This window comes from Cupriavidus sp. F041 (assembly GCF_057814235.1).
On sequence record NZ_JBVASY010000001.1, the window covers coordinates 1 to 55,701 of the forward strand.

At 66.6% G+C, this 55,701-nt stretch carries 53 protein-coding genes; 23 read left to right on the forward strand and 30 right to left on the reverse strand.

What is annotated here, in order from left to right:
- From ACZY0R_RS00005 to ACZY0R_RS00015, 3 genes are all read right to left on the reverse strand, one after another.
- On the reverse strand, window positions 1–368 hold a 368-nt coding region (locus ACZY0R_RS00005; protein WP_488856572.1), incomplete at its 3' end, for a phosphatase PAP2 family protein.
- A 115-nt stretch (window positions 369–483) separates the two neighbouring features.
- Complete coding sequence (locus tag ACZY0R_RS00010) at window positions 484–2,232, reverse strand: class I adenylate-forming enzyme family protein (protein WP_488856573.1); 1,749 nt, start codon at window positions 2,230–2,232, stop codon at window positions 484–486.
- Window positions 2,233–2,418: 186 nt separating this feature from the next.
- Window positions 2,419–3,183, reverse strand: coding sequence for an SDR family oxidoreductase (locus ACZY0R_RS00015; RefSeq protein ID WP_035861350.1), 765 nt, complete (start codon window positions 3,181–3,183; stop codon window positions 2,419–2,421).
- Window positions 3,184–3,551: 368 nt separating this feature from the next.
- On the opposite strand from ACZY0R_RS00015, the gene ACZY0R_RS00020 reads away from it, so the two are divergent.
- The gene (locus tag ACZY0R_RS00020; protein WP_488856574.1) at window positions 3,552–4,325 is read left to right on the forward strand and encodes a TraB/GumN family protein; all 774 of its coding nucleotides are present in this window, start codon (window positions 3,552–3,554) and stop codon (window positions 4,323–4,325) included.
- Window positions 4,326–4,343: 18 nt separating this feature from the next.
- Here ACZY0R_RS00020 and ACZY0R_RS00025 read toward each other — a convergent pair whose 3' ends face one another.
- Both ACZY0R_RS00025 and ACZY0R_RS00030 read right to left on the reverse strand, forming a co-directional pair.
- The gene (locus ACZY0R_RS00025; RefSeq protein WP_488856575.1) at window positions 4,344–5,201 is read right to left on the reverse strand and encodes an arylamine N-acetyltransferase family protein; all 858 of its coding nucleotides are present in this window, start codon (window positions 5,199–5,201) and stop codon (window positions 4,344–4,346) included.
- Between the two features lie 66 nt (window positions 5,202–5,267).
- A complete protein-coding gene (locus tag ACZY0R_RS00030) occupies window positions 5,268–5,978 on the reverse strand; it encodes a Crp/Fnr family transcriptional regulator (protein WP_082095038.1) in 711 nt (236 codons plus the stop codon).
- A gap of 139 nt (window positions 5,979–6,117) precedes the next feature.
- On the opposite strand from ACZY0R_RS00030, the gene ACZY0R_RS00035 reads away from it, so the two are divergent.
- On the forward strand, window positions 6,118–6,615 hold the full coding sequence (locus tag ACZY0R_RS00035; RefSeq protein WP_488856576.1) for an Mpo1 family 2-hydroxy fatty acid dioxygenase: 498 nt from the start codon (window positions 6,118–6,120) through the stop codon (window positions 6,613–6,615).
- On the opposite strand, the gene ACZY0R_RS00040 is transcribed toward ACZY0R_RS00035, so the two are convergent.
- Complete coding sequence (locus ACZY0R_RS00040; RefSeq protein ID WP_488856577.1) at window positions 6,596–7,528, reverse strand: LysR substrate-binding domain-containing protein; 933 nt, start codon at window positions 7,526–7,528, stop codon at window positions 6,596–6,598. The two genes, ACZY0R_RS00035 and ACZY0R_RS00040, sit on opposite strands and share 20 nt — an antisense overlap.
- Before the next feature lie 133 nt (window positions 7,529–7,661).
- Here ACZY0R_RS00040 and ACZY0R_RS00045 point away from each other — a divergent pair, with 133 nt between their 5' ends.
- Complete coding sequence (locus ACZY0R_RS00045) at window positions 7,662–8,681, forward strand: DUF1338 domain-containing protein (protein ID WP_488856578.1); 1,020 nt, start codon at window positions 7,662–7,664, stop codon at window positions 8,679–8,681.
- 18 nt (window positions 8,682–8,699) lie between these two features.
- Here ACZY0R_RS00045 and ACZY0R_RS00050 read toward each other — a convergent pair whose 3' ends face one another.
- Genes ACZY0R_RS00050 through ACZY0R_RS00060 form a run of 3 tightly spaced genes read right to left on the reverse strand, consistent with a single transcriptional unit; the run spans window position 8,700 to window position 11,135 of the window.
- On the reverse strand, window positions 8,700–10,028 hold the full coding sequence (locus ACZY0R_RS00050) for a sensor histidine kinase (RefSeq protein WP_488856579.1): 1,329 nt from the start codon (window positions 10,026–10,028) through the stop codon (window positions 8,700–8,702).
- Window positions 10,029–10,031: 3 nt separating this feature from the next.
- Window positions 10,032–10,697 (reverse strand): response regulator transcription factor, encoded by a 666-nt coding sequence (locus ACZY0R_RS00055; protein WP_488856580.1) that lies wholly within the window; start codon window positions 10,695–10,697, stop codon window positions 10,032–10,034.
- Between the two features lie 6 nt (window positions 10,698–10,703).
- On the reverse strand, window positions 10,704–11,135 hold the full coding sequence (locus ACZY0R_RS00060) for a PepSY domain-containing protein (protein WP_488856581.1): 432 nt from the start codon (window positions 11,133–11,135) through the stop codon (window positions 10,704–10,706).
- 136 nt (window positions 11,136–11,271) lie between these two features.
- Between ACZY0R_RS00060 and ACZY0R_RS00065 the strand changes: the two genes are divergently transcribed.
- The 6 genes from ACZY0R_RS00065 to ACZY0R_RS00090 all read left to right on the forward strand — a co-directional run bounded on the left by ACZY0R_RS00065 (window position 11,272) and on the right by ACZY0R_RS00090 (window position 18,104).
- Window positions 11,272–11,514 carry a hypothetical protein gene (locus ACZY0R_RS00065; RefSeq protein WP_488856582.1) on the forward strand — a complete coding sequence of 81 codons (243 nt, stop codon included), beginning with the start codon at window positions 11,272–11,274 and terminating at the stop codon, window positions 11,512–11,514.
- A gap of 197 nt (window positions 11,515–11,711) precedes the next feature.
- Window positions 11,712–12,674, forward strand: a complete 963-nt coding sequence (locus ACZY0R_RS00070) for a cyclase family protein (RefSeq protein ID WP_488856583.1) — start codon at window positions 11,712–11,714, stop codon at window positions 12,672–12,674.
- Window positions 12,675–12,790: 116 nt separating this feature from the next.
- A complete protein-coding gene (locus ACZY0R_RS00075; protein WP_488856584.1) occupies window positions 12,791–14,473 on the forward strand; it encodes a class I adenylate-forming enzyme family protein in 1,683 nt (560 codons plus the stop codon).
- A gap of 345 nt (window positions 14,474–14,818) precedes the next feature.
- On the forward strand, window positions 14,819–15,286 hold the full coding sequence (locus ACZY0R_RS00080; RefSeq protein ID WP_035861317.1) for an HU family DNA-binding protein: 468 nt from the start codon (window positions 14,819–14,821) through the stop codon (window positions 15,284–15,286).
- A 162-nt stretch (window positions 15,287–15,448) separates the two neighbouring features.
- Complete coding sequence (locus tag ACZY0R_RS00085; protein WP_488856585.1) at window positions 15,449–16,423, forward strand: alpha/beta hydrolase fold domain-containing protein; 975 nt, start codon at window positions 15,449–15,451, stop codon at window positions 16,421–16,423.
- A gap of 91 nt (window positions 16,424–16,514) precedes the next feature.
- Window positions 16,515–18,104: an FMN-binding glutamate synthase family protein gene (locus ACZY0R_RS00090; protein ID WP_488856586.1), complete on the forward strand. Its 1,590-nt coding sequence runs from the start codon at window positions 16,515–16,517 to the stop codon at window positions 18,102–18,104.
- A gap of 9 nt (window positions 18,105–18,113) precedes the next feature.
- Here the strand turns inward: ACZY0R_RS00090 and ACZY0R_RS00095 are convergent, their stop codons facing one another.
- From ACZY0R_RS00095 to ACZY0R_RS00110, 4 genes are all read right to left on the reverse strand, one after another.
- Complete coding sequence (locus ACZY0R_RS00095; RefSeq protein ID WP_488856587.1) at window positions 18,114–19,028, reverse strand: helix-turn-helix domain-containing protein; 915 nt, start codon at window positions 19,026–19,028, stop codon at window positions 18,114–18,116.
- 91 nt (window positions 19,029–19,119) lie between these two features.
- Window positions 19,120–20,166 carry a Bug family tripartite tricarboxylate transporter substrate binding protein gene (locus ACZY0R_RS00100; protein ID WP_488856588.1) on the reverse strand — a complete coding sequence of 349 codons (1,047 nt, stop codon included), beginning with the start codon at window positions 20,164–20,166 and terminating at the stop codon, window positions 19,120–19,122.
- The gene (locus tag ACZY0R_RS00105) at window positions 20,142–21,173 is read right to left on the reverse strand and encodes an NADPH:quinone oxidoreductase family protein (protein WP_488859455.1); all 1,032 of its coding nucleotides are present in this window, start codon (window positions 21,171–21,173) and stop codon (window positions 20,142–20,144) included. Before ACZY0R_RS00105 ends, ACZY0R_RS00100 begins: the two co-directional genes overlap by 25 nt.
- Window positions 21,173–22,441: a CaiB/BaiF CoA transferase family protein gene (locus tag ACZY0R_RS00110; protein WP_488856589.1), complete on the reverse strand. Its 1,269-nt coding sequence runs from the start codon at window positions 22,439–22,441 to the stop codon at window positions 21,173–21,175. Before ACZY0R_RS00110 ends, ACZY0R_RS00105 begins: the two co-directional genes overlap by 1 nt.
- Window positions 22,442–22,541: 100 nt before the next feature.
- On the opposite strand from ACZY0R_RS00110, the gene ACZY0R_RS00115 reads away from it, so the two are divergent.
- Genes ACZY0R_RS00115 through ACZY0R_RS00125 form a run of 3 tightly spaced genes read left to right on the forward strand, consistent with a single transcriptional unit; the run spans window position 22,542 to window position 24,089 of the window.
- Entirely contained in the window at window positions 22,542–23,504 is a 963-nt protein-coding gene (locus ACZY0R_RS00115; protein ID WP_035861297.1) for a LysR family transcriptional regulator, read from the forward strand.
- Window positions 23,505–23,536: 32 nt separating this feature from the next.
- The gene (locus ACZY0R_RS00120; protein ID WP_488856590.1) at window positions 23,537–23,947 is read left to right on the forward strand and encodes a hypothetical protein; all 411 of its coding nucleotides are present in this window, start codon (window positions 23,537–23,539) and stop codon (window positions 23,945–23,947) included.
- A 7-nt stretch (window positions 23,948–23,954) separates the two neighbouring features.
- Window positions 23,955–24,089 (forward strand): hypothetical protein, encoded by a 135-nt coding sequence (locus ACZY0R_RS00125; protein ID WP_488856591.1) that lies wholly within the window; start codon window positions 23,955–23,957, stop codon window positions 24,087–24,089.
- 13 nt (window positions 24,090–24,102) lie between these two features.
- Here the strand turns inward: ACZY0R_RS00125 and kdgD are convergent, their stop codons facing one another.
- On the reverse strand, window positions 24,103–25,017 hold the full coding sequence (kdgD, locus tag ACZY0R_RS00130; protein WP_488856592.1) for a 5-dehydro-4-deoxyglucarate dehydratase: 915 nt from the start codon (window positions 25,015–25,017) through the stop codon (window positions 24,103–24,105).
- Between the two features lie 463 nt (window positions 25,018–25,480).
- Between kdgD and ACZY0R_RS00135 the strand changes: the two genes are divergently transcribed.
- The 3 genes from ACZY0R_RS00135 to ACZY0R_RS00145 all read left to right on the forward strand — a co-directional run bounded on the left by ACZY0R_RS00135 (window position 25,481) and on the right by ACZY0R_RS00145 (window position 30,168).
- A complete protein-coding gene (locus tag ACZY0R_RS00135) occupies window positions 25,481–26,836 on the forward strand; it encodes an MFS transporter (protein WP_488856593.1) in 1,356 nt (451 codons plus the stop codon).
- A 63-nt stretch (window positions 26,837–26,899) separates the two neighbouring features.
- Window positions 26,900–28,519 carry a galactarate dehydratase gene (gene garD / locus ACZY0R_RS00140; protein WP_488856595.1) on the forward strand — a complete coding sequence of 540 codons (1,620 nt, stop codon included), beginning with the start codon at window positions 26,900–26,902 and terminating at the stop codon, window positions 28,517–28,519.
- A gap of 263 nt (window positions 28,520–28,782) precedes the next feature.
- Window positions 28,783–30,168, forward strand: a complete 1,386-nt coding sequence (locus ACZY0R_RS00145) for an FAD-binding oxidoreductase (RefSeq protein WP_488856596.1) — start codon at window positions 28,783–28,785, stop codon at window positions 30,166–30,168.
- Here the strand turns inward: ACZY0R_RS00145 and ACZY0R_RS00150 are convergent.
- Window positions 30,155–30,370, reverse strand: coding sequence for an OsmC family protein (locus tag ACZY0R_RS00150; RefSeq protein ID WP_488856597.1), 216 nt, complete (start codon window positions 30,368–30,370; stop codon window positions 30,155–30,157). The genes ACZY0R_RS00145 and ACZY0R_RS00150 overlap by 14 nt on opposite strands.
- Before the next feature lie 97 nt (window positions 30,371–30,467).
- Between ACZY0R_RS00150 and ACZY0R_RS00155 the strand changes: the two genes are divergently transcribed.
- Complete coding sequence (locus ACZY0R_RS00155) at window positions 30,468–30,734, forward strand: type II toxin-antitoxin system RelE/ParE family toxin (RefSeq protein WP_488856598.1); 267 nt, start codon at window positions 30,468–30,470, stop codon at window positions 30,732–30,734.
- Window positions 30,724–31,044 (forward strand): helix-turn-helix domain-containing protein, encoded by a 321-nt coding sequence (locus ACZY0R_RS00160; RefSeq protein ID WP_488856599.1) that lies wholly within the window; start codon window positions 30,724–30,726, stop codon window positions 31,042–31,044. Before ACZY0R_RS00155 ends, ACZY0R_RS00160 begins: the two co-directional genes overlap by 11 nt.
- 53 nt (window positions 31,045–31,097) lie before the next feature.
- On the opposite strand, the gene ACZY0R_RS00165 is transcribed toward ACZY0R_RS00160, so the two are convergent.
- The 7 genes from ACZY0R_RS00165 to ACZY0R_RS00195 form a co-directional block, all read right to left on the reverse strand.
- Window positions 31,098–32,033 (reverse strand): LysR family transcriptional regulator, encoded by a 936-nt coding sequence (locus ACZY0R_RS00165; protein ID WP_488856600.1) that lies wholly within the window; start codon window positions 32,031–32,033, stop codon window positions 31,098–31,100.
- Window positions 32,034–32,052: 19 nt separating this feature from the next.
- Window positions 32,053–32,955 (reverse strand): 2-hydroxy-3-oxopropionate reductase, encoded by a 903-nt coding sequence (locus ACZY0R_RS00170; RefSeq protein ID WP_488856601.1) that lies wholly within the window; start codon window positions 32,953–32,955, stop codon window positions 32,053–32,055.
- Window positions 32,956–33,026: 71 nt separating this feature from the next.
- Window positions 33,027–33,818: a 2-dehydro-3-deoxyglucarate aldolase gene (gene garL / locus ACZY0R_RS00175; protein WP_488856602.1), complete on the reverse strand. Its 792-nt coding sequence runs from the start codon at window positions 33,816–33,818 to the stop codon at window positions 33,027–33,029.
- Between the two features lie 60 nt (window positions 33,819–33,878).
- On the reverse strand, window positions 33,879–35,417 hold the full coding sequence (locus tag ACZY0R_RS00180) for a UxaA family hydrolase (RefSeq protein WP_488856603.1): 1,539 nt from the start codon (window positions 35,415–35,417) through the stop codon (window positions 33,879–33,881).
- 134 nt (window positions 35,418–35,551) lie between these two features.
- Window positions 35,552–35,926, reverse strand: coding sequence for a 5-carboxymethyl-2-hydroxymuconate Delta-isomerase (locus tag ACZY0R_RS00185; protein ID WP_488856604.1), 375 nt, complete (start codon window positions 35,924–35,926; stop codon window positions 35,552–35,554).
- A gap of 47 nt (window positions 35,927–35,973) precedes the next feature.
- Window positions 35,974–37,068, reverse strand: a complete 1,095-nt coding sequence (locus ACZY0R_RS00190) for a malate/lactate/ureidoglycolate dehydrogenase (RefSeq protein WP_488856605.1) — start codon at window positions 37,066–37,068, stop codon at window positions 35,974–35,976.
- A 109-nt stretch (window positions 37,069–37,177) separates the two neighbouring features.
- Window positions 37,178–38,218, reverse strand: a complete 1,041-nt coding sequence (locus ACZY0R_RS00195; RefSeq protein WP_488856606.1) for a Bug family tripartite tricarboxylate transporter substrate binding protein — start codon at window positions 38,216–38,218, stop codon at window positions 37,178–37,180.
- Between the two features lie 308 nt (window positions 38,219–38,526).
- On the opposite strand from ACZY0R_RS00195, the gene ACZY0R_RS00200 reads away from it, so the two are divergent.
- From ACZY0R_RS00200 to ACZY0R_RS00215, 4 genes are all read left to right on the forward strand, one after another.
- Window positions 38,527–40,227 (forward strand): thiamine pyrophosphate-binding protein, encoded by a 1,701-nt coding sequence (locus tag ACZY0R_RS00200; RefSeq protein WP_488856607.1) that lies wholly within the window; start codon window positions 38,527–38,529, stop codon window positions 40,225–40,227.
- Window positions 40,228–40,291: 64 nt separating this feature from the next.
- A complete protein-coding gene (locus ACZY0R_RS00205) occupies window positions 40,292–41,716 on the forward strand; it encodes an FAD-binding oxidoreductase (RefSeq protein WP_488856608.1) in 1,425 nt (474 codons plus the stop codon).
- Between the two features lie 64 nt (window positions 41,717–41,780).
- On the forward strand, window positions 41,781–42,773 hold the full coding sequence (locus ACZY0R_RS00210; protein WP_035861276.1) for a Bug family tripartite tricarboxylate transporter substrate binding protein: 993 nt from the start codon (window positions 41,781–41,783) through the stop codon (window positions 42,771–42,773).
- A gap of 42 nt (window positions 42,774–42,815) precedes the next feature.
- Window positions 42,816–43,889 (forward strand): Ldh family oxidoreductase, encoded by a 1,074-nt coding sequence (locus ACZY0R_RS00215; protein ID WP_488856609.1) that lies wholly within the window; start codon window positions 42,816–42,818, stop codon window positions 43,887–43,889.
- 62 nt (window positions 43,890–43,951) lie between these two features.
- On the opposite strand, the gene ACZY0R_RS00220 is transcribed toward ACZY0R_RS00215, so the two are convergent.
- From ACZY0R_RS00220 to ACZY0R_RS00230, 3 genes are all read right to left on the reverse strand, one after another.
- On the reverse strand, window positions 43,952–44,770 hold the full coding sequence (locus tag ACZY0R_RS00220) for an IclR family transcriptional regulator (protein ID WP_488856610.1): 819 nt from the start codon (window positions 44,768–44,770) through the stop codon (window positions 43,952–43,954).
- Window positions 44,771–44,801: 31 nt separating this feature from the next.
- Window positions 44,802–46,355, reverse strand: a complete 1,554-nt coding sequence (locus ACZY0R_RS00225; RefSeq protein WP_488856611.1) for a class I adenylate-forming enzyme family protein — start codon at window positions 46,353–46,355, stop codon at window positions 44,802–44,804.
- Window positions 46,356–46,526: 171 nt separating this feature from the next.
- A complete protein-coding gene (locus ACZY0R_RS00230) occupies window positions 46,527–48,131 on the reverse strand; it encodes a methyl-accepting chemotaxis protein (protein WP_488856612.1) in 1,605 nt (534 codons plus the stop codon).
- 268 nt (window positions 48,132–48,399) lie between these two features.
- On the opposite strand from ACZY0R_RS00230, the gene ACZY0R_RS00235 reads away from it, so the two are divergent.
- Window positions 48,400–50,220: a phosphodiesterase gene (locus tag ACZY0R_RS00235; RefSeq protein WP_488856613.1), complete on the forward strand. Its 1,821-nt coding sequence runs from the start codon at window positions 48,400–48,402 to the stop codon at window positions 50,218–50,220.
- A gap of 21 nt (window positions 50,221–50,241) precedes the next feature.
- Here ACZY0R_RS00235 and ACZY0R_RS00240 read toward each other — a convergent pair whose 3' ends face one another.
- The 4 genes from ACZY0R_RS00240 to ACZY0R_RS00255 all read right to left on the reverse strand — a co-directional run bounded on the left by ACZY0R_RS00240 (window position 50,242) and on the right by ACZY0R_RS00255 (window position 53,572).
- Entirely contained in the window at window positions 50,242–50,967 is a 726-nt protein-coding gene (locus ACZY0R_RS00240) for a response regulator transcription factor (RefSeq protein WP_488856614.1), read from the reverse strand.
- 16 nt (window positions 50,968–50,983) lie between these two features.
- A complete protein-coding gene (locus tag ACZY0R_RS00245) occupies window positions 50,984–51,232 on the reverse strand; it encodes a hypothetical protein (protein WP_488856615.1) in 249 nt (82 codons plus the stop codon).
- A gap of 41 nt (window positions 51,233–51,273) precedes the next feature.
- The gene (locus tag ACZY0R_RS00250) at window positions 51,274–52,005 is read right to left on the reverse strand and encodes a hypothetical protein (protein WP_488856616.1); all 732 of its coding nucleotides are present in this window, start codon (window positions 52,003–52,005) and stop codon (window positions 51,274–51,276) included.
- 547 nt (window positions 52,006–52,552) lie between these two features.
- Window positions 52,553–53,572: an aldo/keto reductase gene (locus ACZY0R_RS00255; RefSeq protein WP_488856617.1), complete on the reverse strand. Its 1,020-nt coding sequence runs from the start codon at window positions 53,570–53,572 to the stop codon at window positions 52,553–52,555.
- A 173-nt stretch (window positions 53,573–53,745) separates the two neighbouring features.
- On the opposite strand from ACZY0R_RS00255, the gene cls reads away from it, so the two are divergent.
- Window positions 53,746–55,179, forward strand: a complete 1,434-nt coding sequence (gene cls / locus ACZY0R_RS00260; RefSeq protein WP_488856618.1) for a cardiolipin synthase — start codon at window positions 53,746–53,748, stop codon at window positions 55,177–55,179.
- Between the two features lie 10 nt (window positions 55,180–55,189).
- Here cls and ACZY0R_RS00265 read toward each other — a convergent pair whose 3' ends face one another.
- A complete protein-coding gene (locus ACZY0R_RS00265) occupies window positions 55,190–55,660 on the reverse strand; it encodes an ion channel (protein WP_045238737.1) in 471 nt (156 codons plus the stop codon).
- Window positions 55,661–55,701 lie beyond the last annotated feature (41 nt).

Genomic DNA, 55,701 nt, shown 5'->3' on the forward strand with positions numbered 1-55,701 from the left:
GGTGCATCCAGGGCGCAGGAGAAGACATCGGCGGCCTGGGGGAATTTCAGGTTGGCGTCCTGGGCCGCCAGCCGCCAGCGCGCCGTGCCGCGCAGGGGCAGGTTGGAACGCGCGATCTCGTCGTCCAGCGCCTGGGCGGCCGAGCCGGGCGCTGGCGGTGGCGGTACGAGTGCAAGGCTGTCGGGCCGTGCCTGCGCCGGCAGGTAGCCGGCAAGAATCCCGGGCCGGATCTCCGGCACCGGGGCTGCGGCACTGCCTTGCCCCCGGCTGGCGCATCCGGCTGCGATCAACGCGCCGGCCAGGACGGACAAAGTCGCGATCCCGTTGATGAATGGCGCAAGCTGCTTGGATGAATGGCGTGTGTGCATCTGATAGGTGTTCCCCAGTTATCCCCGTCGGACCGGTGTGGCACCGGCAAGCCTGGCCGCCGTGCTCCCTTTCACGGCGGCCAGGTTGCTATGCGTGCCTGGTTAAAGCCCGGCGTCAGGCCGCCGCGTCGAACATCTTGCGCAGAGTCGATTTCAGGATTTTGCCGTTGGCATTGCGCGGCAGCATATCGGGGCAGAAGACGATTCGCACCGGCACCTTGAAGCCCGCCAGCCTCTCGCCCACGAACGCTTGCAGTTCGGCCTCCGTCGCTTGCGCACCCGGCTTGAGGCTGACCACCGCCGCCGGTTCTTCGCCCAGCGTGCGGTGGGCGATGCCCACCAGCGCCGCGTCCATCACCGCCGGGTGATCGTACAGCGCGCTCTCGACCTCGATGCAATAGATGTTCTCGCCGCCGCGGATCAGCATGTCCTTCATGCGGTCGACGATATAGACGAACCCTTCCTCGTCCAACCGCGCAATGTCGCCGGTCTTGAGCCAGCCGTCGATGAACGTCTGCGCGGTGGCTTCCGGCTTGTTCCAGTAACCGCGCACCACATTGGCGCCTCGCACCATCAGTTCGCCGGTTTCGCCGGTTGGCAAGCCGCGGCCGCGTCCATCCACCACCTTCATCTCGCCAATGGGCAGTGCCGGCCCGCCGCTTTCCGGGCGCGCCACATATTCCTCGGCGCTGTGGCTGGTGAAGGTGGCCGAGGTCTCGGTCATGCCCCAGCCGATGCCGGGCGCCGAGTGCGGGAACACCTCGGTGATGCGGCGCACCAGTTCGGCCGACGCGGGTGCGCCGCCGTAATTGACGTTTTCCAGCGAGGACAGGTCGAAGCGCTCGCGCTCCGGATGCTCGATGATCTGCCACGCGATGGTGGGGACACCGCCAGCCGCCGTGCAGCGCTCGCGTTCGATCAGTCCCATGGCGCGCACCACGTCCCAGCGGCGCATCAGTACGATCTTGGTGCCGCTGGCCAGCGCGCCGTTTAGCACCGCCATGCAGCCGGTGACGTGGAAGAAGGGCACCGACAGCAGCATGCCTTTCTGCGGCGCGGCAGGGTCAGGGGCCGGGATGGTTTCGCCACGGCGCAGGCAATTGCGCATCGGGCTGAACGCGGCGGCCACGGCTACGTTGGTAGCATTGCGGTGGGTGCCGAGCGCGCCCTTGGGCTTGCCGGTGGTGCCCGAGGTGTAGAAGATGGTGGCGTCGTCGTCGGCGTCGAGCGGAATGTCCGGCACCGGCAACCCGGGCAGCGCGGCCCATTGCGCGGGCGTGCCGATCAGGCCTTCCAGCGCCGCGATGCGCGCGTCGGCCTGTGGGGCAGTGGCGCGGCTGACGTAGATCTTTTCCAGCGCGGGGCAGCCCGGCAGATGCTCCAGGATGCGGCCCAGGCGCTCATCGTCCACGATGGCGATCTTGCTGCCGGAGTCGGCCAGGCCGTATTCCAGTTCGGCACCGGTCCACCAGGCATTGAGCGGCGTGACGATGGCGCCGGCCAGCAAGGCGCCATAGAAGACCGCCGGCCATTCCGGCAGGTTGCGCATGGCCAGCGCAACGCGATCGCCCTTGCGCACGCCGTCGCGGATCAGCGCATGCGCGATGGTCAGCGCGGCACGGCCGAACGCGTCATAGGACACGCGTTCGTCTTCATAGACGACGAAGGTCTTGTCACCCAGCGCGCGGGCTTGCAGGAAAAGGTCGCGCAGCGTGGGCGGCGCGTTTTTCCAGACGGTGGTGGAGATGCCCCGGATCACGCGCGTTTCCGTTTCGAAAGGGGCGCCGGGAGCGGTAAGGCGGGCGTGCGCTTCGGCCAGGCTGATGGCCGGCCAGGACGTAGCGGTTTGCGGGTTGTTCGACATCGATGCCTCCCTGACTGCATGGCAGGATGGGCAGCGCTCTGGCGTGCCGGCGATGCATGCATGCCCGCACCCATTGCCGCCCGGCGAGCCGGGCGGCAATGGGTGCGGGCACGGTGCGCCCCGGCTCAGGCCTCAAGCTTCAGGCTTGGAGCGAGCCCGTAAAGGGAACAACGGGTACGGCGTGGCTCAGATCGTGACGCCGCCGTCCACCACCATGGCCTGGCCGGTCATGAAGGTGCTGGCAGCCGAGGCCAGGAATACCGCGGCGCCGGCGATTTCCACCGGTTCGCCGATGCGGCGCAGCGGCGCGCCCTGCGTCGACAGCTTGTAGCGCTCCGGATCTTCCCACAGCGCCTTGGCGAAATCGGTACGGATCAGGCCCGGTGCGATGCAGTTCACGCGCACGTTGTGCGGACCGAACTCCACCGCCAGGTTGCGCGCCAGCTGGAAGTCGGCCGCCTTCGAAACGTTGTACACGCCGATGGTGGGCGAGCCGCGCAGGCCGCCGATGGACGACACGATGATGATCGAGCCGTCCTTGCGCTCGATCATCTGCGGCGCGACCATCTGAATCAGCCAGTGGTTGGAGATGACGTTGTTGTCCAGCACCTTGCGGAACTGCTCGTCGGTGACGCCGCTCATCGGGCCGTAGTAGGGATTGGAGGCGGCGTTGCAGACCAGCACGTCGATCTTGCCGAACGTGCTGTTGGTTGTGTCGACCAGGTGCTGGAGATCTTCCTTGGAGGAGATATTGGCCGGTACGGCGATGGCGGTGCCGGCACCATGCCTGGCATTGATGGCATCGACGACTTCCTGGCAGGCCTCGGCCTTGCGCGAGGAAATCACCACTTTAGCCCCTTGTACCGCCATCTGCTCCGCGATGGCACGGCCAATGCCGCGTGAAGAGCCGGTGACGACGGCAACCTTGCCGGTCAGGTCGAACAATGACATGCGTGTCTCCTGGTGTCCTGGTCCTCGCGGGGCGGGACCAGATGTTCTGTAAAGGGCGCTATCGAAACTTCATATTGGCAGCATCGCCGGATGTGTGTTCTGCACAGCGGATCACGCCGTGGTGCCGTGCGGCCAGGCCGCTGATCGCGCGCCCGGCAATGCTACCGCCCGGTACATTATGGTTGGGCGCTATCGCGCAGTCCACACACAAATCTGCGGCTGGCCCGGCTTATCAGCGTTTTTTCTTTTGGCAATGAGCGCGGTGCATAGCGCGCGTGCGATGCGCGCGCAAGGGTATGCTTGCAACGCGCCCGGCTTGCAACGCGTCGCGGGGCCAAACCAATCATTCAGGACAAGGTAAGCACCACATGCTCTGGCAAATCAGGAATACCGAGGTCTACCTGCTCGGGGCGATCCACGTGCTGGATGCGCCGTTATCGGCCCTGGAGCGGGCCGCTGAGCAAGCCTGGCACGCGTCGGCCCGCATCGTCTTCGAGGTAGCGCTGGACCGGCAACCGGATTTCGGCGCGGCGTATTTCCCGGAGGGTGATGGTCTCAGCCAGCACCTGCCGCCTGCCACGTTCGAGCAGGTGCGGGCGCTATGGCTGGACTTCGGGCTGCCCGGTGCTGAGCTGGAACACCTGCGGCCCGTGTTTGCTGCAATGCACCTGCAGTTCGCGCTGGCCGCGCGGCACGGCATCCTGGCGCAGTATGGCCTCGATCGTTTCTTGTGGACGCGCGCCACGGTGGAAGGACGGGCCACGGATGCGCTGGAAGACGGTACCGAAGCGCTGCGCATGCTGCAGGGCGTGCCGCTGGATGAGCAGATGTCGATGCTGGCCTTCTTCGCCGAGCAACCCGAACTTGCCGCCGCGGAGCCGGCCAACATGGTGCGGTGGTGGCGGCAGGGGCAAGCCGAACCGTTCGACAGGCTGCTTGCGCAGCGCCGGGCACAGTGGCCGTGCTCGCTGGCGGTCCTGGTCGACGCGCGCAACCGGCAATGGATGCCGAAGATCCGGTCGCTGATCGCGGACCGCGTGCCGACCCTGATCGTGGCGGGCGCGCTGCATATGGTCGGGGACGCGGGCCTGCCGGCGCTGCTTGCGGCGGCAGGCTTCGAGGTCCGCTCTGAATCGGGCTGAAGCCGGGTATCGGCGCGCCTAGCCTGGCCGCCGCGCCGCTATCAGCGCGGGCAGCATCTGCGTTAGTTGATCCCGGTCGGCGGTATCCAGCGCGAGGCCGAAGCTGTCCGCCAGCGTTTCGACAATTGCCGCCGGGGTCTCCAGGCGCTGGCGTTGCGCGCTGCCATCGCCAGCGCGCACGGTAAGGTCGTCGTTGATCAGCGTCAGCCGGCTGTCGCCCTGCGAGCGCGCCATGGTCAGCGCGTTGCGGAACAGGCTGCCGGGATGGGTTGAGGTGTACCAGTTGCGCGGTTCGAAATCGATCGCCTGCTGCGGCGAAAGATCGAATCGGTAGAGCTTGAGCCAGCCGTTTGCGCCGCCGACTTCCAGGTCGTAGAGATGAAACGCGGCGCCGGGCGTATCCACCGCGGCCAGGCGGTAGGGGAATACTGTATCGGGACGCTCCGTCTGCGGCAGCGGCATCGCGCGATACGGGTTGGGGCCGCCGAAGCCCACGTCCACAATATAGCTGTGATGTGCCGCTTCCACGCGCAGCAGCATATGCGATTGCATGGTGGGCACATCGTCAGGGATATTCCACCGCACCCGCGCGGCGAGCGCTGTGACGCCATAGCCAAGCGTTCGCAGCACGGCGGCAAGCAAGGTGTTCTGCTCGAAACAGTAGCCGCCGCGCGCATGCGTGACCAGCTTGTCGAAGACTGCGTCCAGGCCGATGCGGATCGGGCGCCCGAGCAGCACGTCGACATTTTCAAACGGAATATGCACCAGGTGCGCGGCAATCAGGCTGTCGAGCGCCGCGCGGTCCGGCTGGCCGGGTCGCGGATGGCCGATGCGCTCGAGATAGGCGTGCAGGCGGATGTCGTCTAGCGTAGTCATGTGGTCATATCGATGTTTGCCTTGCGCTACCCGCGCGGGCCGAAGTATCGGGAAGTCATGGCAGGTTCAGTCCAGCGCCAGCAGTGCCGGCAGGTCGAGCAACTCGATGTCGGCGTAATGCAGCCGCAGGAGCCCTCGCGTTTCGAGCTCGCGCAGAGCCTGGTTGACCGTCTGGCGAGACAAGCCGAGCATCTGGCCAAGCTGTTCCTGCGGGATGTGTACGGAGCGGCGCTCCAGTCCGGGCAGGTTGCCGTAAGCCTGGGCCATGGCCACCAGCCGGCGCGCGGTGCGCGCGAGCGGGGGCAGCAATTGCGTCTCTTCCACGTAAAGGAACGCCTCCCGGGTCTTGGCTGCGAGCAGCTTGCCAAATTCCCGCCACCATTCGGGATGCGTGGACAGCATCGCATAGAGCCTGTCGCGCTGCAGGTGCAGCACGGTGGCCGCGCTGGTGGCGTGGGCATCGTGCGTGCGGGCCAGTCCGTCGAACAGGCAGATCTCGCCAAACCAGTTGCCCGGTTCCAGCAGGCCGAGCAAGGCCGCCTTGCCCGACTCGCTGTGGGTGTCGATCTGCACCGTGCCGGCCACCACGGCGTAGATGCCATCAAAGGCGTCGCCGCGGGCAAACAGCAACTGGCCGGCCGCGAGCTTGCGGCTGACGGCGTCCCGCAGCAGGGTGTCCTGCAGAGCCGCCGGCAAGGTGCCGAACCAGTTGCCGCCACGCAGGACGCGCAGCGGATCCGGGGACGGCTCCTGCCGTTCGCGGGGCGCCAAGCGCATGATGATCTCCTTTTATCGGCGCCGTGCCGGATTGTCAGAAACCGGACAGACGGGCTTTTCCCTGCCTATTACTATACGGCCACAACAGGCGGCCACCGTAAAGCAGCCGCGATAACTATGCCCCGGCAGGAGGAGCCCCGTGAAGACCCTGATCGACCACTTGGCCAACTACGCAGCCTATCACCGCGACGCGCGCAATGTGTTCACCCATTTCATCGGCATTCCCATGATTGTGCTGGCCGTGACCACGCTGCTGGCCCGCCCGGCCATGACGCTGGGCGAAGGCCCGGCGTACCTGACCCCGGCCATGGTGGTGTATGGGTTGTCCTGCCTGTTCTACCTGCGCCTGTCGGCGGGTTTCGGGCTGGCGATGACACTGATCCTGGCCGGTTTCGTCTACCTCGGCGACGCGATCGCGGCGCTGTCCACCGGCGTGTGGCTGGCCTGGGGCCTCGGCCTGTTCGTGGCGGGCTGGCTGATCCAGTTTATCGGCCACTATTACGAAGGCCGCAAGCCGGCGTTTGTGGACGATCTGGCCGGACTGCTGATCGGGCCGCTGTTCCTGGTGGCGGAAGCCGCCTTTGCCGCAGGCCTGGCGCGGGAGACACGAGAGGCCGTCATCGCCCATGCGCAATGACGGCAGGATCCTCCTGCGCGCCGCACTCCAGCAGCCAGCCGCGTAGCTGCAGGACCTTGTCATCGGGTGCCAGGCCGCGTCGGTGGGCGAAGTAATAGGCCTTGCGATTGTCGATGCCGGCCGGCAGCGTGGTGAATGGCACCACCAGCCGGCCCTGCGCCAGTTCCTCGGTGATCAGGATGCGCGGGATCAGGGCTGCGCCGACGCCGGCCGCCGCCGCCTGCGCCAGCATGGTGTAGAGGTCGTAGCGCGGGCCGCGCAAGGCTTGCGCAGGCTGCGCCGCGCCCGCGGCGGCAAGCCAGTCGCTCCAGGCGCGCAAGCGCGTGTTCAGGTGGAGCAGCGGAAGTTCAAGCAGTTGATCCAGGCCCAGTTGCTTGCGGCGTCCCAGCAGGGACGGACTGCACACCGGGACCGAAGGGCCTTCTCCCAGGATGCGCTCGCCTTCGGTCCCCGGCCACAATCCCTCGCCGTAATAGATCGCCGCGTCGAAAGCGGTATCGCTAAGCTCGAATGCCTCGGTGCGCGCCGACAGGTGCAGCGTCAGGTCGGGCAGGGCGCGGGCGAGCAGCGGCAGGCGCGGGATCAGCCACTGGCTGGCAAAGGTGGGCCCGATCGCCAGCTCGATGGCGCGCCCGCGCGGGCGCTGGGCCATGACATCCAGCGTGACCTGCTCGATCTGGTCGAGCCGCTCCCGCACTTCCTCGGCATAGGTCCCGCCCGCCGGCGTCAGCACGATGCGCTTGCGGATGCGGTGGAAAAGCGGCACGCCAAGCCGCGCTTCCAGGCCGGCGATCTGCCGGCATACTGCGCTTTCCGTTACCGCCAGCTCGTCCGCGGCGCGGGTAAAACTGCCCAGCCGTGCCGCGGCCTCGAACATCTGCAGCGCCGTGAGACTGGGAATGCATTTGCGCATAGTGCGTTTTTGGAAGGAAGTTGGTGCGAAGTTATCAATTGTACGAAGTCTGCCGCGGTCGCACAATAAGACCCGCCCGGGGCCTTCGGCTCCCGCTATCCCCTGAAAACAAACGAATTCAAGCGCATTGACCATGACGAAGCCGAATCTGCAACGCCTCCTCGAGACCGTTTGTGGCGAGACACAAGCAGCCGAGTTGCTGCAATTGATGAATGTTTCCCCGCAACTGCTGTCTTCCAGCAGCGAACAAGCCAGCCGCGCCGAAGTAGCGCAGGCGCTCAATATGGTGCTGTTCGCCGGCATCCTCGAACGCGTGCCGACGGGCATGGCCTATACGCGCGACGTCATCGAGGCGGGCGGCCAGGTAGTGTTCGACCACGGCGCGCTGCGCACGGTCAAGTGGGAATGCGGCGACCTGCCTTCGGGCGAGATCGCCTTCACCCGCATCCTCGCCCCGCTGGGCTACCGCCTCAACGGCACCTATCCGCTCGATCGCATCGGCATGACGGGCCGCTCCTACGCGCATGCCGACCTGCCGGACGACATCGCCCAGTACTTCCTGAGCGAACTGCACCCTGAGCGTTTCAGCGCGGCATTCCAGGCCGCGGTATCGCGCGTGGTGTCGGCGTCCGCCGACCCACTCGATGACGATGCCGTGGCGCAACTGGCCGTGCTGGAGCGCGATGCAAGCCTGCCGATGGCCGACGCGGCACGGCTGGTGCCCAAGCTGGCCGCCTGCTTCGACCGTCATCATGCCGAGCCGGCGCTGGCCGACTACGAATTGCTGCTGAAGGAATCCGCCGAGATGGCCTGGATTTCCACCGAGGGCAATGCGTTCAACCATGCCACCGACCGCGTGGCGGACGTGCGCGCCGTGGCCGACGCGCAACGCGGCCTGGGTCGTCCAATCAAGGATACGGTGGAAGTGTCGCGCTCCGGGCGGGTTCTGCAGACGGCGTTCAAGGCTGACCCGGTGGAGCGCCGGTTTGTCGGCACCGACGGCATCGTGGTAAAGCGCACCGTGCCGGGCTCGTTCTACGAGTTCATCACGCGCGATTTCGTGCCCGCCTCGGAAGCCGCGGGCGGCACGCTGGACCTGTCTTTCGATGCCAGCAATGCCCAAGGCATCTTCAAGATGACGGCTGCCTGCTGACAGGCAAGCGCGGGCCTGTCATGCCTGGCCCGCCGGCAGCCGCAGGCGGGCCAGCAGCCCGCCCAGGTCGCTGCCGCCTAGCGCCAGTCCTCCCTCGTAAAGGGCTGCCATCTCGCTGACGATGGCCAGCCCCAGTCCGCTGCCGGCAGCGGACTCATCCAGGCGCCCGAAGCGGGCCGTAGCCAGTTCGCGCGCTTCGGGCTGCATGCCCGGACCATCGTCTTCCACCACGATTTCGAGCATGCCTGCATGCTCCGCGAGCCTGACGCGAACGCGTGAGCGGGCCCACTGGCAGGCGTTGTCGAGCAGGTTGCCGAGGATCTCGATCAGGTCCTGGCGGTCACCGGCAAAGTGCCCGTTGCCTTCCACTTCGATGACGATCTCGCGCCCGCTGTGCAGGCGGGTAAGCGCGCGCGCCAGCTCGGCCGCCGCCGGACCGGCCTCGATACGGGCACCGCGAGCACTGGCCGCACCGGCCGCGCGCGCGCGCGCCAGGTGGCGATCCACCTGCCGGCGCATGGCTTCGACCTGCGCGGCGGCGGCGCGGGCCGCCTCGCCGGGCAACCGCCCGGCTTCGTTGGCAAGGATGGCAAGCGGTGTCTTGACCGCATGGGCGAGATCGGCGGCCTGGCGCCGGGAGCGCTCCAGCGCATCGGCGTTGCGCGCCAGCAAGGTATTGATTTCATTGACCAGCGGCACCACTTCGGTCGGCCACGTCCCCCCCAGCCGGCTCTCGCGGCGTGCCTGTAGCGCGGCCAGCGCCCGGCGCAGCCGCGCCAGCGGCGCCAGCCCGAATTTCACCTGGGCCGCCACCGCCAGCAGCAGTCCGGCGCCGAGCGCCGTCAGCGACCAGCCCAGCAGCCGGTTGAAGGCCTGGCGCGCGGCGCGCAGCTCGGTGCGGTCCAGTGCGACCGAGAGCGTCACCGGCGTGTCCGCCGACGCCAGCACGATCGGGCGCGATACCACCAGCAACGATTGTCCGTTGGGCCCGGGCCGGATCTCCGCGTGGCTGCCCGCCACCTGGTTGCCCACCGTGGCAGGCATCTCGGCATCCCAGAGCGAGCGCGAGCGCAACGTGGCACCCTTTGCCTGCGCCTGCCAGTAGGCGCCGGAATAGGGCAGTTCGTAGCGCGGATCGGCCGGCGCGCGGGCCAGCGCGAGCTTGCCGTCGGGACTCCAGTCGAGCGCGGCGGCCAGGCTGGTGAGCTGGTTGTCGAGCTGGCGGACATAGGTCTCGTTGACATGCCGCGCGAACAGCGTGGAGAGCAGCCAGCCGGTGCCGCCAAGCGCGGCGGCCAGCCAGATAGCCGCGACCGCGAGCAGGCGGATGGCTAAGGAGTGGCGCATGGATCAGGCGGTGGGCGGGCGCAGCCGGTAACCCTGGCCGCGCACCGTCTCGATCACGTCGACGCCGAGCTTGCGTCGCAGCCGGCCGACGAACACTTCGATCGTATTGCTGTCGCGATCGAAATCCTGCGCGTAGATATGCTCGGTCAGCACCGCTTTGCTGATGATCGCGCCCGGGTGGTGCATCAGGTAATCGAGCACCTTGAACTCATGCGCGGTCAGCACCACGGCGGCGCCATCGGCCGTCACCACGCCTGTGCGTGCGTTCAGGCGCACCGGTCCGCAGGCCAGTTCGGGCGCGGCCATGCCGTGGGCGCGCCGGATCAGGGCGCGGATGCGCGCCAGCAACTCTTCCATGCGGAAGGGCTTGGCGAGATAGTCGTCGGCCCCGGCATCGATGCCTTCCACCTTGTCGGTCCAGCTATCGCGCGCGGTCAGGATCAGCACCGGCAGGTTCACCTGCGCCGCGCGCCAGCGGCGCAACACGGATAGCCCGTCAAGGCCGGGCAGGCCAAGATCGAGCACCACGGCATCGTAGGGCTCTTCGGCGCCCAGGTGCCAGCCATCGACGCCGTCGGCTGCCGTATCGACCGCGTAGCCCGCGTCGACCAGGCTCGCGTGGATCTGCGCGGCCAGCGTGGGTTCGTCTTCTACCAGGAGGATGCGCATGGGGGATCAGGATTTCTTGCGGGCCTGCTCAAGGCCGTGTCCCTTGGCCTTGAGCAGGGTGGCGGTCTTGGCGTCGTATTCCAGCTTGGCCACCGAGCCGCCCGGCAGCAGCAGCTTGACCTCGTATTGCCAGACGCCATCTTCGCGGTCGAGCTTGACGCCGATCACATCGCCCGCGTATTGGGCCGATACCGCTTCCAGGATGCGCGTGAGCGGCAGGATTTCGCCGGACTGCACGGCCGCCCGGGCGCGGTCGGCATCCTTGTCGGCGTGGGCCGGCGGCGCGGCCGCCAGCAGCAAAGCCAGGGCGGCCGCCAGCGGCAGCAGCGCACGCGCCGCGCGCGGCGGCCGGGTGGGCGAAGTGGCAGTGCGCGCAGGACGCGCGCCGCGGAATGGAGGCAATGGCGTAAGGAAGCGGGGCAATACGGGAGCGGGCAAGCCTTGGTCGATCGGAGCAGTGTGCCTGGGCCTGCCTGAACGGAAGCTGAACGGCGTGCTCAGCCTCGGTTCAGGCTCGGGTTACCACAATGGACGCCGTTCATCGTCACGCTCACCGCTAAACAGGAGTCAGGCCATGCAAGGCGTCCGCATCCCCAATGATAGTCCTTCCGGCATCGACCACCGCGCCACGCGCGACGGTCTCGCGCTGGCCGCGGCCGTGCTGGTCGTCCTCGCGGGCGTTGTCGCGCTGTTCTGGGCGCAGGCCGATGCCCGGGCTGTGCTGCACGAATGGAAGCACATGGACAGCGGCCTGTCGATGATCGTGCTTGGCGCGCTGGGGCTCGGACCGCTGCTGGCTTTCGGGCTGGACGACTGAGCGCGCAGCCTTGGCACCCCGCGGATTTCCGGCGGGTTTTCCATGTCTGGACAACGTCCGTTCCATGGTCCTACACTCGGCCCACAATAAAACGCGCGACCGTTCGCATTTATTGGCTCCGCGCATGATGGACCATGCGCGCGGGGCATGACTGCGAAGTGCGATTCCACAGGGTCAATCCACCAAGGAGACATGGCATGGAATCAAAGAACGTCCCGCTGGTTGCCGAACTGTTGCGCGATGCGCCGAAAAACTGGGGCAAATGGGGCCCGGACGACGAGGTCGGTTCGCTGAACTATCTCACCCAGGCGGAGGTGTTGCGCGGCGTGGCCTCAGTTCGCTCCGGCAAGACCTTCACGCTGCAGATCCAGATGGGCAATCCCGCCGGCGACCCCGTCTGGCCGGGACGCTCGCAGGCGCGCCGCCTGAACGTGATGGACAAGGGCCATTACCTTTGCGGCAAAGGTCCGAAGTTTCCGGGCGAGGGCGAGTACGCGGACGACATGATGATCATGTACCTGCAGGGCTCGACCCAGTACGATGCCCTGGGCCATGTCTGGTATGGCGACCAACTGTGGAACGGCTACGATGCCAGGTCCACCATCGGCGGGCTGGACAAGGCCAGCGTCCTGCCGATCGCGGAGCGCGGCGTGGCAGGGCGGGGCGTGCTGATCGACATGGCGCGCCATCGCGGCAAGGATGTACTCGACCCTGGCGAGACCTTCACCCACCACGACCTGCTGGCCGCCGCCGAAATGCAGGGCGTGCGCATCGAGAAGCGCGACATCCTCTTGATCCGCACCGGCTGGATCGGCTCTTTCTACAAGCGCGACCAAGCCGAGTTCTACCGCAATTTCATCGAGCCGGGCCTGACCTATAGCCCGGAGCTGGTCGAGTGGTTCCATCGCATGGAAATCCCCAACCTCGTCACGGACACCATCGCCAACGAGGTAACTGTGGACCCGGTATCGGGGGTGGCCCTGCCGCTGCACAACGCCCTGATGCGCAACCTGGGCGTTACGCTGACCGAGATCGCCCAGCTCGATCCGCTCGCGGCGGATTGCGCCGAAGACAAGCAGTGGACCTTCCTCTATACGGCTGCACCGCTCAAGGTCGTGAACGGGAGCGGCGCACCGGTCAACCCGGTGGTGATCAAGTAAGGCCGGCGGCCTGCCAGGCGGCGGTGCCCAAGGGGCATCCCACGCCGGGCGGCCGTCAGTTCCGTTCCGGCCAAGCGCTATCCTGACACTACCCGCCGCGCAAATCGAGGTGCCTCATGACGCCCTATGAAGAAAAGCCCTGGCTTTCCAGCTACAACGCCGGCCAGCCGCACACCATTACCCCGCAATTTGCCGACGCGCTGACCATTTTCCGTGCTGCCGCAAGCCGCGCGCCGGCCAGTCCGGCGCTTCACTATTTCGATGCCACGCTCACTTATGGCGAGATCGATTCGCTTTCCGACGCGCTGGCAGTAGCGCTGTCATCGCGCGGCTGCACGCGTGGCGAGCGTATCGCGCTGTACTTGCAGAACGTGCCGCAGTTCGTTATCGGCCTGGTCGCCGCGTGGAAACTCGGCGCCATCGCGGTGCCGGTCAACCCCATGAACCGCGCGCGTGAACTGCGTTTGGTGCTGGCCGACTCCGGCGCCAAAGTACTGATTTGCCACGAATCCCTCTATGCGGACGTGGTCAAGGGCCTGTTCGAAGCGGAGCGCGGCGGCCGGGCCGATGCCGGCATGCCCCTTGCGCTGCCGGCGGTGATCACCACCTCCGAACTCGATTTCCAGACGCGCAACGATTCCCGCCTGTTTGCCGCAGCCAGGCGCCAGCCCGCCGAAGGCGTGCCCGACATGCTGGCGCTGGTGCAGGCGCATCACGGCCAGCGTCCGGCGCCGGTCACGCTGGCGGCCAGCCATATCGCGATGCTGGTGTACACATCCGGCACCACCGGGGTGCCCAAGGGCGCGATGAACACGCACGGCAATGTCGCTTTCAATGCGCAGGTGTACCGCGACTGGATCGGCTTGCGCGAAGGCGGTCCGATCCTGGGCGTGGCGCCGCTCTTTCATATCACCGGCCTGGTGGGCCACATCGCCGCGGCTTTCATCTGCGCCGCGCCGCTGGTGCTGGCCTGCCGCTTCGAGCCGGGCGTGATTCTGGAAGCCATCCGCGACCGGCGGGTGGCGTTCACCATCGGCTCGATCACGGTGTTCATCGCGCTGATGAACCATCCCGATGCCACCCGCGCGCATTTCGCCACGCTGGACAAGATCTATTCGGGCGGCGCGCCGATCCCGCCGAGCGTGGTGGAGCAGTTCCGCGGCAAGTTTGGGCACTATATCCACAACGGCTACGGCCTGACCGAGACCAATTCGCCCACCCATGTGGTGCCGCTCGGCCAGGAGGCGCCAGTGGACCCCGCGTCCGGCACGCTGGCGATCGGCGTGCCCGCCTTCAACGTCGATTCCTTTATCGGCGACGACGCGGGCGAACCGGTGCCGGTGGGCGAAGTCGGCGAGATCATCTCGCGCGGGCCGATGATCGTGCCGGGGTACTGGAACAAGCCGGAAGAGACGGCCAAGGCCATGGCCGGTGGCTATTTTCACACTGGCGACGTCGGTTTCATGGATGCGCAAGGCTGGTTCTACCTGGTCGACCGCAAGAAGGACATGATCGTTGCCGGCGGCTACAAGGTCTGGCCGCGCGAGGTGGAGGATGTCCTGTACACCCATCCCGCGGTGCGCGAGGCGGCCGTGGTGGGCATGCCAGACGCCTATCGCGGCGAGACGGTGAAGGCCGTCGTCAGCCTCAAGCCGCAGGCGAGCGTCACGCCGGAAGCACTGCAGGCCTGGTGCAAGGAGCGCATGGCGGCCTACAAATACCCGCGCGTGGTGGAAATCATCGATGAGTTGCCGAAGACGGTGACCGGCAAGATCCTGCGGCGCGAGCTGCGCGGTTGAGGCCGGAGCGCGCGCCAGGGACGCTCCGGATCCCCGGCGCGCGCGAGCAAGCGAGCGTGGCAAAAAAGATAAAAACACGCGTTTAGCCCTTGTATATAGGGTCCGGCGACCTATCCACTGCTGCGTCCGCGCGACAGAACAGCAGGCCGCGAGAGACAAAACCTCAAAAAACACCGGGGAAAACCCCGGTTTTTGCGTTGGCATGTGCGAAAACCCCTTGACGTCCCGTAGTTTCCGCTATGATTCAGTCGATGCCGCACGCCGATAGTCGATCGACGAAGCGTCGAGCGACATCGGATGCCACATCCCGTGCGACATCATTCTGTTCAACTCATATTTATAGATATGGCGACCAAAGCGAATCCGACCGCGAAGACTGCAACCAAGACCGCTGCCAAGAAGGCACCGGCAACCAAAGCTGCACCTGTAAAGGCTGCTGCCAAGAAGGCCGCGCCGGCCAAGAAGGCTGCTCCCGCAGCTGCCGCGGTAACCCCGCGTCCGCTGAAGGAAACCTTCAACAAGTCGAGCCTGGTCGCTCACCTGGTAGCACAGACCCAGCTGGAGGCCAAAGCCGTGAAGACGGTGCTGGCTCATCTGGAAAACACCATCGTCAGCGCGCTGCACAAGAAGGGCGCAGGCGAGTTCACGCTGCCCGGCCTGATGAAGGTTACGGCCCAGCAAGTGCCCGCCAAGAAGAAGCGCTTCGGCAAGGACCCGTTCTCCGGTGAAGAGCGTTGGTTCCCGGCCAAGCCCGCCAGCGTCAAGGTCAAGGTGCGCCCGCTGAAGAAGCTGAAGGACGCAGCAGCTGCCTGATCGGGGCCTGTTTCCAGCTTGAAAAGGAGCCGCTAGCCGGCTCCTTTTTTGTTTCTGGCGTTTTGGCGTTTGCACCGCGGGCATACCGTGTGCATTCGCAGGTGCGCCGTAGTGCCTCAGCCGGCCGCGAATGAAGCCGGTGCAATACTCCGGGAGATCGTCATGCCAAGCATCCAGTACCGCCTGTGGCGGCTAGCCCTGCGCCTGGTCCGGCGCAAACACCGTTTTTCCAGTGCGCAGGCGCTGCACGAAGAGATTCGCCGGCGCCGCAAGATCGGCCGGGCGGATCCCACGCCGCGCTTGCTGGCGCGCCATGAAATCAGCATGGAACTGGTTGCCGGCGTGGAGGTCTACACCGTGCGCCCGCGGGGCACCGACAGCGGCCGCCAGATTCTCTACCTGCACGGCGGCGGCTACGTATTCGATATCGTCAGCCAGCACTGGGACTTCATCGGCAAGCTGGTGGATGCCCTTGGCGCGACGGTGATCGTGCCGATCTATCCGCTGGCGCCGGAGCATACCTACCGCGACGTGTTCGCCGGGATGCTGCCGCTCTACGACAAGATCGTGCAGCGCCAGCCGCCCGCCAGCCTGACCGTGATGGGCGATTCGGCCGGCGGCGGCATGGCGCTCGCGCTGGCGCAGATCGCACGCGATTCGGGGCGTGCGCTGCCCGGCAGGCTGGTGCTGATGTCACCGTTCGTGGACGCGACGGGGAGCAATCCGGGCATCGATGCGCTCGAACCGCTGGACCCGATGCTGTCCAAGCCAGGCGGCATCGAGTGCGGCCGGGTCTATGCCGGCGGCGATCCCGCCACGCTGCCGCAGGTCAGCCCCATCTACGGCAGCCTGCGTGACCTGCCGCCGGTGACGCTGTTCATCGGCACCCATGACGTGCTGCTGCCCGACTGCCGCGCCTTCCGCCTGCTCGCGCAGGAACAGGGATTGCCGCTGCGCTACTGCGAATACGAGGGCATGTTCCACGTGTGGATGCTGTTGCCGATGCCGGAAGCCGACGCAGCGTTCGCGCAGATCGTAGCCGCCGTGCAGGCCGACGGCAGCGCACAGCGGCACCCGCCGGGCTTGGCCCCGCTCTGCGCGGAAGCGGAAACCGCGGACCACGCAGGGCAAGGGTAGCGCCCGGGGTGCAACCCGGCGGGAGCGGAGGCCGCGAGGAACGGCGATAATCGCGGGGTTGCCGGCCAGTTGCCGGCCTTTAGGAGTCCCCATGTTTTCTCGTCGTTACGGCGCGGTCTGGCTGACCGTGCTCGCGTTGCTCGCGCTGGCGGCGCTCGCCGCCATGCAACGGATTTCCCCGGCATGGCTGGCAGCACCGGTCGCGCTGCTGGTGGTCGGTTTGTGTGACATTGGCCAGTCGCGCCACTCCATCCTGCGGAACTATCCGATCTGGGGCCACCTGCGCTTCTTCTTCGAGTTCATCCGCCCGGAGATCCGCCAGTATTTCATCGAGGACGACACCAACGAGATGCCGTTCTCGCGCCAGCAGCGCAGCCTCGTCTACCAGCGCGCCAAGAACGAGGTCGACAGCCGGCCCTTCGGCACCGAGATCGATATGCGCCTGGCTGGCCACGAGTGGATCAGCCATTCGCTGGCGCCGACCCGCATCCCCTCCGCCGACTTCCGCATCACCGTGGGCGAGGGCCGCGCCCAGCCTTACTCGCTATCGATCTTCAACGTCTCGGCGATGAGCTTCGGCGCGCTGTCCGGCAACGCGATCCGTTCGCTCAACCGGGGCGCAAAGCTTGGCGGTTTTATCCACGACACCGGCGAAGGCTCGATCTCCCCGTACCACCGCGCCGAAGGCGGCGACCTGATCTGGGAGGTGGCCTCCGGCTACTTTGGTTGCCGCCGCGCGGACGGTGGCTTCGATCCCGACAAGTTCGCGGAGCAGGCGCGCTCGCCCCAGGTCAAGATGATCGAGGTCAAGCTCTCGCAAGGCGCCAAGCCGGGCCATGGCGGCGTACTGCCGGCGGCCAAGGTCACGCCGGAAATTGCCGCCACGCGCGGCATCGCCATGGGCGAGGACTGCATCTCGCCGGCCACGCACAGCGAATTCTCCACGCCGCTGGGCCTGCTGCAGTTCGTCGACCGGCTACGCACGCTGTCCGGCGGCAAGCCGACCGGGTTCAAGCTCTGCATCGGGCACCCGTGGGAGTTCTTCGGCATCGTCAAGGCCATGCTGGAATCGGGCATCCTGCCGGACTTCATCGTGGTGGACGGCGCCGAAGGCGGCACCGGCGCGGCGCCGCTGGAGTTCGTCGACCATATCGGCGTGCCGCTGCAGGAGGGGTTGCTGCTGGTCCACAACACGCTGGTCGGCGTGAACCTGCGCGACAAGATCCGCGTTGGCGCCAGCGGCAAGATTATTACCGCCTTCGATGTGGCGCGTACCCTGGCCACCGGTGCCGACTGGTGCAATTCGGCGCGCGGCTTCATGTTTGCGCTGGGTTGCGTACAGGCGCAGAAGTGCCATACCGACCGCTGCCCGGTGGGCGTGGCCACGCAGGACCCGGTGCGCCAGCGCGCCATCGTGGTGCCGGACAAGGCGGATCGCGTAGCCAGCTTCCACCGCCAGACGCTGCATGCGTTGCTGGAAATCCTGCAGGCAGCCGGCCTGCATCATCCGGCCGATCTCAAGCCACACCATATCGTGCGGCGTATCTCGCCCAACGAAGTGCGGCTGATGTCTGAACTGCTCAAGTTCCTGACGCCGGGAGACCTGATCAACGGGAATTTCCGCTACCAGCTCTACGAGAAGTATTGGCCGCTGGCGCGCTCCGACAGTTTCTCGATGTAAAGCGCCGCGCTAGCGGGCGGCTTGCGGCGCCGGCAGGCGGGCGCGCCCGTGCTGGCGGAATGCGCTGGGCGCCTGCCCAACATGCTTGGCAAAGAAGCGCGCGAAATACGCGGCATCCGCAAAGCCCAGCGTCGAGGCGATCTGCTTGATATCGAGATCGCTATACAGCAGATCGCGCTGCGCCTCCACGATCAGGCGCGAATGGATCAGCTGCAGCGCGCTCCTGCCGGCAAGCTGCTGGCAGATGCGGTTGAGCTGGGTGGGTGAGATACCGAGCGTGTCGGCGTAGCCCGCCAGATCCTGGTGGTTCCGAAAACGTGCCTCCACCAGTTGCTGGAACTGCTGAAAATGGCGTGCGGTCCTGCCCGCCGGCTGCGCCCCGGTTGCACCCGCGCCCGAAGCGCGCCGGGCAATACCCACCAGCAGCAAGGACAGCAGCGCCGACAAGGCCGCGCCGCGCCACAGCGAGACCGCATTCATCTCCGCACGGAACAGTTCCAGCGCTCCGGCGAGCACGGTGGCGTCATCGCGCTCGCCACGGGCCGGGTCACCGAACTGGTCGTGGTAGGGCCGCTCGAACAGCGGCAGCGCATCCGGCACGCCAGCCAGCAAGGTGTGCAGGTAGTGATCGGTCATCGTGATCACGATGCCGTCCACATCAGGCGTAAACCGAAAGCCATGCACGCAGCGCGGCGGCACCGTCACCACGGTGCGCGAGCCCAGCGGGTACTCGCGGTCGTCGAGCAGCGCGCGGCCGCCCCCCTGGTGCACGTAGAGAATCTGGAAGAAGCGCTCGTGTCGGTGCGGCTTGATCTCCCAGTCGTTGATGCCGCTGCGCTCCGGGATCGACTCGAAATGCAGTTGTTCCAGCAGGGGCTCGTTGGAGTTGACCCCGTAGAGCGAGTAGGTCGGGACGGTTTTCATGGGGCGGGGGCGGCACCGGGGTGCCAATTGTCTCGCCAGGGGGCGGATCTGTCCATCGGCGCTGCCGCTTGCCATGGCAGCGCGGCGATGGTTACTGATCCGCCTTGGCGCCCGACTTGCGTACGATCTCGGCCCACTTGTTGCCCTCCGCCACGGTGTATCGCGCGAACTCGGCGGGGGAGGAACCTACGGGCTCGGCGCCCATGTCGGCGTACTGGCGCTGCACGTCGGGCTGCCGCAGCGCCTGCGCGGCGTGGGCCGCCAGCTTCGCCACGATCGGGGCCGGCGTGCCGCGCGGTGCCCATAGCCCGTACCAGGTGCTGATATTGAAGCCAGGCAAGCCCGACTCCGCCACCGTGGGCACGTCCGGCAGGGCACGCGCGCGCTTGAGCGTGGTGACGGCCACGGCGCGCAGCTTGCCGGCCTTGATAAACGGCATGGCCGATGGCATGGAATCGAACATCAACTGGATCTGGCCGCCCATCAGGTCGGTCAGCGCGGGCGAGCTGCCTTTGTACGGCACGTGCTGCATCGAGACGTTGGCGGCGAACTTGAACGACTCGCCCGCCAGTTGCTGGGCCGACGCATTACCCGCCGAACCAAAGTTGATGCTGCCGCCCTTGGCTTTTGCATAGGCAATCAGGTCCTGCACGGTCTTGACCGGCGAATCGTTGTTGACCACCAGCACCAGCGGTACATCGGCCAACTGCGTGATGGGCACAAAATCGCGGAACGCGTCATAGCGCATCTTGGGGTAGATGCTCGGGTTGATCACGTGCAGCGAGGCATTGGCCAGGATCGTGTAGCCGTCGGGCGCGGCCTTGGCGACCACTTCCGCGCCGATCATGCCGCTGGCGCCCGGCTTGTTGTCGATCACGACCGTCTGGCCGAGCGTGTCGCCCATCTTGACGCCGACCACGCGCGCCAGCAAGTCGGTGGGCCCGCCCGGCGGGTAAGGCAGCACCATGCGGATGGGGCGTTGCGGGAAATCGTCGGCGGCACGGGCGGGCGCTGCGCCAAAGCCGGCAATGGCAGCCGTGACCAGGGTCGCCAGCAAGACCAGATGGCGTGCGCAACGGCGATGCTGGGTGCGGTGTGTACCGTGTTGCGTGTTCAGGACCCTGAATCGGAATGGCATGAATTTGTCTCCTTGATTTTTATCGCGACTTTGCCGACGACCTGCCTGGCTTCCAGGGCGCCCAGCGCCTCGGCCAGCCCGCTCATCGGATACACCTTCGACACGGTCGGTCGAATCTTGCCCTCGCTAGCCCAGGCGCACAGCGTGCGCATGACGGCCTGCAGCGCAGGCGCATGCTGTGCCCGCTCGTTGGCGGGGGTCCAGCCGATATAGCGGCCTACAAAAAATCCATGCAGCGTCAGGTTCTTCACAAGCAGCAGGTTCAGCGGCGCTTGCGGGATGCGGCCACTGGCAAAGCCGATGCTGAGAATCCGCGCATTGGCAGCGGCCGCGCGCAACGCCTGGTCGAACAGGTCGCCGCCTACCGGATCCACCACCACGTTGGCACCATGCCCGCCGGTTACGCGCTTGACGGTGGCGGCCAGGTCTTCCGGGGCCAGCGCATGCTGAGCGCCGCGGAGCAGGGCCTCCGCGCGTTTCGATTCGGTGCTGGCGCAGGCGATCACCTGCGCGCCCAGCTGGTGGGCGATTTCCACCGCGGCCAGCCCCACGCCGGCGCCGGCGCCGAGCACCAGCACCGTTTCGCCCGGCTGCACGGCGCCGCGCCACACCAGGCCGCAGTAGGCGGTGCCGTAGGAGAGCGGGATCGGCAGGGCTTGCAGTGCGTCAAGCGCATCGGGTATGGGGTAGACGGTGTACTCCGGCAGCGTGACTTCGTCGGCAAAGCAGCCCCAGTCGGCAATGGCCACCACGCGGTCGCCGGGGCGCAGGCGCGTGACGGCCGCGCCGCAAGCTACTACGCGGCCGACCGCCTCGGTGCCGGGCACGAACGGCAACGGCGGCTTGGTCTGGTAGCGTCCCGCGACCATCAGGCCGGTGGCGTGGCTCACACTTGCATATTCCACGGCAAGCGTGACCGCGTGCGGATCCGCAAGCGCCGGCCGCGGGATGCTCGCCAGGCGGACGTCTTGCGCTTTGCCGAAGTGCTCGCAGAGCAGGGCGCGCATCATGTCTTGGCTCCCGCCGATTTTTGGCCAGCCAAAGGGCTAGCCTGCCTGACAACGCCCCAATCCAGCAATCGGGCGAGCTTGTCAGGCGCTATGCCGCATTCGCGCAGCACGGCTTCGGTGTGTTCGCCGACTCGCGGCGCTGCGGTGGGCACGCGCCGCATGCCCTTGGCCGGGATGCCGGCAAACGGCAGGGTACCCAGGCCAGGCTGCGCTACCGTCTGGAACGTCTCCTGCTGCGCGGCCTGCGGGTGGTCGAGCACTTGCCGGTAGTCGCGCACCGGCGCATGGAGGATATCGTGCGCCTGAAGGATGCGCAGCCAGTGCCCCGTGCTCTTGCTGGCAAGCACCGCAGCCAAGGCGTCCTGCAGCCACGCCGCATGCGCCATGCGGCTGGCATTGTCGGCAAAGCGCGCATCGTCCGCCCACGCCGGGCGATCCAGCGCCAGGCACAGCCTGCCGAACTGCGCGTTGTTCAGCGCCAGCAAGGTGAGGCTGCCGTCGCTGGTGGCAAACACGCCATTCGGCGCGCTCACCGGCCCGGCAGCCACGGCTCCCTGGATGGCGTACTCGAGGATATTGTTGGCCTGCAGCGCTACGCAGGCGTCGAACAGGTTTAGCTCGACATGCGCGCCGAGGCCGCGGCGAAAGCGCCTGCACAAGGCAGCGGCGCAGGCTTGCGCCGCATACAGGCCGGTGGCCGCGTCCGCCAGCAGCATGCCGACGCGGCGCGGCGTGCCGTCGGCCGTGCGGTTAGTGTGCATGAGGCCGCTGTCGGCCTGCATCACCGAGTCCGAGGCCGGATAGTCGGCATAGGGGCCGTCCGCGCCGTAGCCGCTGATCGACACATAGACCAGCGCCGGGTTGCGCGCGCACAGCGCGGCATATCCCACGCCGAGCCGCTCGGCAACCTGCGGCCGGAAGTTCTGCACCACGATATCCGCTTGCAGCGCGAGGTCGAATAGCAGCGCCTTGCCGGCGTCGGTGGCCGCATCGATGCAGACGCCGCGCTTGCCGGCGTTGTACGCGATCGACAGCGCGCTGTGCTCCCCGCGCACCACGCCCACATGCCTGCCCCAGTCGCCCGCCGGCGGATCGACCTTGATGACCTCGGCGCCTTGTTGCCAGAGGATATGCGCGCAATACGGGCCCGCAATGCCCTGGCTGATATCCAGGATGCGCAGGCCAGAGAAGGGCAGTTCGTCAACCGCTTCGGATGAAGAGGCGGTAAGTGAAGCTAGTGCGGATTGCAGGTCGGTCTGGGCCATCGGCAGGGATCTGGGAGTCGTAAGGTGGCGTCGGATGTCTTATGCTAGGGCGTACTCCTGGCCGTGACAATCCGCTGGCCTGTGCCACCCGTGTTGACTCATGATTGACAATAATCCCAGCTTCGACCTGAACCTGATCCGGCTGTTCGTCACGCTGGTGGAATCCAGAACGCTCACGGCCGCCGCCGCGCGCGGCGGCATGACCCGCTCCAATGTCTCGCGCCGTCTCAAGGCCCTTGAGCAGCATATGGGCGCGCAACTGATGCGGCGCACCACCCGCCATGTGGAGCTGACCGAGGCCGGGCGGCTGCTGTATGCGCACGGCGTTCGCATGCTCGATGAGCTGCAGGCAGCGGGCACCTCTATCGACAGCCTTGGCCAGACCGTGCGCGGCGACGTGCGGATCCGCCTGCCCACCGGACTCGGGCATCTCTACCTGGCGCAGGTATTACTGGAATTTGCCCGGCAATACCCGGCCATCTCCCTGCGCGTGCTGATCAACGACTACATCGGCGACCTGATTTCCGCCGAGGTGGATGTGGCGCTGAAGATCACCTCCCTGCCGCCGGAGGACCACGTGGCGCGCAGGATTTGCGGGGTAGGCTGGTGCCTGTGCGCAGCGCCGGCCTTCCTGGCTGAGCATGGGCCAGTGAGCCGCGCCGAGGATCTTGGCCATTGCGACCTGATTGCGCCGGCATCGCTCGGGCGGCGCTTTGATCTCAAGCTGAGACTGGCCGGCACGCCGCTGATCCTGCGGGTCGCCCCGCGCATCCAGTCCGGCGATTATCCCTTCCTGTTCGAGTCGATGATGGCTGGACTTGGCGTTGCTCTGTTGCCGCGCTATGCGGTGTGGCAACAGATCGGCCGCGGCGAAGTGGTGGAGGTGTTGCCCGAATACGAACCCGAAGGCGTGGGCGACAGCATTTACATGCTGACGGCGCCGAACCGGTTTCCCACGCTGGCCACCCGCACCCTGATGGATTTCATCCGGGCGCGGCTGGAGAGCCAGGCGGGCAACTGGGTTGGGCGTGGGGCTGGTGGGGAGGTTGCGGCCGCTCGATAGCTTGGCGGCTCACACCAGCGAACGTGCGCCGGATGGGCTGCCCTGCTGGCGCCTTGCCGGCGGCTTCGCGCAGCGCCGGCAGTATCGCCCGTACGGCTTTCTCCTTTGCCGTTTCGCTCGACAGCAGGTTGACGCTGATGCCGGCAAGCGAACCCATGGACACGGGCGACAGCGGCCGCATGGCACACATCTGCGCGCGGCTGACAGACTTGTTCAAGAGCCGGACGCAGGCGCAATGGGTGGCGCTTGGCAGGCAGTGGGATGTTTGCCTTGGACCGGTGCTCACTGGCGCCGAGGCACTTGTCAAGGCGCAGGCTGATCGGTTGCCGGTGTTCGAGCTGTTCCGTTGTGGTGGGCGGGATTGCGCGACGCTCAGCGGGCGGCCAGCGGATCTGGCGTGGCGAGCGGCGGATGCGGTGGCGCGTCCACCCGCGTCAAGGTGAACACAACATGGAGGTCCTGGCGGAACTGGGCCTGGCCGGGGATGCGATCCTGCACTGGCACGCCACAGGCGTGGTCAGGTCCGCTTCCCCGGCATTGCCCGGGGAGTGGATGCCTAACGCCGGTGCTGGCGCGCCGGCGTAGTTCTGCGTTCCCCTTACTGCGGGCCCAGCTTCTTGATCAGCGCATCCAGCATCGCCAGTTCCTGCTCGTCCAGATCGGTCAGCGGCGCGCGGACCGGGCCGGCGTCGTGCCCGACCAGCTTGGCGCCGGCCTTGACGATGCTCACCGCGTAGCCTGCGCGGCGGTTGCGGATGTCCAGGTAGGGCAGGAAGAACTCGTCGATCAGGCGGTTGGTGGTGGCGTGGTCGTCGGCCGCGATCGCACGGTAGAAGTCCATCGCCGTCTTGGGGATGAAGTTGAACACGGCCGAGGAGTACACCGGCACGCCCAGCGCCTTGTAGGCAGCGGCATAGACTTCGGCGGTGGGCAGGCCGCCCAGGTAGGACAGGCGGTCGCCCAGCTTGCGGCGGATACGCACCATGTTCTCGATCTCGCCCACGCCGTCCTTGAAACCGATCAGGTTGGGGCAGCGGTCCGCCAGGCGTTCCAGCATTTCCGCGTTGATGCGGGAGTTGCCGCGGTTGTAGACGATCACGCCGATATGAACCGACTTGCAGACTTCCTCGATATGGTTGGCGATGCCTTCCTGGCAGGCTTCGGTGAGGTAGTGCGGCAACAGCAGGATGCCCTTGGCGCCGAGACGCTGGGCTTCCTTGGCGTAGGCGATGGCCATGCGGGTGGGGCCGCCGGCGCCGGCCAGGATCGGCACCTTGCCCGCGCAGGTTTCCACGGCGGTGCGGATCACATTGGAATAGTCGTCCGGCGTCAGCGAGAAGAACTCGCCGGTGCCGCCGGCGGCGAACAGGGCCGTGGCGCCGTAGGGGGCCAGCCATTCGAGGCGCTCGACGTAGGTTTCGGGACGGAAGTTGCCTTGCGCGTCGAAGTCGGTCACGGGGAAGGAGAGCAGGCCTTCCGAGACGATCTGCTTGAGTTCTTGTGGTGTGGTCATGATGGCTGGTCCTGAGCGCCGCAAGGGCAGGGTTTAGGGCAGTGGCTCTGGTGCTTTCCGGAGGTCCGCACATTTTCGAGATACGTCATCGTACAAGTAGGTTGACGATTGTGCAAGTGGATTTGTTTGGCACCAGCAGGGCGCCGCACGAAATCCCGATGGCCGGCCTATGAGCGTCGGGGTCATGGCAAAACGCTGCGAAATGCCTGAACCGGCCTGAAAGCTGCTTGAAAGCTAGCTTCGAACAGCGTGCAGCCGTCATACCGATGAACGCGCAACGTGAGCGTGCATCGATCTTCCACAAACACTTCACCTCGGGTAAACACTGAATGCTGCGTGGGAAACCCCTTGCCTATAATCCAAGTCATACGACGACATATCACGCGGCCATGAAAGCTTCGGCTTGGCCGGTAACCGGATAAGGGTACCGGCCATATCCGTCGCGGCCGGCGCCGGAGACCCCATGAATCCAAGCAATACCCTCAGCGTGGCCGGGCAGGCCACCCGCCGCAGCAATGTCCGTTACTGGATCCTGCTGATGATCTTTGTGGTGACGACGGTGAACTACGCCGACCGCGCCACGCTTTCCATCACCGGTCCCGCGATGCGGGCGGAGTTCGGCTTCGACGCCGTGCAGATGGGCTTTATCTTTTCGGCTTTCAGCTGGGCTTATGTGATGGCGCAGATCCCCGGCGGCTGGCTGCTCGACCGTTTCGGCGCCCGCCGCATCTATGCCTGCAGCATCTTCCTGTGGTCGTTATTTACGCTGCTGCAGGGCTTTATCGGCGCGTTCGCCACGGTTGGCGCTGCCGTCACCACGCTGTTCGTACTGCGTTTCGCGGTGGGCCTGGCCGAGTCGCCGGCGTTTCCGGCCAATGCCAAGGTGGTTGCAAGCTGGTTTCCCACGGCAGAGCGCGGCACGGCGTCGGCCATCTTCAATTCCGCCCAGTACTTTGCCGCGGTGCTCTTCACGCCGCTGATGGCCTGGCTGACCCACGCGCTGGGCTGGCACCATGTCTATCTGTGGATGGGCGCGCTGGGCATGGTGCTGGCCGGCCTCTGGCTCAAGCTGGTACGCAGCCCGGCTACCCATCCGGCGGTGAATCGCGCCGAACTGGAGCATATCCGGCAGGGCGGCGGCCTGATCGAGATGAGCGGCGACGCCGGCAAGAATGAGCAGGAGCCCGCGGGCGCCCGCTGGTTCTATGTACGCCAGTTGCTGTCCAACCGCATGCTGCTGGGCGTGTACCTGGGCCAGTACTGCATCAACGTGCTGACGTACTTCTTCCTGACGTGGTTCCCGGTGTACCTGGTGCAGGCGCGCGGCATGTCGATCCTGAAGGCGGGCTTCGTCGCGTCGCTGCCGGCCATTTGCGGCTTCCTCGGCGGTGTACTGGGCGGCGTGATATCCGACGGCCTCCTGCGCCGCGGCTATTCGCTGACGGTGGCCCGCAAGGTGCCGATCGTCGCCGGCATGCTGCTGTCGGTCAGCATGGTGGCCTGCAATTATGTGGATAGCGAATGGCTGGTGGTGGGCTTCATGGCGCTGGCCTTCTTCGGCAAGGGCATCGGGGCGCTGGGCTGGGCCGTGGTGGCGGATACGGCACCGAAGGAAGTGATCGGCCTGGCCGGCAGCATCTTCAATATGTTCGGCAATATCGCGGGCATCGTAACGCCAATCGTGATCGGTTATATCCTTGCCACCACCGGTTCCTTCAATGGCGCGCTGGTGTTCGTCGGCGCCAACGCGCTGGTGACAGTGATCAGCTACCTGGTGATCGTCAAGGAAATCAAGCGCGTCGAACTCAAGCATCCCTGATGGCCGTGGCCGCGCCGTGTTGCGTGGCCAGGCTACCGGAAGCATTTCGCAAGGAAAAAGAACATGTCGGTTATCGATATCAAAGTAGAGCAAGTGGAGCGGCCCGCCGGTTCGCAGCCGGGCACGCAGGTGCAAGGCACCCCGCTGTATATCCGCATCCATGAACGGGATAACGTGGCCATCGTCGCCAACGATGGCGGCCTGCCGGCGGGAACCGTGTTTCCCTGTGGACTGACGCTGCGCGAGCGGGTACCCCAGGGTCACAAGGTGGCGCTGGCGGACCTGGCGGCCGGCGATGCGGTGGTGCGCTACAACGTGGTGATCGGCTATGCGCTGCATGACCTGCCAAGGGGAAGCTGGGTCAATGAGCGCGTGATCGAGATGCCGGTGGCACCCGGACTGGACGACTTGCCCATCGGCACCCGCGTGACGGCGCCGCTGCCGCCGTTGGAGGGCTACACCTTCGAAGGTTTCCGCAATCCGGATGGCTCGGTCGGCACCCGCAATATCCTCGCCATCACCACGACCGTGCAATGCGTGTCGGGCGTGGTGGAGCATGCCGTGCGCCGCATCAAGGCCGAGTTGCTGCCGAAGTACCCCAATGTGGATGACGTGGTGGGCCTGGAGCATACCTATGGCTGCGGCGTGGCCATCGATGCGCCGGACGCCATCGTGCCGATCCGCACGCTGCGCAATATCGCCCTCAACCCCAACTTCGGCGGCACCGCGATGATGGTGAGCCTGGGTTGCGAGAAACTGCAGCCCGAACGCCTGATGCCGCCGGGCACCATGCCAGTGCAGACCGGCGCCGGCAACGTGGAGGTTGGCGTGGTGTGCCTGCAGGACGACCAGCATGTGGGCTTCGAGAGCATGATCGACTCCATCATGGCCATGGCGCACACCCATTTGGCCAGGCTCGACCAGCGCCGCCGCGAAACCTGCCCGGCCTCGGAACTGGTGGTTGGCGTGCAATGCGGTGGCAGCGATGCATTCTCCGGCGTGACCGCCAATCCCGCCGTGGGGTTTGCCACGGACCTGCTGGTGCGCGCGGGCGCCACCGTGATGTTCTCGGAAGTCACCGAGGTGCGCGACGGCATCGACCAGCTCACCGCGCGCGCCGCCACGCCGGAAGTGGCGCAGGCGATGATCCGCGAGATGGACTGGTACGACCGATACCTGGAAAAAGGCCGCGTCGACCGCAGCGCCAATACCACGCCGGGCAACAAGAAGGGCGGCTTGTCCAATATCGTCGAGAAGGCGATGGGTTCGATCGTCAAGTCGGGCAGCACCGCCATCACCGGCGTGCTCTCACCCGGTGAAAAGCTCAGGCAGAAGGGTTTGATCTACGCCGCCACGCCGGCCAGCGACTTTATCTGCGGCACCCTGCAACTGGCCGCGGGCATGAACCTGCACGTGTTCACCACCGGCCGCGGCACGCCGTACGGCCTGGCCGAAGTGCCTGTGATCAAAGTCGCCACCCGCAGCGATCTCGCACGCCGCTGGCACGACCTGATGGACGTGAATGCGGGCCGCATCGCCACTGGCGAAGCCACCATCGAGGACGTGGGCTGGGAGCTGTTCCGGCTGATGCTGGATGTGGCGAGCGGCCGCAGGAAGACCTGGGCCGAGCACCATAAACTGCACAATTCGCTGGCGCTGTTCAACCCGGCGCCGGTGACCTGAGCGAAGTGCACCGGGACATACGGGCGAGCAATCGGGACCAGTGTCACGATTGCTTTACATTACCCGGGGACCAACCTTAAATGAGGAAGGATTCGACCCCTCCCAGCCTTCCTGAAGCCAGCCGGCAGCCGCTTTCCCCCTTCAGTCCGCCATGCAGTCCTCCCTGCGGACATGACGCCGGAGACGGATCAAGCCGTGCTTCGTGGCGCCTTGCCGGTAGCGCGGCCGAACCCGAAACCGGGGATTCCGTCGCGAGGTGCATCATGGCTGATCTGTCCAGCGAGCTGGTCGAAGGCTTGAAGTCGAAATTGAGAGGCCAGGCGCTGCAGCCTGGCGATGCGGGCTATGACGAGGCACGCAGCATCTGGAACGCCATGATCGACCGGCGTCCCGGGCTCATCGTCCGAAGCGCCGGCGCAGCCGATGTCATCCATACCGTGGCGTTCGCGCGAGACAACGGCCTGCTGCTCTCGGTGCGAGCCGGTGGCCATAATATCGGCGGCCTGGCGATATGCGAGGGCGGGATCACGCTGGACCTTTCTGCCATGAAGTCAGTGCGGATCGACCCTACCGCGCTGCGCGCCTATGTCGAGCCTGGCGCGACGCTTGGCGATTTCGACCACGAGGCCCAGGCCTTTGGCCTCGCCACGCCGCTGGGCATCAACTCGACTACCGGTGTGGCAGGCCTGACGCTGGGCGGCGGCTTTGGCTGGATCAGCCGGAAGTACGGTTTGTCGGTCGACAACCTGGTCGGTGCGCAGGTTGTCACTGCCGACGGCAAGCTGGTGCGCGCCAGCGCCTCCGAACATCCCGATCTGTTCTGGGCCATCCGCGGCGGCGGCGGCAATTTCGGCGTGGTCACCCTGTTCGAGTTCGCGCTGCATCCGGTCGGCCCGGAAGTGTTCGGTGGCCTGATCGTTTATCCCTTGTCACAGGCAGCTACGGTCTTGCAGGCACTGCGCGACCGTTTCGCCGGCATGCCGGACGAGCTGACCGTCTGGGCCGTGATGCGGCTGGCGCCGCCCTTGCCGTTCCTCCCGCCCGAAGCGCATGGCAAGCCCATCGTGGCGCTGGCTATCTGCTATATCGGGCCGGTGGCGGACGGGCCGCAACTGGCCGAGCCCCTGCGGAAACTGGGCACGCCCTACGGCGAGCACGTGGGGCCCATGCCATTCACCGCGTGGCAGCAGGCGTTCGATCCCTTGCTGACGCCCGGCGCCCGCAATTACTGGAAGTCGCACAATTTCGCCGGGCTCGACGACGGCCTGATCACACTGCTGACGGACTACATCAACAAGCTGCCTTCCCCGCACACCGAGATTTTCATCGGCTCGATGGGCGGCCAGACCAACCGGGTGGCGGTGGATGCCACGGCCTATCCCAGCCGCGATGCCAACTTCGTCATGAACGTGCACGGACGCTGGACCGATCCGGCTGACGACGATGCCTGCGTCGCCTGGTCGCGCGAGGTGTTCCAGGCGGCAGCGCCGTACGCGCAGGGCTCGGTCTACGTCAACTTCCTGACGCAGGAAGAGGGCGATCGCGTCGGGGCAGCTTATGGGCCGAATTACGCGCAGCTGGCCGACGTCAAGCGCAGGTACGATCCCGACAACCTGTTCCGCCACAACCAGAACATCAAGCCTGCGTAGGGGTGGAGCCTGGCCTTGCCGCCGGCTCGCCGCCGACGGCATGGCCGACCGCCAAAGGGGTTCCGCGGGCCAGCGTCTGGTAGACGACGCAGTAGCGCTCCGTCAGGCGCAGCAGGGTCTCGACCTGCTCGGCCGGGGCGTCGGTATCCAGTTCAAAACGCACCCGGATCGCCTGGAAACCCACGGCGGTTTGCTTGCTCACGCCAAGCGTGCGTGTGCTATGCGGTACTTATCGGGTGCATTATTGGAAAGTGTTGCACTGGGTGCTAGACTTCGTCATCCGATCTTTGACGAGCCACATGAAGTTCCTTGCGCCGCGCGCCTTCAAAACATCCTGGTTCAGCAAGGCAGCTCGCAAAGCTGCAACTGACGATGTCGAACTATGCATGGCGGCACAGGCGTTGATGCAGGGCCAAGGCGAAGATCTGGGCGGCGGCGTTTGGAAGAAGCGGCTCAACAAGAGAGGGTTCAAGAAACTACCCAGGGATTATGCGGTGGCCTCCGCGTCTCAGATTGCTGGACTACTCGAGCAAGGGGAGCTACTGGAGATTTGCCATGACTGCTAAACGATCCAAAACAGACGCCTTTGAGGCAATTCACAGCGCCGCATCCGGTCTCTTGAAGGTGAAGTCGATCGACAAAAAGACCATGCGCGAGTATGACGACCTGTGCCTTGAAGAACCCCCACACTACGGGGCAGAAGACATCGTTCAGATCCGCAAATCGGTCAACGTGAGCCAGCCCATTTTTGCTCGTTACCTGAACACAAGTACTTCAACGATTCAGAAATGGGAAAGCGGCCAGAAGCAGCCTAGCGGAATGGCAGCGAGGCTGCTCCAAGTTGTCCAGAAGTACGGTTTGGAAGTGCTTGCATGAACTTCAGGTCCCCCGCTTTCGCCGCCGCTGGCAAACAAGTCAACTGAACAATATCAAATCAACCGCGCCCCCGGCCACGCCCCCGACATCACGATATTCCGCACCGACTGCCTGACCGTCTGCATGATGTCCCACAGTTCAGGCACCGGCGTGCGGTTGCGCGCGGTGGCAAGCGCCACCTGCCGCGTCACCACCGGATCCACCAGCCGCGCCGAATGCAACCGGCCTTGCGCCACGCGGTCGGCCACCGCGGCAAAGGGCAGCAGGGTGGCGCCGCAGCCATCTTCCACCAGCCGCATCGATACGGTATTGGAGGCATCGCATTCCAGCGCCAGTTGCAGGCTCGTGCCGGACCTGGCCGCCAGCGACTCGGCCAGCACGCGCAGGCCGTGTCCGGTGCTGGGCAGGATCAGTGGCACCTCGCCCAGCCGGCGCACCGGAAAGGTGGGGCCGAGATGGCTCCACGAGGTTGGCGTGACCAAGGTCAGGTCTTCTTCCAGCAGGATGTCGACCTTCAGCGCGCCTTGCTGCTCGGGCAGATAGAGCAGGGCGACGTCGATCTCGCCCGCCGCCAGCCAGGCCAGCAACGGGCTCGCCAGCCCTTCGACAAAGCGAACCCTGGTGGCGGGAAAGCGCTGCTTGAGCGCGGTGCCGATGCTGGCGAACGCGGTGTTGGCAATGGTAGGTTGTGCCGCAATCACCAACTGCGCCGGACCCTGCGCCGACGACGCGCGAATGGCTTCGCGCGCCTCCGCCAGCGTGGCCGCTACCTGGCGCGCGTAGACGATCAGGGTCTGGCCGGCTTCGGTCAATACCACGCCGCGCCCGCTGCGGTGGAACAGGCGGGTGTCCAGCGCCGCTTCCAGCCGGGCGATCTGCCGGCTGACGGTGGACTGGTCCGCGCCCATTTCAAGCGCCGCGCGCGAGATGCTTTGCGTATTGGCCACGCAGACGAAGCAGGCCAGGTCCTCGGAGTTGAGCGCGGTCATACGGTATGTGCGGGCAAGTTCAGGCCTTGGCCGCGGGCTGGTCGCCGATGGCGTGCCCGGCCATATGTTCCAGCGCCCGCACCAGGCCGGAATGGTCCCATCTGGCGCCGCCAAGCGCGCCGCACACATTGAACAGTTGCTGGCACGAGGCGGTATTTGGCAGGCTCACGCCCAGCTTGTGCGCGGTCGACAGCGCCAGGTTGAGGTCCTTCTGGTGCAGTTCGATGCGGAAGCCCGGATCGAAGGTGCGCTTGATCATCCGCTCGCCATGCACTTCCAGGATGCGCGAGCTGGCAAAGCCGCCCATCAGCGCTTCGCGCACGCGGGCCGGGTCGGCGCCTGCCTTGGCGGCCAGCACCAGGGCCTCGCCCACGGCCTCGATGGTCAGCGCGACGATCACCTGATTCGCCACCTTGGCCACCTGCCCGTCGCCCACGCCTCCCACCAGCGTGATGTTCTTGCCCATCAACTGCAGCAACGGCAGCACGCGGTCGAACGCGGCTTGCTTGCCGCCGGCCATGATCGACAGCGTCGCGGCCCTGGCGCCGAGTTCGCCCCCGGAGACGGGGCCGTCCACGTAGTCGCAGCCGAGCGCTTCGATTTTTCCGGCGAAGACGCGCGTTTCAATCGGCGAGATGGAACTCATGTCGACCACGACCTTGCCTTTGGAGAGGCCTTGCGCCACGCCGTTTTCACCAAACAGCACGCGCTCCACATCGGGCGTGTCGGGCAGCATCAGGAAGATCACATCGCTTTGCCGCGCCACTTCGGTGGCATTGGCGCAGGCCTGGGCGCCGGCATCGAGCAGGGCCTTGGGCGGGCCGCTGCGGGAGTGGACGTAGAGCGTATTGCCGCCGGCCAGCAGGTGTTGCGCCATGGGCGTGCCCATCACGCCCAGTCCGATAAATCCGATCTTGCTCATGTCAGTCCTCTCGTCTGTCGTCTGTCGTCCGTTGGGGCCGCGCGCGGCGCCGCTTCAGGCGGATGCCGCTCCTAGCCGGCGAAGCGATCGCGCAGCGCTTGCGTGGCACTGCGGAAGATATTCTGGTCAAGGCCCACCGCCACGAAGCTCGCGCCCATATCCAGGTAGCGGCGCGCGTCGGCTTCTACCGGCGTCAGCGTGCCGACCGCCTTGCCCGCGCGATTGGCGGCGTCAAAGATGCGCGCCACCTGCGCCTGCACCTCGGGATGGTTGGGGTTGCCGAGATGGCCGCAGGCGGCAGCCAGGTCCGACGGGCCGATAAAGATGCCGTCCACGCCTTCCACGGCACAGATCTCATCGGCGGCATCGACGCCTTTCCGGCTTTCGATCTGTACCAGCACGCAGATATTGTCGTTGATCTGGCTGAAGTACTCCGGCACGGTGCCGTAGCGGTTGCTGCGCTGGACCATCGACACGCCGCGCACACCGGCCGGCGGGTAGCGGGTGGCGCTGACGGCGCGCTCGGCCTGTTCGGCGCTCTCGACAAAGGGAATCAGGAAATTATAGAAACCGATGTCCAGCAGGCGCTTCATCACCACCGGATCGTTTACCGGCGGGCGCACCACAGGCGCGCTCACGCTGCCTTGCAGCGCCATCAGTTGGGGGATAAATGTGAGCACGTCGTTGGGCGAGTGCTCGCCGTCGAGCAGCAGCCAGTCGAAGCCGGCCAGGCCGAGGATCTCGGTAGTGGTGGGATTGCCCAGCGAGCACCAGCAGCCGATCACGCGCTTGCGCGCGAGGATGTCGGCACGGAAGCGGTTGGGCAGCGGGGAGGGCAAGTTCGAATTCGGCAGTGTTGACATATCGATTTGTGTTCCTGATTTTCGAGGAGGCGCGGTGCGCGATAGCGGTTGGGGGCTGCGTCAGCCGGTGATGCCGATCTGCCACGGCGCGAACTCGTGGTCGCCCAGGCCGAGCAGCTCGCTCTTGGTGCGCTGGCCGGAGGCCGCCGCCAGGATCCGCGCGAAGATGTGTTCGCCCATGCTTTGGATGGTAGCGGTACCGTCAAGGATCTCGCCGCAATTGATGTCCATGTCTTCTTCCAGGCGCTGGTACATCGGCGAGTTGGTGGCGAGCTTGAGCGATGGCACCGGCTTGGCGCCGAACATGGAGCCGCGCCCGGTGGTGAAGCAGATCAGGTTGGCGCCGCTGGCGATCTGCCCGGTGGCCGATACAGGGTCGAAGCCGGGCGAGTCCATGAAGACGAGGCCCTTTTGCGTGATCGGCTCGGCGTAACGGTACACGCCCATCAGCGGGCCGGTGCCGCCCTTCATCGACGACCCCAGTGATTTCTCGAAGATATTGGCCAGGCCGCCGGCCTGGTTGCCGGGGCTGACGCGGCCATTGATCTGCACATCGCGGCCGGCGGCGTAGATATCCTTCCACCAGCGGATGCGCTCGACCAGCTTCTCGCCCACCTCGCGGCTGGCCGCGCGGCGCGTCAGCGTATGCTCGACGCCATAGATCTCCGGCGTTTCCGACAGGATGGCCGTGCCACCGTGGCGCACCAGGATGTCCATGGCCGCGCCCAGCGCCGGGTTGGCCGTGATCGACGAAAAGCTGTCCGAGCCGCCGCATTGCAGGCCGATGCTGATGTGGCTGGCCGACACCGGCTGGCGTACGGCACGGTTGGCATCCGGCAGCAGTGCCTGCACCGCGGCCACGCCGGCGGCAATGGTCTTGCGGGTGCCACCAGTGTCCTGCATGGTGAACGCATGCAGCCGGGGCCCGGGCTCCAGCCCTTCGGCCTTCAGCAGCGCATTGACCTGGTTGCGTTCGCAGCCCAGCCCGACCACCAGCACCGCTGCCAGGTTGGGGTGGCGCATATAGCCGGCCAGGGTCCGCTGCAGCATGGCCATCGGCTCGCCGCTCATCTCCATGCCGCAGCCGGTGCTGTGGGCAAAGGCCACCACGCCGTCCACGTTGGGATAGTCGGCCAGCCGCTCGGGCGTGAACCATTCGGCGATCTTGTGCACAACGGTGGCCGAGCAGTTGACAGTGGCGACCACGCCGATAAAGTTGCGCGTGGCCACGCGGCCATCCTCGCGCACGATGCCGTCGAAGGTGGCTCGTTCCGCTTCGGGCAACAGCGCTACCGGCACGAAGTCGCGCGCATGGGCGTAGTCGCGGTCGAACTCGCGGAACTCGATATTGTGTCCGGACACCAGCGTGCCCGGCGCGATGTCGGCGCCGGCAAAGCCGATCGTGGTGTTGTACTTGAGGATGGGCTCGCCCCTGGCGATGGCGCGCGCCGCGATCTTGTACCCGGCCGGCACCTGGCTGCGGATGCTGAATGCCTCGCCGGGCACGGGCGTGCCGATGCTGAGTTCGGTACGCGCGATCAGTACGTTGTCCTGCGCGTGCAGGCGAATCACCGGGGCAGCGGGTTGGGTGGCGGACACGTTATCTCCTGGGGCTTTCTTCGCGAATGGATATGGCGTGGCCTTTCATTGCCGCCCACCGCATGTGCGGCAGGCGCCGAGGCCATCGTTCTTGCCGGTTCCCGGCGGGCCGCGGCAGCGGCCCTGGGGCAGCCTCAGCGTGAGCCGCTGACGATCTGCTTGGTAAAGCTGGCGCGTTCCATCTGCACGACTTCCACGCTGACCTGCACGCTGTCTTCCGGGCTGCCAGGCCGTACGGCTTCGACGATGACGTCGCAGACCGCCTTGCTGAGCGCCTGGCGCACCGCCAGTTCGCGCCCATCCAGGATGTGCAGGCGCGCATGCACGAAGGCGCGTTCGCGTGCTTCGGTGCCCTGGCGGAAGGAAGTCAGCGTGATGCAGCGCGACTTGATGTCGGGTTCGTCGAACTGGCCGGAAGCCAGCAATGCGGCATTGGCTTCGTCCAGCAGTTCCTCCTGCGAGCAGGTCAGGCGGGTGTTTTCGGTGATCTCGATAATAAGGTGCGGCATGGTGGCTAGGCCTCGGTTTGTCGGTTTGTCGCCCGGAACAAGGCGGATCAGTCCACTGCCAGCCGCGACAGCGGGCCGGGCGACTTCCCTCGCGCGGCCTGCACGCGCGCCGCGGCATCGTCGAGCTGGGCGAGCGTGCCGCTGTCCACGGGCATGAATTCGGCGCGGGCCCGGCGCCACGCGCGCTCGGGCTCGCCGGGCAGGAGGATGGCATCGGTGCCGGGCTGCAGGTGCGAGGACCGCAGCCAGTCGACGAAGGCCTGCACCTCATGGCCAAAGGTGGTGCTGCTGCCCAGGCGCGCCGGGTCGAACACGATGGCCAGCATATTGTTCCAGACCGCATGCTCGTGGGTCAGGGTCTCCGGGCGAATGGTGTGGCCTCCCGTCACGGCAGCGCCCAGCAGTTCGCACATTACCGCCAGCACATAGCCCTTGTGCTCGCCGAAGGCGCGCAGCGCGCCTTGCGGATCGCCTGCGGGCGGGAACATCACGGCGGGGTCGTCGGTGGGCTGGCCTTGCGCATCCAGCAGGCAGCCCGGCGGCACCGGCACGCCCTTGTTGTTGGCCACGCGCACCTTGCCCAGCGCGATCGCACTGGTGGCGAAATCCATCACCAGCGGCTCGGCGCCGGCCACCGGCACGCCGATGGTGAACGGGTTGGTGCCATAACGGGCCTCGTAGCCGCCATGCGGGGCCACGATCGGCTTGGACAACACGTTGACGAAGTGGATGGAGATCATGCCGGCCGCGGTGGCCTGCTCGGCCCAGTGCCCGACCCGGCCCAGATGGTGCGAGCGGCGCAGGCCGAGCACGCACACGCCGTGCTCGCGCGCGCGTTCGATCGCCAGGCCCATGGCCTCCTCGGTCACCGCCTGGCCCATGCCGCGGTTACCGTCCAGGCTCAGGATGCCGCCGGCCTCGTGCACCACGCTCACGCGCTGGTTCAGCCGGAGCTGCTCGCCCAGCCAGGACAACACGTACTTGGGGATCATGCCGACGCCGTGGGAATCGTGGCCGGACAGGTTGGCGCCGACCAGGTGATCGGCGGTGAGGCGGGCCTCGCGCGCGTCGGAACCGGCGGCGAGCCAGAGATCGACCACCCACTGATGGAGGGCGGCGGTCGGAATGCGGTGTTCACTCATGGGCTTCAGGGGGAAAGAGGGAAGGGGTCACAGGCGAAATCAATTGGCCATCATAAGCCGCCGGCCTCCGCTTGGGTACCCGGCAAGGCACCCGAGCCATGCGCTGGCGTCATTCCGGCCGGATATTCGCGGTCTTGATCAGTTGCGCCCATTTGGTCACTTCGCTCTTCTGGAAAGCGCCCAGTTCGGCCGGGCCCGCTCCGGACGGCTCGATCCCCAGCGCGGCGAGGCGGGCGCGCATGTCGGGTTCCTGGATGATCTTGCCGATGTCCGTGGCAAGGCGGTTGACGATGGGCGCGGGCGTGCCGGCGGGGGCGAACACGGCTTGCCAGGAAACGATCTCGTAGCCCTGCAGTTTCGGCCCGCCGGCCTCGGCCACCGTTGGCACGTCCGGCAACTCGCGCGCGCGCCTGGCCGCCGTCGTGGCCAGGGCGCGGAATTTGCCGGACTGGATCATCGGCATGGCGGCCACGCTGTTCTCGAACAGCACGTCCACCTGGTTGCCCAGTAGCGCCTGCACTGCCGGGCTGCTGCCTTTGAATGGCACATGGAGCAGCTTGACGCCTGCCATGTTGGCGAACAATTCGCCGGCGAGGTGCTGCGAGGTGCCGTTGCCCGCCGAGCCGAAGGAGACCGTACCGGGCTTGGCCCTGGCCGCGGCGATCACGTCCTGCACGTTCTTCCACGGGCTGTTGGCATTGACTACCAGCAGGTTGGGCAGCGTGCCGATCAGGGCCACCGGCTGGAAGTTCCTGATCGGGTCGTAGGGCATCTTCGGGTACAGGCTCACATTGATCGCGTGCGAGCTGATGGTGCCGCCCACCAGGGTGTAGCCGTCGGGCGCCGCCTTGGCGACGTAGTCCGAGCCGATATTGCCGCCCGCGCCGGCCCGGTTTTCCACCACCACCGGCTGGCCGATCATCTGCGACAGGCGCTGGCCGATCAGGCGCCCCAGCACGTCAGTGGTGCCGCCCGCGGCGAAGGGCACGACGTAGTTGACCGGCCTGGTCGGCCACGCGTCCTGCGCATGCGCCGGCAGGATGCTGGCCAGGGTGCCCAGCGCGGTAAGTGCGGCGAGTGCGCAGGTCCAAAGCCTGGCGAAGCGGCGGGAAGGCTGGAGTGACTGGCCGGGTTGCGGGCGCATGGGCATATCTGGGTCTCCTGATCGTTTTTGTCGAAGCCATCTTCCTTTCCGCTGCCTCACCGTACCGCCATGCCTGGGCAAGGGACGCGGGGGCAGGGCGGGATCGCCTGGCAACAATCTACACGCGCCCGGCAAGCGCAGCCTTGCGTTTTACGCATAGCAGAAATGCGGCGTATGCCAGGCGCACAAGGCGTTCGCGGCATAACAATCCATGCATTCCCGGCTATTCCGGATTCGCCGGACGGTTTCCGATGCGCTCGTGCCCAGGCACCGCCAGGCATCTGTCCGATTGCACCGCACCATTCCATATCATCATGACCAGCCAACCCGTTGCAGCCACCGCGCTATCCTCGTCATCGCCCGCCAGGCTGGCCCGCTCCGGCGGCCGCGTGCTGGTGGACGCCCTGCGCATCCATGGCGCCGAGCGCATCTTCTGCGTGCCGGGCGAGAGCTTCCTCGACGTGCTGGACGCCTTGCATGACCAGCCCGCCATCGACCTGATCGTTTGCAAGCACGAGGGCGCGGCGGCCAATATGGCCGAGGCCGACGGCAAGCTCACCGGGCGCCCCGGCATCTGCTTCGTCACCCGCGGGCCGGGCGCCACCCACGCCAGCATCGGGGTACATATCGCCGCCCAGGATTCCACGCCGATGCTGCTCTTCGTCGGCCAGATCGCGCGCGGCCACAAGGGTCGCGAGGCCTTCCAGGAGGTGGACTACGGTGCCATGTTCGGCTCCGTCGCCAAATGGGTGGTGGAGATCGAGGATCCGGCGCGCATCCCAGAACTGGTGGCCCGCGCCTTCCAGTGCGCTACCTCCGGCCGGCCCGGTCCCGTGGTGATCTCGCTGCCGGAGGACGTGCTGGACGGCCTGTGCGAAGTGGCCGATACGGGATGTTATTGCCCGGTGGAGGCCGCACCGCGCGCGGCCGACGCGGCAGCGCTCGCCGTGGCGCTGGCCGGCGCGCAGCGTCCGCTGGTGATCGCCGGCGGCGCCAACTGGAGCGCGCGCGCGGCGGCCGATTTCGCTGCCTTCGTGCAGCGCTGGAACCTGCCGGTGGCATGCGTCTTCCGCCGCCAGGACGTGTTCGACAACCGCGACCCGCACTACGTCGGCCACCTCAGCCTTGGCGTCAATCCCGCGCTGGCGGAACGCGTGCGCGACGCCGACCTGATCCTGGCCTTCGGCACGCGGCTGGGCGACATCGCCACCGATGGCTACACCTTGCTGGAAGTGCCGCGCCCGCGCCAGCGCCTGATCCACCTGCATGCCGACAGCGCCGAGCTTGGCCGTGTGTACCAGCCCGAACTGGCCATCCATGCGGCCATCGAGCCCGGCGCCGCCATGTTGGCTGCGCTGACGCCGCCCACCGCCGTGCGCTGGGGCGAATGGACCCGCGCCGCGCGCGCCGCGCATACCGCCTTCGCCATGCCGGCCAGGCCGCACCCGCAGCTCACGGGCGTGGACATGGGCGCGGTGATTGCGCACCTGGACTGCGTCTTGCCCGACGACGCCGTGCTTAGCAACGGCGCGGGCAACTACACCGTCTGGCTCCATCGCTTCTACGCCTACCGCCAGCCGCGCACCGAACTGGCGCCGACTTGCGGCGCCATGGGCTACGGCCTGCCCGCGGCGGTTGCCGCCAAGCTGCGCGACCCGCGGCGCACCGTGGTGTGCTTCGCCGGCGACGGCTGCTTCCTGATGTATCCGCAGGAACTGGCCACCGCCGCGCAGTACGGCGTCAACCTGATCGTGGTGGTGGTCAACAACGGCATGTACGGCACCATCCGCATGCACCAGGAAAAGCGCTATCCGGGCCGCGTCAGCGGCACGGCGATCCCGAGCCCGGATTTCGTGGCGATGGCGCAGTCGTGCGGGGCCTGGGCCGAACGCGTGACGCAGACTGAGGACTTTGCCGCGGCCTTCGCGCGGGCACAGGCGGCGGGCAAGCCTGCGTTGCTGGAACTGGTGACGGATCCGCGCCAGATCACGCCGGCGATGCGCATCGCCGATTAGCACTGCCATTAGCACTGCCAGTACAAGAAGACACCCCACATAAGACAAAAATAGGAGACACGCCATGACCGATGCCACGCTGGCCGACCTGCGCAGCCGGTTTGCCGGCCACTTGCTGACCGCGCCCGAGGACACAGCCCCGTTCCTCACCGACTGGCGCCGCAGTTGGACCGGCCGCGCGCTCGCGGTGGCGCAGCCGGACACCACCGGGGATGTGGCTGCGATCGTGCGCTGGTGCGCGGCGCGGCGGGTGCCGCTGGTGCCGCAAGGCGGCAATACCGGCATGGTGGGCGGCGCCATTCCCGACGGCGGCGGGCACGCACTGGTGCTCTCCACGGCACGGCTGAACCGCATCCGCGAGATCGATCCGCTCAATAACACGCTGACCGCCGAGGCCGGCTGCATCCTGGCCGCCGTCCAGCAGGCGGCGCAGGAGGCGGGGCGCCTGTATCCGCTGTCGCTGGGCGCGGAGGGCAGTTGCACCATCGGCGGCAACCTCGCCAGCAACGCGGGCGGGGTGCAGGTGCTGCGCTATGGCAATACGCGCGAGTTATGCCTGGGCCTGGAAGTGGTCACGCCCGACGGCGAGATCTGGGACGGCCTGCGTGGCCTGCGTAAGGACAACACCGGTTACGACCTGAAGCAGCTCTTTATCGGCGCCGAGGGGACTCTGGGCGTGATTACCGCCGCTACCCTCAAGCTATTCCCGCGACCGGCCGCGCGCATGACCGCGCTGGCCGCGGTGAGCGATCCGCATGCGGCGCTGCGCCTGCTGGAACTGGCCCAGCGCCGGCTGGCTGCCACGCTGACCGCATTCGAACTGATGAGCGGCGTGTGCGTGGCACTGGTGGCACACCATTTCCCGGACTGCCGCGCGCCGTTCGACCAGGCGCATCCCTGGTACGTCCTGCTGGAAAGCAGTGACCCGCACAGCGAAGCCCATGCCACGCAAGCCTTCGGCGAATTGATGGAAGAGGCCTTCGAGGCTGGCATCGTGTCCGATGCAGCCATTGCCGCATCGCTGGCGCAGTCCGATGGCCTGTGGCGGATCCGGCATCACCTGCCCGAGGCCCAGTCGCAAGAGGGCGACAACCTCAAGCACGATATCTCGGTGCCGATCTCGGCCATCGGCGAGTTCATCGCGCACACCAGCGCCGCCATTGTGGCCGCGCATCCGGGCGCACGCGTGCTGGCCTTCGGCCACCTCGGCGACGGCAACCTGCACTACAACGTCAGCGCGCCGCAGGGCATGCCGCAGCCGGAGTTCGTGCGGGCCAACGGCGCGGCGATCAGCGCGCTGGTGTATGAGGCGGTGCACCGCACGCGCGGATCGATCTCGGCCGAACATGGCATCGGCCAACTCAAGGTCGACAAGAACGCGCACTACAAATCCGCCGTGGAAATAGCGCTGATGCAGAAAATCAAGCACGCGCTGGACCCGCACGGGCTGATGAATCCGGGGCGGCTGCTGCCGGATCCGTCTCATTGAGCGCACTTCGCATGACCCTGGGGCCGGCAGCATGGCCACTACAAGAACCACAGAGGAGACAACCATGCATCAAAGCTTCAAGCCTTCGCGCCGCGCGCTGCTGGCAGCATTGGCTGCGGCCACCGCCTGCGCGGCATTGCCCGCGCAGGCGGATACCTATCCCTCCAGGCCCATCCGCGTGGTGGTGCCGTTTGCCGCCGGCGGCAATACCGATATCGTGGCCCGCCTGATCGGGCGCGACCTGCAGAAGGCGCTGGGCCAGCCGGTGGTGGTGGAGAACCGCCCCGGCGCCTCGGGCAATATCGGCGCCGACATCGTCGCCAAGTCCGCGCCGGACGGCTACACGCTGCTGATGGGCACGGTCGGTACCAACGCCATCAACGCCAGTTTCTATCGCAAGATGCCTTACGATACGGCGAAGGATTTCACGGCGGTGGCGATGGTCGCTTCGGTGCCGAACATCCTGGTGGTCAATCCCTCGGTGCCGGCCCGCAACGTCAAGGAGCTTACGCAGTTCGTGAAGAGCGAGAACGGACGCGCCACCTTTGCCTCGTCGGGCGCGGGCAGCTCGATCCACCTGTCGGGCGAGCTGTACAAGGTGATGACCGGAACCGCGATGGTGCACGTGCCGTACAAGGGCAGCGCGCTGGCGGTGACGGACCTGATGGGCGGCCAGGTGCAGATCATGTTCGATAACGCGCCGACCTCGCTGCCGTTCGTCAAATCCGGCAAGCTCAAGGCGCTTGCGGTCACCGGCGCCAGACGCATGGCCGCGCTGCCTGACGTGCCTACCATGGAAGAGGCCGGCCTGCCGGGTTTTGTCACCGGCTCCTGGTTCGGCCTGTTCGCCCCGGCCGGTACGCCGCGCGAGATCGTGGCGAAGGTCAGCGACGCCGTGATGGCAGCCATGCGCCGGCCCGAATTCCGCGAGCAGCTGGTCAATGCCGGCGCCGAGCCCGATCCCAGGCCCAGCACCGAATTCCAGTCCTTTGCCCTGGCCGAGAAGGTGCGCTGGGAAAAGGTGGTCAAGGCCGCCGGCGTATCGGTCAACGAGTAAAACCAGAGGCGTGCCCGGCACGCCCGACCTGACGGAGCCTCTATGCAAAGCCAATCCACAGCCACTGCGCGCCATGATGCCGCTGCGCTGCGCAGCATGGCGCAGGCCATGTTCGAGCGCGCGGGCATGCCCGCCGAGCGAGCCGCCGACGTGGCGGACATCCTGGTCGAAGGGGACCTGATGGGCCACGATACGCATGGCCTGCAATTGCTGCCTACCTACCTGGCCGAGATCGAAAGCGGCAGCATGGCGGTCAGGGAAGACTACGAGGTGCTGGCCAATCGCGCCGCCGTGGCCACCTGGGACGGCAAGCGCCTGCCAGGGCCGTGGCTGACGCTGCGCGCCATGGAAACCGCGATGGCCCGGGCACGCGACTACGGCACCGGTACGGTCACGATCCGCCGCTCCCACCATATCGCCTGCCTGGCGGCTTACTTGGAGCGGGCAACCAAGGCCGGCTTCGTCATGCTGCTGTTTTCCTCGGCGCCCGGCGCGGCCACCGTGGCGCCCTTTGGCGGTATGCGCCCGGTGTTTTCCCCCAGCCCGCTGGCGGTGGGGTTTCCCACGCCGGAGGGCCCGGTACTGATCGATGTCTCCACCTCCATCACCACCAATGGCCTGACTGGCCGCCTGTACAAGGAAGGCAAGCGGCTGCCGCACCAGTGGCTGATCGACGAACACGGCAATGCCAGCGACGACCCGGCGGTGCTGTTCCCCCCGCACTCGGGTTCGATCTTGCCGCTGGGCGGACTCGATGCAGGCCACAAGGGCTTTGCGCTGTCGCTGATGGTGGAAGCGCTGACCGCCGGGTTGACGGGCCATGGCCGCGACGATCCGGGCAAGCGCTGGGGCAATACGGTGTTCCTGCAGATCCTGGATCCGGCAGCCTTTGCCGGCGAGGACGCCTTCGCCACCCAGATGGGCTGGGTGGCGCGCGCCTGTACCGGCAACCCGCCGCGGCCCGGTGTGGAGCGAGTACGGCTGCCAGGGCAGGGCGCGCTGGAGCGCAAGGCGCGCCAGTTGCGCGATGGCGTGGCGCTCAACCCCGTCATCCTGCCGCAGTTGGCGCCGTGGCTGGAAAAATACGGCATGGCGGCACCCCCGCCGTTGGCTTGATGCGGGCGGGCGGCTGCCTGGGTGGATGACAGCCAAGGCACCGCCAGGGCCGGGACCGGGGCTTAGCGGTCCTGTGCGCGGAGCACCGATTCGATCTCACGAATGCGCTCGACCAGTCGCGGGCGCACCTTCTCGAGCAATTGCGTGGCTGGCAGGATGGCCGTGGGGCCGCTGCAGGACAGCGTCATCGGCGGCAGCGCCGGGCCGGGGCGGAAGGCGGCGGCGATCGAATTGATGTCGGGCAGCCATTCGCCGAAGGATGTGGTGCAACCCAGGCGCTGTACGTCCGCGCGGCTGCGCTCGACGATGGCCTCGGCACTGGCGGCATCCATCCCGTCCTGGTGCCGGAAGGCAGCGAGGGCCTGGCGTTGTTCGCCAGCGGGCAGGGCCTCCAGATAGGCACGCCCGGCAGCCGAGGTCAGGCCGGAAATCCGCGTGCCGACCGCCACCCGCAACGTCAGGTATGACTCCGACTGGCAATTCTCGTAGATCAGCATCTGCGCGCGGTCGCGCACGATCAGTGAAGTCACGCCCTGTGACAGGTCGGCCAGCTCCTGCATATACGGCCGTACCACGGCGAGCACGTCGACGCCGCGCTGCGCCGCAGGCGCCAGCGCCAGCGCCGAACTGCCGAGCTGGTACTTGAGCTGCTCCGGGTCCGGCCGCAGGTAACCAAGCTCGGTCAGCGTATGCGTAAGGCGCGACACGGTCGACTTGGGCAGGCCGCAGCGTTGCGCCAGCTCGGCATTACCCAGGCGCGTCTCGAAGCTGCGGAAGCAGGCCAGCACGTCCAGGCCGCGCGCCAGCGCTGTCACGAAATGCCGGTCTTCCTTGTGCCGGGGCGCGTCGTCGGTCTGCGGGTCGCTCTGCGGTTCGGACATGCGGTGGCCTCGGCGGCGTGAGGGTTGTGCTTCAGCCCGCGCTGGCCAGCAGCTCGCGCAGTCTGGCCTTGAGGATCTTGCCCGACGGCGCGGCCGGCAGGTGGGCCACGACCCTGACCTCGGCTGGCATCTTGTAGGGCGACAGACGCTCGCGCAGGAAAGCGCGCAGGGCGGCCTGGTCCACTTCCATGCCGTCGCGCACTTCGATAAAGGCGATGACTTCCTCATTGCCTTCCACCGTGCGCCCGACCACTGCGGACTGCAGCACGGCCGGGTAGGCGTTGATCGATTGCTCGACTTCCTCGGGGTACACGTTGAAGCCGGAATGGATGATGATTTCCTTGGAGCGGCCCACGATGGACACCGCGCCGTCCGCGTCGATGCGGGCCAGGTCGCCGGTATGCAGCCAGCCGTCGGCATCGATCACCTGCGCCGTCAGGTCGGGGCGGCGGTAATAGCCCTTCATCACATTGGGGCCGCGCACCAGCAGTTCGCCGCTGCCGTCGGGCAGCGGCTCGCCCAGGCGAATCTCGACATCAGGCACGACCGGGCCCACCGAGCAGTCCGTGCGCGGGGCTTCCACCCGGGTCTGGCAGACCGTGGGCGAGGTTTCGGTCATACCGTAGCCGTTGTGCAGGATGATCCCGAAGCTGGCTTCGAAGGCGGCCTTGAGCGAGGCCGTCAGCGGCGCGCCGCCGGATTGCGCCATGCGCAGCGCGGGCGCCTGCAGCGGCGTGGCCTGGGCGCGGCTCCATTCGATCAGCTTGGCGTACATGGCGGGCACGCCGTGCAGCACGGTGAGTTGCTCCGCGACCAGCGCGTGCGCGAGTTTTTCCGGGCGGAAGCGCGGCTCGTAATAGACGGTGGCGCCGTTCGAGAGCGGGCCGACCAGCAGCACCGACAGCCCATAGACATGCGAGATCGGCAGCACGCCGTAGACCCGGTCACCCGGCTGCACGCGCGCCTGCATGCGGTTGGAGCGGCCAATGAACATCAGGTTGGCATGCGTCAGCATCACGGCCTTGGCGGCGCCGGTGGTGCCCGTGGTGTAGATCAGCGCCGCGACCTGGTCGCGCGCCGCCGCTTCCACCGGCTCGGCCACGGCGGCCTGGTCGGTCGCGCCCAGCAGCAGCCGGCCCACGTGCGGCCATTCGGCCGGCTGTGCGCCGCGTGCCAGGCCGTGCTCGCGCGCCTCGGGATGGGCGCTGTCGAGGTACAGTGCGATGCGCGCCCCGCAATGCTCGACGATGTTGTCGATCTCGCGGGCGGACAGGCGGGCGTTGACCGGCACGGCCCATGCATCGAGTGCGCTCAGCGCCAGGATCAGCACCGCGCAGCCCACGCTGTTCTCCGTCACCAGCACCACGCGATCGCCGCCGCGCACGCCCTGGGCCGCAAGGGCGCGGACAGTCTCGGCAATGGCGCCGTCCAGTTCGCCGTAGCGCAGCGACCGCTCGGCATCCATCAGCGCCACGCGCTCGGGATGGCTCTGGACCCAGGGGCCAAAGGTCTGGTGCAGGCGGGTAAACGAGGAGGAGGGGGCGGCAGCCGGCGCGTGCGCGCCGGACATGGTGGTGCTACTCATACAGTCTCCGGGTAAGGCTTCCGGCGTGGGCCGCCGGATTGTTCGATCGCCGGATATTCCCACCGATCGCCTTGCGCGTCAACTGCACGGTGGAACTACAGTTCTGCATTGCAGAACTATAGTTCGATTGCCATGACATTCGCCACTCAGGCCGCCTCCCGACGGCCGCCCTCAGAACCGGAAGCGAGCGACCCCGGCCGCCAGCCCGGCCGCTTGCTGGTCGAGGCTGGCGGCCTGCGCCGTGACGGCTTCCACGAGTTCTGCGTTCTGCCGGGTGGTCTGGTCGAGCTGGGCCACGGCCTCGCCGACCGAGCGGATGCCGCGCGCCTGTTCGTCCGCCACGCCGCAAAGCCGTTCGGCCAGAGCATGGCTTTGAGCCACCGCCTGCTCGATGCCGCCCATCGCGCTGACCACTTGCCCGCTCAGGCGCGCCCCGCGGGCGATCTCCTCGCTGGCGTGGCCAATGGTGGCGCGAATCTCGCGCGCGGAGGTTGCGCTGCGCTGCGCCAGCCCGCGCACTTCCTGGGCCACTACCGCGAAGCCGCGCCCGGCCTCGCCCGCGCGCGCGGCTTCCACGGCGGCGTTGAGCGCCAGGATATTGGTCTGGAAGGCGATGCTCTCGATCACCTCGACCATTTCCGTGATGCTGCGCGAGTGCTGGTTCACCGCCTCCATGGTGCCGCTCATCTGGCCGACCACCGCCATGCCAGCGTCGGTGGCTTCGCGTGCCCGGAGCGCCATCGCGCTGGATTCGGTGGCCTGCGCGTGGGCCTGCCCGACCAGCGCAGTAAGGCGCGCCACGCTGTCGGCGGCGCCGGCCAGCGCGGCAACCTGCAGCGCGGTGCGGCGGGACAGATCCTGGTTGCCATGGGCAATGCCTTCGCTGGCCGCGGCGATTTCGGCTCCGGAAAGCTGGATGCCTTCCAGTACGCCGGCCAACTGGTCGCGCATGCGTGCCAGCAGGCACATCAGGCTGTGCTCGTCGCCCGCTCGCACGCGCACCGGCTGCTGCAAATCCCCCGAGGCGATGCGGCTCGCCACCTTGGCCGCGTCGGCCGGTTCGCCGCCCAGTTCCGAGAGCAGCAGGCGCGAAGCAAACCAGGCCAGCGCGGCCGCCGCCGCCAGGCTCGCCACCAGCATGGCCCCCATCACGGCCTGGGCCCGCAACTGGCTGGCGGCCACCGTGGCGACCGTATCGGCGGCCTGTCGCTCCTGCTGCTTGCGGGTGACTTCGACCAGCCCGGCCAGCTTTTGCAGCTGTTCGCCCAGGAAATGGCCCTCGACCGAGACCGAACTGTCGAACTGCAACGCATCGAGCGGCTGCTTGCGCAGCAGGGCGACGTAATCCCGCAGCATTGCGGCGGCACTGTCGCGCTCCTGCTGCAACGCCGGAGCCTGCGCGGGCGCCGCATTGCGAACGATCGACAGGGCCTGGTCGAGGCCGCCGAGGGCGCTATCGATATCGGCCACCGCGCCATCGCGCTCGCTGCCGCTGGTGGCCATGGTCAGCGCCAGCTGGGCACGGCCAAGCCGGGCCAGCGCCGATTGCGCGCGTTCCGCGGCGATGGCGCCCTGCATATCTCGCTGGTAAAGCGTATCTGTCATCTGCTTGACCGAAACCAGGCTGAAAATGCCCGTCAGCCCGACCACGGCACCAAACACGTAGACCAGCGCGAACGCGGCGCACATGCGCGCGGCAAGCGGAAGCCGGCCCAGCCAGGACGGGATGCGCCAGCCCATGCGGCGTGGAAGACTGAGTTTGATGGTTTGCGACACGTTGAGACTCCGATGGACCGGGCGGTCCACTTGCTGACCCTGGGGATCCGCCATCCCGCGCTTGCGGCGGGCGGCGGCGTGGATTCTATTTGCCTCGTATCCTGGCCGGCGGCTGTGACGCATCCATGACATCCCGGCCGCCCGAGGGGGTAATCTCTTTTGTCATACGGGTGACATATTTTTGACATGAAATAAAGGGAGAGCCACTTCGGCTCACCATTTGTTCACGCCTGGCGCCGCGCCTTTCCACGTCACGTTCACTCCGTCAATGCAGATTGCCTCTCCCCTGGCCGGCACGCCCGTGCCGCGGCTGCGCTTGCCGCCGCTGCACGCCGTCTTCCAGCCTATCGTGGCCTTCGGCACTGGCGAGATCCTGGGCTATGAGGCATTGGTTCGCGGCCCGTCCAACTCGCCGCTCGCCATGCCGGACGCTTTGTTCGGCCTCGCCCGCAACGAGGCCGAGACCGTCCAGATCGAACTCCAGGCGGCGCGCACCGGACTATCCGGTTGCCTGGCGCGCGGCTTGCGCGGCAAACTGTTCCTCAACTTCAGCGCCATGGCGCTGCGTTACCTGCTGGCCGAAGACGGCCGCGCGATGCGGGCACTGGTGGCGGACAGCATCGCGCCGAAGCGGGTGGTGATCGAGGTCACCGAACAGACCCCTATTGAGGACGCCGAGCGTTTTGGCCAGGCCATGGCCGTGCTGCATGCGTTGGGCATGCAATACGCGCTGGACGATTTCGGCACCGGCCACGCCAATCTCGACCGGCTGATCCACCTTGCGCCGCACTTCACCAAGCTGGACAAGTCGCTGGTGCGCGGCATCGGTAGCTGCTCGCGCCGGCTCGAGGTCGTGCGCACGGTGCTGGCCCTGGTGAAGGCGCTGGGTGGCGCGGTGATCGCCGAAGGCATCGAGGACGCCGACGAGCTGGCGGTGCTGCGCGACCTGGGCGTGCCCTTCGGCCAGGGTTATTACCTCGGACGGCCGGAGCCGCAGCCGCTGCGGGAAGTCGGGCAGCAGGCCCGCCAGGCGCTGGTGTCCAGGCAGATCGCCGTGTTTCCGCAGGCCGTACGCTCGGCGCATCCCGGCGTGTCGGCGGGCAAGCTGCTGCGGTCCGCTCCCGCCGTGAGCCCGGCCACCAGCAACAACGAACTGCTGGCGCTCTTTCACGCGCATGCGGGACTGCACGCGGTGGCGGTGGTGAGCGAGGACGACACACCGCTTGCCATCGTCAACCGGCACTACTTCATCGACCGCTTCGCGGTGCCGTTCCATCGGGAGCTGTATGGCAAGAAGGCCTGCATCGGCATGGCCAATCGCGCGCCGCTCTGTTTCGACTTGAGCGCGAGCATCGAGGAAATGGCGCAGGCGCTGTCGGGCGAGGACCAGCGTCCGCTGGCCGACGGCTTCATCATCACCGAGCGGGGGCGCTACGCCGGCCTTGGCACCGGCGCCGACCTGATCCGCGCGGTGACGGAGATCCGCATGGAGGCGGCGCGCTACGCCAACCCGCTGACCTTCCTGCCGGGCAACATGCCCCTGAACCGCCATATCGATCGCCTGATCGAGGCAGGCGTGGAGTTCCATGCCTGTTATGTGGACCTCAACCATTTCAAACCCTACAACGACCAGTACGGCTACTGGAAGGGCGACGAAATGCTGAAGGGAGCGGCCGCCATCCTCACGCAAACTTGCGATCCCACGCGGGATTTCCTGGGCCATGTGGGAGGAGACGATTTCCTGGTGCTATACCAGAGCCCCGACTGGGCGGAACGCACGCGCTCGGCGATTGCGCGTTTCAATCGTGCGGCACGCGAGATGTATGACGACGCCGACCGCGCGGCCGGCGGCATCCATGGGGAAGATCGCCGCGGGCAGGCCATGTTCTTCCCCACCGTGTCGATGGCTGCTGGCGCGGTGCGGGTCGGGCCATGGGTGCTGGAAGGCATTGCCGGGCTGCCCCGCCTGGGCAGCAGCCATATCGGCGCGGCAGCGGCCATGGCCAAGCGCGAAGCCAAGAAGGCCGCCAGCGGTTTTGCCGTGATCGACCTGCGCGACCTCATGCAATGCAGCCGGCCTGGGGCCTGACGGACGCCGCCGCGGCAGCGGTCAGCCGAACCCTTGGGAGCTCGGCGCGGCCAGCCCCGGACCGGTTTGATCGAGACGATAGCCCTGGGCATAGATCACGGTGAGGACCAGGCCGTTGCGGGGACAGAGCCGCAGCGTGCGGCGCAGGCGCGAAACCAGGCTCGCCAGCGCGCGCGACGACGGCGGCAGCGGGTAGCCCCATATCGCCAGCTCGATATGCGTGTGCGATAGGACGCGTCCGACATTGGAAAACAGCAGCGAGGCGAGATCGAACTCCTTGGGCGTCAGCGGCAGCCGCCGGCCCTGGAATACGGCCTGGTGAGAGAGGCAATCCAGTGCGTAAGGGCCGACCTTGATGGCACGATCAAGCGATTGCCGGCGCGAGGCAGTGCGGCGCTGCAGCGCATGCAGCCGGGCCACCAGTTCCCGTGAGCGCAGGGGGCGGATCATGTAGTCATCGGCGCCGGCCTGCAGGGTATTGACGACGGAGTCTTCGTCTCGCCGGCTGGAGAGCACCATGACGGGCACCTCGCAGCGCCAGGCGCCACATACCGCGCGCACGGCATCCACGGCGGGCATGTCCGCCAGTTCGTGGTCGATCAGCAGGACGTCGTACCCGGCCTGAGCGATGCCATCGAAGAGTGCCTGGCTTGCTTGGTAGGTGTTGCAGTACAGGCCGGCGCGCGACAGGGAGTCTGCAATGGCCTTGGCCTGAACCGATAAGTCCGCTAGCAGTGCGATCTTCATAGAATCGTCATAAGCGTTACGCAGGTTTGATGGTGGCGAACCGATCCGTCTCAGGCGCGGCCTGCGCCTGGTCGAAGAGAAGTTCTTCCAGGCGCAGCTTGGCGATCTGAAGCTTCAGGTGCCCGATCCCGGTCGCCGAGGCCAAGAGCCCGGACTCGAGCAAAGCGATGCGCTCGTTGAGTTCGCCTGGCATTTCGGCATGCGCGCGCCCCATCGCCTGCAAGGCATGGATGTTGGTGGGAAGGAATGCGGCGGCGAAAAGCATGTCGCGAGTTTACTGGCGGCATGGCGCCAATAAAATCGGACTTATCCTAAATGGAGGGTGTAGGGCGCAATGCAGCGTGAATCCGCAAGCTCCGCCGGACTCTTCCCAATACGGGATTGGCGTGATCCCAACGTCTCCCGGCATTGCGCATGGCCGTGCAAACGCAGCGCGGATTGCTGCGACGCACGTACACAATTTGTCCACAATTGCCAGATCGCGTTATCCACAGTTTGTGTGGATAACCAAGTCCGGTGCGTCGCGTTCGCCCAGTAGTGGCGGTTGTGCATCGGTCTGCCTAATTTTTGGACAGTACCGTGGGGCGACGGCCAGCGGGTGACAGTTGCCAGGGGCGAGCTCAGCGCGCTTGCGCGCGCAGCAGCAATCACGGCAGGGTGGCCATGCCATGCAAGAGCAAGCCCAGATAAAGAAGGGCGCCGAGCCAGCGCCCCGGTCAGTCCTGCCCAGGCGAAGCCGCCCCAGCGCCGGCCGTCGCTCATGGCGCCCAGGGCGATGGTGGCGGAAAAGATCAGCCCGAACAGCAGCGCCTGCCGCTGGCCCTGCCAGTCGCCGTCGCGATGGATGTAGTGGATCACGGTGGCGAACAGCAGCAGGCCGCCCAGGCCGATCAGGAGGTCCGGCATGGGCCAGCGCTGTGCGGAATTTCCCGCAGCCTTGCCGGCAGGGGCGCCGATCAGGCGCAGCAACGGCAGGTTGCTGGCCAGCAGCGGGTTGTCGCTGTGCGGCGTGCCTGGCACGCCGTAGTGCAGCGGCACGTCCTCCAGCCTAGGCTGGAAGGTGCCGAACAGCTTGTCCCACCAGAGGAAGGCTTTTGGCGGACTAGCTCTCGCGGCCCCCCACCCGCGGATAGCGAGTGGAGACAGGAGACAGGAGACAGGAGACAGGAAGTTTAAGCCCCCAAATTCCAACGACCCGCAACGTCGTCAAACTCCCGATTTGGTGTAGCCGTGTTTACCGCCCGCGGGGCGGCAAACACCGTCCCGCGATGCGAAGCGAGCCGTGAAGGTGTAGCCGTATGGGGCGCCTCGGGATCCGGCGAAAAGAGCGGAAAAGAGGGACCCATGTTTGAGTATCGCCTTAAGGCGATGCGAGTTTGGGTCCCGGCCGCTCTTTTTGCCGGATCCCGAGGGGATGTCGCCCCATCCGGCGCGCCTTCTTTGCCTACTTTCTTGGCAAGACAAGAAAGTAGGTCGCCTCCCCGAAGGGGAGGTGAAACTGCCTTTGATTTTGACTTTGACTTTGAAGACTTTGATTTGGACTTTGACGTTAAGCAGCCAACATTAAACCCAAAGTTAAACCCACCTACCTAACCGGCCGCCCAATCAACGGATAATTCGGATCGTTATACCCATGCGTAGAAGCATGCCCCGGCCTGACCAACCCATCCACCAACACCTCCTCCTCCCCCGAAACCCCCACCCCCACCGCCCCAAAATAATCCTCGAACTGCGCCAGCGTCCTCGGCCCTGCAATCACCGAACTGACAATAGGATTAGCCAGCACCCACGCCGTAGCGAACTGCCCCAGCTTGAGTCCGCGCGCCTCGGCGTGCGTCTTCAGAGTCTGCGCGATCACCAGCGATTCCTCGCGGAATTCAGTCTCCATCATGCGGCGATCGGCGCGGCCCGCGCGCGAATCTTCCGGAGGTTGCTGGCCGGGCAGGTACTTGCCGGTCAGCACGCCACGCGCAATCGGGCTGTAAGGCACCACGCCGAGTCCGAAATGCTGGCAGGCCGGCAGGATTTCCACCTCGGGCATGCGATTGAGCAGGTTGTAATAGGGCTGGCAGACAACCGGACGCGGCACGCCCAACTGATCGCACAGCCGCGCGATCTCGGCGATACGCCAGCCGCGGAAGTTCGACACCGCCCAGTACCGGATCTTCCCCGCGCGAACCAGATCCCCCATCGCGCGCACGGGTTCCTCGAGGTTTTCACCGGGGTAGTCGCGATGGAGGTAGAGGATGTCGAGGTAATCGGTCCCCAGGCGGCGCAGGCTTTCCTCCGTCTCGCGCAGGATCCACACGCGCGAGTAACGCGAATGATTGGGCGCGGCCTGCATCGGGTTGCCGAGCTTGCTGGCCAGGATCCAGTCATGGCGGTCGGCGGCCAGCAGCTTGCCCACCATGCGCTCGGAGCCCCCCTTGCTGTAGACATCCGCGGTGTCGATGAAGTTGACGCCGTGCGCGCGGGCGCTGTCCACGATGCGGCCAGCCTCGGCTTCGTCGGTCTGGTCGGCGAACATCATGGTGCCCAGGCACAGCACCGATACCTTCAGGTTGCTGGCGCCCAGGCGCCGGTATTCCATCTTGAACTCTGACATTGCGTTCTTCCTTAATGCGGCGAGGGGAGGCCGGGTGCGAAAGCCTCAGAGCTTACCCCTTGCGAAGAAATCCTGCCTGCCGCACCAGCAGGCAATGCCCTCGGGCCGCGCCTATGCCAGAATGCTAGCCATTGTGATCCGGCGCCGCCGGGCGAAATCTAAATCCGACGACCATGCTCAGCCCATCCCTAATCGCGGCGATCGTGCTGGTGTTTCATATCCTCGGCGTCATCGCCGCCCTGCATGCGGTGATGACGGTGCGCACCGCCCCCGGCGCCATTGCGTGGGCGGGCTCGCTGGTGATGATGCCGTACTTCACCCTGATTCCGTACCTGATCCTGGGCAGCAGCAACTTTGCCGGCTACGTCAATGCGCGCCGCTTCAACAACGACCGGCTGCGCGAGGTGACGCACGACATGGATGCCAGCGAGCGCGAGGCACGCGATGCCTGCGTGGTGCATTCGCCCTCCCAGGCTTGCCTGCGCGCCTTGCCCCGGCTGACCGGCATGCCATGCCTGGCCAACAACGCCGTGCGGCTGCTGGTCAACGGCGAGGCAACCTTCGCCGCGATCTTCGCTGCCATTGCCGCCGCGAAGAAGGTAGTCATCGTGCAGTTTTTTATCGTCCATGACGATGATCTGGGCCAGGAGTTGCAGCGGTTGCTGTGCGAGCGGGCCGCCGCGGGTGTCAAGGTGTATTTCCTTTACGACAGCATCGGCTCGCATGCGCTGCCGGGCGGCTATGTCAAGCGCCTGCTGGCGGCAGGGGTCGAGGCGCGCGCCTTTGCCACGCGCAAGGGCTTCGTCAATCGTTTCCAGCTGAACTTCCGCAACCATCGCAAAGTCGTGGTGGTGGACGGCGAATGCGCGTTTACCGGCGGGCATAACGTCGGCGACGAGTACATGGGCCTGCAACCGCCGCTGGCGCCGTGGCGCGATACCCATATCGAGCTCCGTGGCAGCGCCGTGCTCGATATCCAGATGGTATTCGCCGAGGACTGGTACTGGGCCGCGCGCGAAGTGCCGATGCTGCTGCCGCCGCCGACCGCTGTCGCCGGCGCCATGACCTGCCAGGTGGTTCCGTCAGGTCCGGCCGACGCGCAGGAAACTTGCTCCCTGTTCTTCGTCGAGGCGATCCAGGCGGCGCGCTGGCGGGTGTGGATCACCAGCCCGTACTTCGTGCCGGACGAAGCGGTATTCGCCGTACTGAGGCTGGCGGTGCTGCGCGGGGTGGATGTGCGCATCCTGTTGCCGGCGCGGCGCGACCATCTGGTGGTCTTCGCCGCCTCGACGCTGTACGCCTACCGGGCCATCTGCGCCGGCGTCAAGATCTATCGCTACCAGCCGGGCTTCCTGCACCAGAAGGTCATCCTGATCGACGACGAGGCCGCGGCGGTGGGCAGCGCCAATCTCGACAATCGCTCGTTCCGGCTGAATTTCGAGTTGATGGTGATGACCGCCGACCACGGTTTCGCCGCCAGCGTGGCGCAAATGCTGGAGCAGGATTTCGCGCTGGCGCGGCGGATCGACCGCAACGAGTACATCGGCGGGTCCAGCTTGCGCAGGGTGGCAATGCATGTGGCATCCCTGTTCGCGCCGATTCTCTAGTGTCCGGCGGCTATACCTCGGCCTGCGCGGCCTGTTTCGAAGTGCCAGTCTGCCAGTCGCGCCGCATGATGATGTATGTGAATGAGGTCGACCAGCCGATCAGGATCAGGCCCACCAGCGGCTCGATACTGGCGATCAGGCGCGTGGCCCCGACCGGCGAGATGTCTCCGAGGCTCTGCGTGGTGAAGGTTTCCAGCGAGAAATAAAAGTACACGATGGGCGCGATCGGGCCCGGGCCGGACAGCCCGCCCAGTCCCAGCGCGGAGCCCGACAACCAGTACCCGACCGCGAACACCAGGGCTTCCAGGATATGGGCAACGATGATGCATACGATCAGCACGCCCACATTGACGCGCCCGGTCCAGCGGCGGGGATTCATCCCCGACAACAAGCGCAGGGCCTCGTAATGCATGGCGACGACGGTCACTGTCAGGACGCTGGCGCAGGCCAGGGCCAGCAGGTCGTCGGTAGTGATTCCCATAAGCTTCCCTCGTCAGGCCGGGACCGCCGCCGGTCACGGCA

Bases quoted from the DNA above. Each gene is read 5' to 3' on its own strand.
- ACZY0R_RS00020 (WP_488856574.1), top strand. From the start codon at position 3,552: ATGCTCTGGCAAATCAGGAATACCGAGGTCTACCTGCTCGGGGCGATC.
- ACZY0R_RS00185 (WP_488856604.1), bottom strand. From the start codon at position 35,926: ATGCCGCACCTTATTATCGAGATCACCGAAAACACCCGCCTGACCTGC.
- ACZY0R_RS00090 (WP_488856586.1), top strand. From the start codon at position 16,515: ATGTTTTCTCGTCGTTACGGCGCGGTCTGGCTGACCGTGCTCGCGTTG.
- ACZY0R_RS00095 (WP_488856587.1), bottom strand. From the start codon at position 19,028: ATGAAAACCGTCCCGACCTACTCGCTCTACGGGGTCAACTCCAACGAG.
- garL (WP_488856602.1), bottom strand. From the start codon at position 33,818: ATGTCAACACTGCCGAATTCGAACTTGCCCTCCCCGCTGCCCAACCGC.
- ACZY0R_RS00255 (WP_488856617.1), bottom strand. From the start codon at position 53,572: ATGTCAGAGTTCAAGATGGAATACCGGCGCCTGGGCGCCAGCAACCTG.
- cls (WP_488856618.1), top strand. From the start codon at position 53,746: ATGCTCAGCCCATCCCTAATCGCGGCGATCGTGCTGGTGTTTCATATC.
- ACZY0R_RS00240 (WP_488856614.1), bottom strand. From the start codon at position 50,967: ATGAAGATCGCACTGCTAGCGGACTTATCGGTTCAGGCCAAGGCCATT.
- ACZY0R_RS00070 (WP_488856583.1), top strand. From the start codon at position 11,712: ATGGAATCAAAGAACGTCCCGCTGGTTGCCGAACTGTTGCGCGATGCG.
- ACZY0R_RS00040 (WP_488856577.1), bottom strand. From the start codon at position 7,528: ATGCGCAAATGCATTCCCAGTCTCACGGCGCTGCAGATGTTCGAGGCC.
- ACZY0R_RS00220 (WP_488856610.1), bottom strand. From the start codon at position 44,770: ATGTCCGAACCGCAGAGCGACCCGCAGACCGACGACGCGCCCCGGCAC.
- ACZY0R_RS00080 (WP_035861317.1), top strand. From the start codon at position 14,819: ATGGCGACCAAAGCGAATCCGACCGCGAAGACTGCAACCAAGACCGCT.
- ACZY0R_RS00105 (WP_488859455.1), bottom strand. From the start codon at position 21,173: ATGCGCGCCCTGCTCTGCGAGCACTTCGGCAAAGCGCAAGACGTCCGC.
- ACZY0R_RS00170 (WP_488856601.1), bottom strand. From the start codon at position 32,955: ATGAGCAAGATCGGATTTATCGGACTGGGCGTGATGGGCACGCCCATG.
- ACZY0R_RS00210 (WP_035861276.1), top strand. From the start codon at position 41,781: ATGCATCAAAGCTTCAAGCCTTCGCGCCGCGCGCTGCTGGCAGCATTG.
- ACZY0R_RS00205 (WP_488856608.1), top strand. From the start codon at position 40,292: ATGACCGATGCCACGCTGGCCGACCTGCGCAGCCGGTTTGCCGGCCAC.
- ACZY0R_RS00225 (WP_488856611.1), bottom strand. From the start codon at position 46,355: ATGAGTAGCACCACCATGTCCGGCGCGCACGCGCCGGCTGCCGCCCCC.
- ACZY0R_RS00265 (WP_045238737.1), bottom strand. From the start codon at position 55,660: ATGGGAATCACTACCGACGACCTGCTGGCCCTGGCCTGCGCCAGCGTC.
- ACZY0R_RS00065 (WP_488856582.1), top strand. From the start codon at position 11,272: ATGCAAGGCGTCCGCATCCCCAATGATAGTCCTTCCGGCATCGACCAC.
- ACZY0R_RS00055 (WP_488856580.1), bottom strand. From the start codon at position 10,697: ATGCGCATCCTCCTGGTAGAAGACGAACCCACGCTGGCCGCGCAGATC.
- ACZY0R_RS00195 (WP_488856606.1), bottom strand. From the start codon at position 38,218: ATGCCCATGCGCCCGCAACCCGGCCAGTCACTCCAGCCTTCCCGCCGC.
- ACZY0R_RS00025 (WP_488856575.1), bottom strand. From the start codon at position 5,201: ATGACTACGCTAGACGACATCCGCCTGCACGCCTATCTCGAGCGCATC.
- ACZY0R_RS00245 (WP_488856615.1), bottom strand. From the start codon at position 51,232: ATGCTTTTCGCCGCCGCATTCCTTCCCACCAACATCCATGCCTTGCAG.
- ACZY0R_RS00075 (WP_488856584.1), top strand. From the start codon at position 12,791: ATGACGCCCTATGAAGAAAAGCCCTGGCTTTCCAGCTACAACGCCGGC.
- ACZY0R_RS00135 (WP_488856593.1), top strand. From the start codon at position 25,481: ATGAATCCAAGCAATACCCTCAGCGTGGCCGGGCAGGCCACCCGCCGC.
- ACZY0R_RS00190 (WP_488856605.1), bottom strand. From the start codon at position 37,068: ATGAGTGAACACCGCATTCCGACCGCCGCCCTCCATCAGTGGGTGGTC.
- ACZY0R_RS00125 (WP_488856591.1), top strand. From the start codon at position 23,955: ATGGAGGTCCTGGCGGAACTGGGCCTGGCCGGGGATGCGATCCTGCAC.
- ACZY0R_RS00120 (WP_488856590.1), top strand. From the start codon at position 23,537: ATGGGCTGCCCTGCTGGCGCCTTGCCGGCGGCTTCGCGCAGCGCCGGC.
- ACZY0R_RS00235 (WP_488856613.1), top strand. From the start codon at position 48,400: ATGCAGATTGCCTCTCCCCTGGCCGGCACGCCCGTGCCGCGGCTGCGC.
- kdgD (WP_488856592.1), bottom strand. From the start codon at position 25,017: ATGACCACACCACAAGAACTCAAGCAGATCGTCTCGGAAGGCCTGCTC.
- ACZY0R_RS00085 (WP_488856585.1), top strand. From the start codon at position 15,449: ATGCCAAGCATCCAGTACCGCCTGTGGCGGCTAGCCCTGCGCCTGGTC.
- ACZY0R_RS00215 (WP_488856609.1), top strand. From the start codon at position 42,816: ATGCAAAGCCAATCCACAGCCACTGCGCGCCATGATGCCGCTGCGCTG.
- ACZY0R_RS00010 (WP_488856573.1), bottom strand. From the start codon at position 2,232: ATGTCGAACAACCCGCAAACCGCTACGTCCTGGCCGGCCATCAGCCTG.
- ACZY0R_RS00100 (WP_488856588.1), bottom strand. From the start codon at position 20,166: ATGCCATTCCGATTCAGGGTCCTGAACACGCAACACGGTACACACCGC.
- ACZY0R_RS00030 (WP_082095038.1), bottom strand. From the start codon at position 5,978: ATGCGCTTGGCGCCCCGCGAACGGCAGGAGCCGTCCCCGGATCCGCTG.
- ACZY0R_RS00045 (WP_488856578.1), top strand. From the start codon at position 7,662: ATGACGAAGCCGAATCTGCAACGCCTCCTCGAGACCGTTTGTGGCGAG.
- garD (WP_488856595.1), top strand. From the start codon at position 26,900: ATGTCGGTTATCGATATCAAAGTAGAGCAAGTGGAGCGGCCCGCCGGT.
- ACZY0R_RS00165 (WP_488856600.1), bottom strand. From the start codon at position 32,033: ATGACCGCGCTCAACTCCGAGGACCTGGCCTGCTTCGTCTGCGTGGCC.
- ACZY0R_RS00110 (WP_488856589.1), bottom strand. From the start codon at position 22,441: ATGGCCCAGACCGACCTGCAATCCGCACTAGCTTCACTTACCGCCTCT.
- ACZY0R_RS00145 (WP_488856596.1), top strand. From the start codon at position 28,783: ATGGCTGATCTGTCCAGCGAGCTGGTCGAAGGCTTGAAGTCGAAATTG.
- ACZY0R_RS00200 (WP_488856607.1), top strand. From the start codon at position 38,527: ATGACCAGCCAACCCGTTGCAGCCACCGCGCTATCCTCGTCATCGCCC.
- ACZY0R_RS00015 (WP_035861350.1), bottom strand. From the start codon at position 3,183: ATGTCATTGTTCGACCTGACCGGCAAGGTTGCCGTCGTCACCGGCTCT.
- ACZY0R_RS00050 (WP_488856579.1), bottom strand. From the start codon at position 10,028: ATGCGCCACTCCTTAGCCATCCGCCTGCTCGCGGTCGCGGCTATCTGG.
- ACZY0R_RS00115 (WP_035861297.1), top strand. From the start codon at position 22,542: ATGATTGACAATAATCCCAGCTTCGACCTGAACCTGATCCGGCTGTTC.
- ACZY0R_RS00155 (WP_488856598.1), top strand. From the start codon at position 30,468: ATGAAGTTCCTTGCGCCGCGCGCCTTCAAAACATCCTGGTTCAGCAAG.
- ACZY0R_RS00160 (WP_488856599.1), top strand. From the start codon at position 30,724: ATGACTGCTAAACGATCCAAAACAGACGCCTTTGAGGCAATTCACAGC.